Source organism: Endozoicomonas numazuensis (assembly GCF_000722635.1).
In the GTDB taxonomy this organism is placed as follows: domain Bacteria; phylum Pseudomonadota; class Gammaproteobacteria; order Pseudomonadales; family Endozoicomonadaceae; genus Endozoicomonas_A; species Endozoicomonas_A numazuensis.
The window spans coordinates 357419-415089 of the sequence record NZ_JOKH01000003.1 but is presented as its reverse complement, the minus strand read 5'-3'; the positions used below and the strand labels follow the sequence as shown (position 1 = coordinate 415089).

Sequence of the window (57671 nt, the reverse complement as noted above, 5' to 3'; positions counted from 1 at the left end):
ATATCAGAACCTGGTCGTATGTTGCTGGTGATGCCCTGCTGATGCTGGCAAAACAGTTGTCAGAGCAGGACTTCAGCTCTGAGACGGCAACGACCAGGCGGCTTTGTGAGCTGGCAGTCTATCTATCTCACTGTAATTACAGTACAGCGGAACAGCAGGTAGAGCGAATAGCCCGTGAATATCTGAAACGTCTGCCATCCATGGAGAAGCACAAGTTGCCTCAAACGGTCTCGGTTTTAAATAGTCTGTGTCGCTTATCTCTGAGCAAAGAACAAATGGAGCTGGGTGGTCAGATACTGGATCATGCGATAAAAGAAGATAAACAGTTGGCGGAATCTGCCCTGACCCGAGACCAGATTTACTGGCACCTGACATTATTGCATTTTGCCCGATTCGATATGGCCCGGCCATCAACCGATGTTTCGAAACTCTCCAAAAAAGCCCATCAGGGGAGAGACAATGATCCCCAGAGAGGTCAGTTGATGCAATGGCAGTTGAATATGATCAGAAGATACTGGCGAGAGACTGACTATGAACCGGTAGTGAAAACAGACAGAACGGTCAGAACCACTTCTTCAAAAATTCAGAAAGAAGTATTTTCAGCTTTGAAGAGAAATCTGCCAGCTCATTGCCAGATTGAGCAGGAAGCTGAGATAGACGGCTTTCCTGTGGATATCCTGCTGCCGGATGAGAAAATCTGTGTTGAAGTGGATGGCCATCAACATTTCATCTGGCCAGATCCTGATTCAGCCCGTGATCCTGCTCAATCTTCCATTAAGCCCACTGTCCGAGGCAATTACAGATTTGTGAACGCGATGCTGGAGTTTATGGGATATACCGTATTTCGCATAAATATTAATGAAGCAAGATCGGAGACAGTTAGGCATGAACTGTTGGGAAAGATCAGAAAACGTTTAACGCATCCCAAAAAATAATTGTGATACGTACAACCCGAAATTTAAGCTGTTCTTCCTGTTTGTATATTGGCACAATGTCGCCTAAATAAAAAAGGCGGCAGGACGTTGCCAGTTTAAGCTCAGGGACAAGGCTTTACTGTCATTGCAATTATGGCAGTCAGATCTCAGGGCGGTAGCGTGTCAGAAAACCTTGGGCTGGTTCCAGGTTCCTGCCTCACAGAGAAACTCACTTCCTTTAAGATTTGTCTTGAAATAACTTCCTGCTTTACATTCGGATGCCGTTCACTCTGAGATTGTCTAAGGGTATTGGGTTTCGACGGCTCAGCCCGAACGGATTTTAAGAAAGTATTGCACCCATCAGTCATGTGGGTCAGTCTCAGCCAGAGCAACAGGTTGGTAGTCATAAAATGTATAAAGGCAGCTGTTTGTGCGGTTCTATTCAAATAGAACTGAAGGGGCCTATCTCCGATATTATTCATTGTCATTGCTCTCTGTGCAGAAAGTCCAGCGGTACCGCATACGCAACCAATGGGTTTATTGAAGCGAAAGATTTGAAAGTGATTGATGCGGAAAATCAGCTGGCCTTTTTTGAGAGGGTAGAAGGTAAGAAAAGGCATTTCTGCAGGCAGTGTGGATCACCTGTTTACAGCTCAAACGCGGCCAATCCCGAAAGGTATAGAATCCGACTGGGGATATTGGATTCTGAAATCACTGAGCGTCCTATCTCCCATAATTTTATAACGTCAAAGGCTGAGTGGGATGATATGGATGCCGAGCTGCCCAGATATGATCGCTACGAGCCTTCTCGGGATGTTTTTTCACTTTAGTTAAGTATTGTAGCTGATGAGTAAAAGGGCATAATGAGCTACTCAAATATTGGAAAAAGTTAGAGTTATGAGGAAGGTGAAAAAAATTACTGATACTTATCACAAGTAAATATAGTATGAGTATTACTTCTAACGTCGATATAAAAAGAATGTGAAAACACGCTATGCGAGATGATAGGAGGGAATGTTAAAAAGTGATAACTTGGTCACTAAAAAGGTTTTATGTCGGAGTTTTTTAATGTTTGACACAGTATTTCTATCTTGTGACCTAATTATTAGAGGGCTTCTCATAAGGTAAGGGAATTGTATTGAAAATCAAATCTTTATGAGTGTTCTTTTGATTTTATTAGGTAGGTTCTTATTTCTATGTGATTGACAGAAGAAGAGTGAAATTACTTTTTATATGTTGTACGTCGAAAGTCTTTTTGTTAGGGTTATTTTGCCTAGGCAAAAAGCAAATAAATATAAACACTGATGTTAACGGAATAGCTTAATGAAAAGTGTAATTAAATCTAATGTAACTGATTTTTTTCTGATTTTAATCGATCCATGATGGGTGGTTGGACCATTGACAGAATTAGCGATGGTGCAGAAGTGAGTGCTAGCAAGCCAAATAATAATGTTGCTGAATTCTTTAATGAAGAAAATCGATCCATGATGGGTGGGTGGACCATTGACAGAATTAGCGGTGGTGCAGAAGAGAGTGCTAGCAAGACAAATAATAATGTTGCTGAATTCTTTAATGAAGAAAATCGATCCATGATGGGTGGGTGGACCATTGACAGAATTAGCGGTGGTGAAGAAGAGAGTGCTAGCAAGACAAATAATAATGTTGCTGAATTCTTTAATGAAGAAAATCGATCCATGATGGGTGGGTGGACCATTGACAGAATTAGCGGTGGTGCAGAAGAGAGTGCTAGCAAGACAAATAATAATGTTGCTGAATTCTTTAATGAAGAAAATCGATCCATGATGGGTGGGTGGACCATTGACAGAATTAGTGGTGGTGCAGAAGAGAGTGAGGGATAATTATTTCTGTCTAATACCCTCTATTGGTAAGGTCTAGATAACGGTTCTTTGTATTAGAATTATTCATTTGAATGATAAAGCATACCGTTTTGAATGTCCTTTCTGATTCTTAATGTTTACTCCCAATAACCTTTTCTGAAAAGGTTATTGGGAGTTCTAAGAACTGAAGTGATTGGTTGGGAAGTTTCTCAAGGAAATGGCTCTAGGTTGTTTTCTCGTCAAGGAGTGAAGAAGATGTTTCTGAGTGTATCTCATAGTAGGGAAAATATAGAAAATCTTGCGAAAGCAGTTTTGCAAGATGAATATGATTCTAACGAACAACTAAAATTCTCTTACTCGAAATCTATAGAAAAAATTCGTGGAATTGAATGTGATCATGATGTAAAAGTTCAGTTTCATAATAGTCCTATTGCTAGAGAAGCAATCAGGCAAGGTGTCTTCTCAGAAGCTGCCGACTTAGATGATAAGATTACGATTCAATCTGAATCATATCAGATGCATTGCTTGAATCTCTACAACGAAGCAATAAAGCTAATCGAGAAGAAGTCCATTCAATTATTACAATTAATTGAGTTAGTTACGACGGATGTCGTTTTTGTTCACTCACCCCGAATTGGCGGGGGGACAGGTTCTCACTTACCGGGCGTTATTTGTATAAGTATTGGTGATGATTGGACGGAAGTTGATGTGGCAAATACTCTAGTGCATGAGGCTACACATCTGAATGTATTTCTGTGTGATATGGTGAATAAGGTGTTTACTTCACCTGCATCGGAGCTTGATAAAGAAGAATACAGAGTATTATCAGCAGTAAGAGTCGGTGATATGAGACCCCTTGATAAAGCAGTTCACTCAGCATTTGTTACTGTTCCTCTGCTTTACTTTGAGAAACTCTTAGGCAGTTGTGAAATGATGAAAGAGTTTTCAGTATCATTGAATGATTGTGTTAATGGTGTGGTTGATAAGGAATTTTTATTTACTCAATATGGTCAACAACTTGTTAATCAACTTAGAGAGTTTAATGAAAGCAGAGACTTTTCACTAGTTGAAAAAGCACTGATATAATCTGGGGGAGAATATGATCAGCTCTAAAGCAATAGGAGGTGAAAGTTTTAATGCCTCGTTATTATTATTTTTGTCATCTGTGTTTTTAGGGATACTCGCAGAGACATTTATTATATTTTCGATCCCACTTATTGTTTTAGAGTTAACTGGTAGTGCTTCTTATGCAGGTCTTGCATTTATGGTGGAATGGATACCAGCAATACTGATGTATCCCATTGCAGGAATAATAGTAGATAAACTAGGGGCAAAGATGTCTTTAGCTTTATCCGCACTCCTTCGCTGTATTGTAATTGTAGCTGTAACAATCTGTTTGTTTGAATTTGAAGAATATACTTTACATATTGTTCTTGTGTGTTCATTTCTCTTGTCGTTTATGTTGCCATTTAGTCGAATGGGAGCAGAAAAACTAGTATCTGCACTAAAAGAACTGAAAAATGTCTCTGTTTTGCATTCTTATGTTCAATCTAGCGAATTGTTGGCTTGGACTCTGGGACCGGCATTAGCTGCGTATGCATCTACTTTATTAAAACTTGAAGAGATACTTGGTTTGGCAGGTTTATTATTCTTTGTTGGACTAATTTCTATTTCACTCTATAAAGATATGGAGATAACAATAGATAAGGAAGATAAGGAAGATAAGGAAGATAAGGGAGTAGGGCTTTTTTTTGGAGTTTCATATGTATGGTCTAATAAAGCGCTTTTTGCATTAGCAATAAATAATTGCATTGCAAATTTTATGTTTGCAGTTGTTCTTTCTTCACATGCGGCTATTGTGACAGAAGTTTTTAAGTTGGATGATGGATACTATGGGTTGCTGAATTTTATTGGCGGGGTTTTTGGCTTTTTAAATTTAGCATTAGTGCCATATTTGATAAGAGAAATGAAGATGCTTTCTTTCTCAATAACTGGTCTAGGGATGATTGGGATAGGGTTCCTGATACTTTCTATTGCTGAAGGATATATGCTTTATGTAGTAGGCTTTTCGATGTCTATTATAGGGATAACTTTGTATAATATATTCAACAGAACTCTAAGAACAACAATTATAGAACAAGAGGTTGTGGGGCAGGTTATGGGCTTTTTTTATCTGTTAAATATAATTATGCTCCCTATTGGAGGTGGGGCTGTTTACTTATTTGCAGATACTTTTGGTAATCAACCAATTATTATGGTCGTTACATTAATTTTAACTCCTGTTTGTATTTTTTTATCTCTCAAAGCTAATCAAGGGTTTTGGAATAGTGAAGCTGTCAAGCAATAATGGTTGTAAATATAGACATAAGAGTTGGGGTTTGTTTTTAAAGTAATGTTAAGCGTTTTTTGTTATTTACCAACTGAATTTACGCAGCTACGAACGTTCCTAGTTGCTTGAGTGAGGCGTGCAAAGCAAATATAGATTTTCGCCCAGAGCTGAAAGTGGCTCATCTGTTGTTTCAATGAAACAACTCTAGCTAGAAGGAAGAGTATATCGATAGAAAGATATACTTACTCTGGGCTCGAACAGTATGAGCTGGCGATTTACCATGACAACATTGGTTTTCCAGTATTTTATAGAAGACTCAACGTTCAAACGTTTTTTGTAGATCATTTTCAAGCTCTCATCGTCACATTCCGGGTGGTTCTCGTTCTGGTGGACCCCACTGTTAACGGAAAGAGTATGAACAAGTCCAACTCACAAGCTTTCCCTGTCTCAGATTATGTTTGGAGTTATACATCAAGAATCAGCTTACCTTTTCCGGTCGCAATCCTGCTTCAGAAATCAGAGAGTCGATATTCTTCATACGGTTCTCGATAATGCCATTTAAATGGCCACTGTCTTTAAACAGTCTTTGAAGCAGTGAGTTAAAAACTCAATATCTTCTGAAGTAGTGTTGAGAGGTATTGCAAGATAAGCGGTTTTGCCAATGCAACGTATTGTGACTCCCTGAGTGATACTGTATTGCCTGAATCTGGCGGCATCAATTTCCTGCTCAACCGATACTGCGGCCAACAAGCCCATGCTTTGGCAGAGAGTTACACCAGGAATATCAGAGTACTCTGCCAATCCCGTCTTTAACTTGTGAGCTATACGTGCGACGTCGGCCTGCCATTGCCCGGTTTCCAGCAGGTCCAGATTGGCATTGCCCGCTGCGCAGCCCAGAACTGTGGCCATGTAGGTAGCCCCATGCATGAAGGGCTGATCTCCGAGAACGTCCAAAACCCGGGATGAGGCCAGGGTGGCGCCCATACTCATCATGCCACCTGTGAGAGATTTAGCGAGGCACATCAGATCAGGACTGATTTGGGCTTGATCACAGGCGAACATGGAGCCGGTTTTGACAAAACCTGCTGCCACCTCATCGGCAACAAAGAGAATGTCGTAATTTTTGCATAAGTCATGAAGGGCTGCCAGGTGTTCCGGTGAATACATTTTCAAACCTGTATAGCCTTGTACCAGAGGTTCTACAAACAGAGCTGCAATTTCATGATGATGTTTCTCCAGGAGCTGTTCGCTTGAAGCCAGGTCTTCTTTTTGGAAAGGGCGGTTAATGCCTAAAGGAGGAGGATCCAGCTGAAAAGCGGGTTTAACAATCCCCTGGTATTCAGAAAAGAGAGAGTGTTCACTTCCACATAACGACATACTGCCAAATGTATCGCCATGGAAGCCATTACGGAGAGTGGCAAAGTGATTTTTTGGGGCTTTCCTGAAGATCTCCAATACTGAAGCGCCATTTTCATAGCCACTTCGACTGCACTGGAACCAGATTCAGAGAAAAATACGGCTTTCATATTGCCAGGCGCAATCTTGGTTAATCTATCAGCCAGTCGCTCAGCAGGTTCGTGAACCAGCTCAGAAAACATGGGAGCGTGGGGCCGTGTCGCCAGCTGGTCATGCATTTTCTGTTCGATGTAAGGATGATGGTATCCATGCAGCATGGCCCACCATCCCATGTTGCCATCCAAGAGCTCGCGGCCATCAATGAGAGTTAAACGAACCCCCTGACTGTGAGTGACTTTTAGAGGTGCCCCTCCAAGAGCTGAGTAGGCGTGCCAGAGTGTTGGCCTGGATTGTTGCTTCATTAGATTTATCAGAATGGATTGAACAAAATGGGTTGAACAATGCCTCCATACTAGTAGAACAGTCTGGACATTGCCGGTTGTCAGGGAGTGTACAAATCAGGGTAAGTCTCTGGATTCACAATGGATAGCCCTGTGAGGCTTAAGCTGGTAGTGGTATGCTCATCGTCATCAGGATAAGGAAGTCAGAAGGTGTTTTTCAGGGGCAGTTTTATGCCTCAAGAAGGGCACCACTCGTTGTATCAGGAATCTAAAAACAATCCATATTATGTTGAGAAAACCAGTGAATAAAATTGCCCCTTCACTTGTCCTCTCATTAGCACTGGCACTGCCTGCTACTTCCCATGCCATGCGCTGTGGGACTCACCTGGTGCAGAAGGGAGACTTGAAATATGAGGTCTCTTCCAAATGTGGACAGCCTGAGTACCGTGAATCCACTGGTTATATCGATGAAGAAAGGCGGGGTAAACGCATTAAGGTGCTGGGTCTGGAAGAGTGGGTTTATAAAATCTCCAGTAGCTACTATCGTCTGGAGTTCAAAGGGAATGAGCTGGTTAAGATTGAATCCAGGGGCAGAATCTAATAACCGTAGTCCAACCTCTCACTCCTTCTGCCATCAAGATTCCAGCCAAACTTCCTTCTGGCCGTCTTGATGGTTCTCTCTGTGTACGCATGACAAGTGACGGGCGTATCGATTATGGTATCAATATTGCCGCTCTGTCGTAGACATTAAACCACCGAACATGGGTCAATGATCATCGATATAGGTACTGCAGTCTGTGCCAAAAGCACGGGTGGGTATCGATTGAAACCCTGAGAGTAACATCCAAAAAATGGGTACCAACCAGACAAGGAGCAATAATGCTGAATTCTGCTACTGCAAAAGCAGTTATTGACCACGCCCTGTTTATGGGGGCTGACTTTGCCGAGTTATTTGTTGAACACCACCAGAACAGTTCTGTGCAGCTGGTATCTGGTGAAGTGGACAAGGTGAACTCGGGTATCGACTTTGGTATTGGAATCCGTCTTTTTTTCGGCCATAAAATCCTCTATGGCTATACCAACAGTTCTGATGAGCAGGAACTGAAGCGAGTGACTGCGCTGTTGGCGGCCAAGGATCAGAGAGACCAGATCGCCCAGGCCGGAGCCCTGAACCTCAATAAATTCCAGGATCATCACCCCTGTATGCAGGCTCTGAGCCAGAGTGCCAATCTGGACGCCAAAATTGCTTTTCTGCGCAAGGCCGATGCTGCGGCAAGAAAGGAAAGCGACAAGATTGTCCAGTACATGGGCAGTGTTCTGCAGCGTGAACAACGGGTAGAAATTTTTAACTCTGAAGGCCTTCATACACACGACACCCGTCATTACACTCGTTTTGCCGGAAACGCTGTGGCACAGGAAGGTAATGAACAAGCTACTGGCTTTGAGGCTCCTGGCGCTCTTACCGGTTGGGAGCTCAATGAACAGTTGGATGCCGAAGCACTGGGCCAGCAAGTAGCCCGACAGGCTTTGGTAAAGCTGAATGCTGACGCCTGTCCTTCCGGTGAAATGCCGGTGGTCATTGGGAATGGTTTTGGCGGGGTTATCTTCCACGAAGCCTGTGGTCATCTATTGGAAACAACGTCAGTTGCCAAACAGGCCTCTGTATTCCACGACCAGATGGGTGAGGTGATTGCGAATCCGGTGGTCAGTGCTGTGGATGACGGTACCCTGGACAATAAATGGGGCTCCATCAATATTGATGATGAAGGGATGGAAACCCGCAAGACCCAGCTGATCAAAGACGGTGTTCTTACCAACTTCATGGCCGACAAAATGGGCGCCTTGAAAACGGGCTTTGAAAGAACGGGCTCAGGTCGTCGTGAAAGCTACAAATACGCTCCGGCTTCCCGTATGAGAAATACCTTTATCGAGGCAGGCAATAGTTCACTGGAGGATATGGTGTCCAGCATTGAGCGGGGTGTCTATGCCAAGAAAATGGGGGGCGGATCGGTCCAGCCGGGTACCGGTGAATTCAACTTTGCCGTGCAGGAAGCTTACCTGATTGAAAACGGAAAGATCAGTAAACCTCTGAAAACCGCCACTCTGATCAGTACGGGGCCAAAAGTACTGAAAGAGATCAGTATGATTGGTGCTGATTTGGACTTTGCTGCGGGCATGTGTGGTTCTGTCAGTGGTTCTGTACCTACAACCGTTGGGCAGGCTGCTCTCAAAGTGGACAAAATCACAGTAGGAGGTGGTAACTGATGAGCGAACAAGCCAAATTGCAGAAAGCCATCGAACACGTGCTGAATTCAGTCCAGGGTCAAGGGGCTGAAGCCGATGTGATTGCCAGTGGCAGCAACAGTTTTTCCCTGAAAGCCAACAAGGGAGAACTGGACGAATACAAGGTGACTTCAGGCCAGGTCATCGGTGTCCGTGTGATCAAGGATCAGAGAGTAGCGACCAGTTACTCAGAATCATTGGAGCCCGCCAGTCTGGATCTGATGATAAAAAATGCTCTGGAAAGTGCCCGGTTTGCCAAGGTCGATGAGCATCAGCAGATCAGTTGTCTGAATAGCAAAATTTCAACGGATATGGATGAAATTCATCAGCCGGATAGTGTATCCGTTGATGAAAAAATTGCTCTGGCTCTCAGCCTGGAACAGGGTGTGGTGAATAAACCTTTTGAACCCAGTTCTCCCTATAACGGCTATGGCGAGTCAGAAAGCCAGTTGTTGATTGCCAACACTCAGGGCAGTTTCTGTGAGCATAAAGAGCGCTCTTTTAGTTGCTATGCCTACACCCTGCTGGAAAAGGATGGCAAACAGTCAATGGATGGTGCTTCTTCCTGTGGTCGAAGTTTCAGTGAGCTCAAGCCTCAGTTCTGTATCGATCATGGCTATGATCTGGCGAATGATCTGCTGGAAGGTGAGCCTGTAGCGACAGGTAGCTACAGTGTGATCTTTGAGGTTGATGCCCTGAGCAGCCTGTTGGGTGCTTTTGGACTCTGCTTCTCTGGTGTGGGTGCCATGAAAGGTGTCAATCCATGGCGGGAAAAGCTGGGTCAGCAAGTAGCCAGCCCATTGTTCAGCATTACGGATAAAGCTTACGTCGAAGGTGGTATGAATATCTGCGCCTTTGACAGCGAAGGTTATGCGGCCAGGGACAATCAGTTGATTGAAAAAGGTCAACTGCAAACCTTGTTGCATAACAGCCATACAGCAAAATCTTTGGAAGCGGAGAATACGGCCAGTGCCTCTCGTGGTGCAAAGAGCAGTCTGGATGTTGCCCCAAGGCATAAAGTCATAGCCGTGGGCAGTTCAAGTCATGCTGAAGTAACAGGTGGAGAATACCTGGAGCTGGTTGATTTGGCAGGTGTTCACTCAGGAGCTGATGCCATCAGTGGTGACTTTTCTTTCGGTGCGTCTGGTTTCTTATGCCGTGATGGCAAGCGTGTACAGCCCGTTCGTGGTATCACAGTAGCAGGCAACTTCTACAAGATGCTGAACGAGATAGACGCTATGGGGTCTGTACTGGAAACGTCCCAGTCCAGAAACTTCTATGCGCCGGTGATTCGTTTCTCCCGTCTGAGTATTGGGGGTAAGTAAGTTGGCCGAACAGAGGGCTGATAGCTGGCCCTCTGGTTTCTCAACTGTTTTTTCTTGAAGCACCTGCTCTTCGACATCGCTCCTACATTCCCTTATGGGAATACCTTGCCCTGATTTTTCAACTGTGCCAAGCATGTAAGCCAAAACTAAAAGAATAAATAACTATGCTAAAAAATCTTTCAGAGCATAAACAAGCGGTATACTTCACGGCAGTTGCCATGTTTCTGGTGAGTGCTTACATGAGCATCCATATTCAGACTCAGGAAGAGTCTGGCAAGGTTGCTATTAAAGCCATTTCTCTGTTTGGTCCCTTCATTGTTCTGTTGTTATTTCAGATTCTCAGAAGGTTCCGAAACCTTCTCGCTTGCGCTGTTATTTATAGTGTTTCAAGCTTTATGCTTGTTTTTGGTGAAGCCATTATTGGCAAGCTGATAGTGGGATAAGAAGCGTTTTCCTAAAGGAATGCTTCTTCAATCTATTCCTCGTTCCCACGATCCTCATGGGAATGCATACTAAGCGCTGCTGTGAAGTGACATAGATTCCAATGCTTCAGAGGATGTCACAAAACCCTATGAAGCATTGGAGCCAGAAAAGCCAAAGGAATCTCAGACATTAAAGAGTACCTGACACAATGTTAGGAGTGATTCTATTGTCTGGTTGCCAGACTGAAATTTAATCAAGCTGAACGATGTTGGAAAAGAAGATTCCTTTCAGGATTGAATGAACTTTTACCTGCTGCGAATCAGGAAGAAATTCCAAAATAAAAAGGAGGTTTTTATGGCAGAACTGCATATATTCAGACATGGAGAGACGGAGTGGAATCTTGAAGGGCGGATGCAGGGCTCTCAGGACTCACCTTTAACCGAGCTTGGAAAGTCTCAGGCCATTGCCGCCAGAAGCAAGATTGAATCCATCGAGTTTGATGCGGTTTACAGCTCTTCCAGTGCAAGGGCCTATGATACTGCTCAATTGCTTCTTGGAGATCGGCAGATACCTGTCCAACAGCTTGATGAGCTGAAAGAGATATCTATGGGAACTTGGGAAGGTATGACCTATAAGGAGGTAGAAAAAGAGTACGCACAGGATCATTTCCATTTCTGGAAACAGCCAAGTCTATTCAGAGGAGAGGGCGCTGAATCATTTCATCAATTAGAAAACCGCTCTGTTTCGGTGATCAAGCAAATTATCAGTCAGCATCAGGACCAGAAAGTACTGGTGGTCTCTCACGGCGCTTTTATTAAAACATTGCTGACCAGTCTTCAGTCCCGCCCTCTGGATGAAATCTGGGAAGGGCCTTATGCGAAAAACCTCTGCCACAGTATTGTGCTGGGTCCTGATGTCAAAGTTAAGCAATACTGCGACGAAGACTGGGGCAATAATTCTTGATAGCGAATCATCAACAGGGTTGGAAATAGCGTTTCTACTCGTTCCCACGATCCTTCGTGGAATGCATACTAAGCATCCTGCGAAGTGGCATAGGTTTCCACTCTGGAGCATGGGAGCCAGAAAAATAAGAATTAAAAAAGGAAGTATTTATGACATCAGAAGTCACCTATCAACGTGGAGTCCTGGGTCTCGGAAAAGAGTGCGAATCTGTACTCAGAACGGTTCCGGAATGGTTTGGCCGGGAAGATTCTATTCAGCATTATATCGAAGATATCAATAAAATGGAGACCTCTACGGCCTGGCATAATGACCAGTTGATAGGCTTTTATGCGGTGAACTTTCATTTCCCGAAAGTGGCTGAACTGCATGTCCTGGCTGTTAGAAAAGAGTATCACCGGGCTGGTATTGGTGGAGAGCTCTACAAAAGGGTTGAAGATGAGCTGAAGGAGAAAGGTGCTAAATTCATCCAGGTCAAAACGCTCAGTCCACGGGCCAAGAATGTTGATTACCAGAAGACCTATGAATTCTATATGAAGCATGGATTTACGCCTCTGGAAGATTTTGACGAGCTTTGGGGAGAAGACACGCCCTCTATTCAGTTGATTAAGGGTATTTAGGATTTATCTCGAAATAACTTCCAGATTTACATTCGGATGCCGTTCACCCTGAGCTTATCGAAGGGTAGTGGTATTGGGCTTCGACAGGCTCAGCCCGAGCGGGGTTTGGTCAAATAAGGAAGTTATTTCCGGTCTATTCCTAAGTCTGAGCGCTATCAATACAGGAGCTGAATATGTACAAAGGAAGCTGTCTTTGCGGATCAGTGCAATATCAGATTTTGTCCGAGCCCAAAAAAGTCACTCATTGTCATTGCTCTATGTGCCAGAAGCAGCATGGTGCTGCTTTCGCCACTTATGCCAGTGTTAAAAAAGAAGATCTGGAGTATGTGCAGGGAGAGGGCTCTCTGAAAAGTTATAACTCATCAGGCACCATCGAAAGAAAGTTCTGCGGACAATGCGGCTCCAGTTTGGAATGGGGAGGCAGCCCTGATTATGCTGAATGGGTGTCTATTGCCATAGGGACCCTGGATTCACCCTACGAGCCGGAAAAAGTAGACAATATTTTCAGAAAAACAAGAGTGTGCTGGATAGGTGAAGTCAATGAGTAATCTGGTAATCAGACAAGCCTCTGAAGAGGACATAGACCTTCTGCCTGAACTGATGTATGAACTGGATCGTTTTCATCACGAGAGCCGCCCGGAAGAATATCGAACACCTGAAGCTATGCACAATGAGCGGGTAAAGCGGAATATATTTGATCACTATCGTTCCGGGAAGTTTGTCGTGTTTCTGGCCCATGTCGATCAAAAGCTGGCAGGTATGGTTTCCGGTCAGATCAAGGAGATGAACTCCATCACTACATGGCCAAAAACGGTGGGCTTTATCAATGAGCTGGTTGTGTTGCCTGAATACCGGGGCAGTGAAGCGGCCACTGAGCTGATGAGCACCATTGAGACTTATTTTTCAGAACAGGGCGCGACGGACATTGGCTTGAATGTCAGCAGCTTTAATGACCGAGCCCAGGGCTTATACAAAAAGCTGGGCTATGACTACGACTCTCACCTGATGGTTAAAAAAGCGGTTTAACTTTTCCCGGAGTATTTATGGATCATAAACTGGAAGGCATTCTCGAATTTCTTCGTGGCGCCGAGCAGCTCAAGAATACACTGCGTACTTCCAGAACATCCAATGGCGGCAGAGAATTCACGAGTTAGGGGTCGTGAAAAAGCCGACCTGTTAAGGCTCTATAAAATGGACAAGACCGGCGGTTGGCAAAAACAGGAAAAACCCACCCCAGTGACTTTGCCGCCCGAGCCCTATACAACCTCGTATAAAACTTCTAATCAAGGTGGGTTCTTACTGCCCATGGCCTTGATCTTTATGGTCAGTGGAGTCATGCCGGTTTCGAAATAAAAAATAACCATCCGAGTAGATTCAGGGTGTATAAAAATGGATCAACAAAAAAAGAAAACATGGAGTGAGTACTATCAAAAGGTGGCTGCCTATCCTCATAAACAGAGAACCGAGGCAGCCGTTGCTCAAAACCAATCCGGATCTCTTGTTGCATTAGACTGCGGTTGCGGAACGGGCAGTGATACAGCCTATCTGCTCAGCCAGAGTTATTCCGTTGTTGCTTTTGATATTAATCAGGAATCAGTGGAGTTTTGTAGTAAACGCTTTGCTGATGAATCTGCTGTTACGATTCATTGCACCGATTTTGAATCATTTACCTATCCCGATGCGGGATTAGTGGTAGCGAATGCCAGTTTGTTTTTTGCCCACCCGGAATCATTCCCGATTATCTGGCAGAAAATAAGGGCGGCCATTCCGATTGGAGGTGTCTTCTGTGGTGATTTCCTGGGTCCTGAAGATGAGTGGCTGGAAGACAAGCGTCATATTCTGACTCCATTAAGCGAGCAGGAGGTCAAAGCTCTGTTTGATGGTTTTGAAATACTGGAATTTTCCGAGCGAAACCGACGTGGACCGACGGCCAGAGGTCCCGAGAAACACTGGCATACGTTCTCGGTGATCGCTCGTAAAAATGTTGTATAAGCGAAGAAAAATAACGAACTGTGAATCTGAATGAGTGGAATAGATTACAAGGATATTGTTTTAAGAAAAGCCCTGCCCGATGAAAGCGACCGGCTCTATGATCTGGTGACTGCCGATGAACGTTGGACTGAGTTCAATGCCCCTTACTTTCCTTATCAAACGCCCACCAGAGACAGCTTTGAACAAGGACTTTTTCAGGACTTGTTAGAAGGCCGGAACAAAAAAGTCATAGAGTATCGTTCTCAACCGGTAGGAACCGTCTCCTGTTACTGGGTGGATGAAAATACCCGCTGGCTGGAGGCAGGAATTGCTCTTTATGACAGTCGCCAATGGGGGAAGGGGATTGGCAAACAGGCATTAGTTGCCTGGATATCCCATCTTTTTGATACCTGTGACATTGCTCGAATGGGTATGACCACCTGGTCCGGAAATCCAGGGATGATTGCCTGTGGAGAAAGCATTGGCTTCAAGATTGAAGGCAGGCTTCGACGTGTCAGGTACTTTAAGGGCACTTATTACGATTCAATCAAGCTGGGCGTGCTCAGAGAAGAGTGGCAACAGTTGTATGATATGACGGAGAGAAGGTAGGGAATAGTCCGGAAATAATTTCCTTATTTGATCAAATCCCTAGCAACCACCCTTCGACAGGCTCAGGGTGAACGGAGCTTATGTTTTAATCGCGAGTTTATATCGAGACAAATCCCGAGTCGGAAGTATGAAAAAACAGTGGAACAATGAAAACATCAAAGTCAGTACGTTCTCTGAACATGAAATCCCTTTGATGAAAACGATTTTTGAGCAGAACGCTTCGGTAAGCGAACACGATCCTTCTTTTGGCGTGTGGTCCATGGAGGTTTATCAGTCGATTTACGCTGAACACCAAAAAGATGATTTCTTTTTGAGAAAAATAATGGATCCGGATAATCGGGCTGTGGGCTATTTCCATTGCAACTATCATCAGGCTAGAAAAGGGGTCTGCTGGATTTCAATGCTCTCAATTTCTCCGGAGTTTCAAGGGAAACAGTTGGGCAGGCACACTTTAGAATCTATTGAACAGCAGGTTCGTTCAAATCCTGAGATTCAGGAGTTATGGCTGGAGGTCTACACCCGTAATCAGGCCGCTCTTCATTTTTGGGTCAGGCAAGGCTTTAACCGTATCGTTAAAGTCATGGATGAAACGGTTAAGGGTGAAACGGTGTCATCCATGATTCTGAGTAAATCCGTTGTTTGATGAAATCAACAGGTCTTTATTCAGACCGGACTTCATTCCATCCTTTCTTCTGCATCCTCTTGATGGTTAATACCTCGGTATTGGACAGGGGTTGTGTGCTGCGTAGCAACAGCTTCAATGTCAACGATATGGGCTTTGATGCAGACTTCACTGCCGTATTTCAAAAGTCCATTTTTTAATGCTTCATCGAGTTGACTGTGAATCTCTCGACTCCAGAGAGCATCTGTCGTGCAACCAATAAAGCAGCAGATCCCTTCGTTGGGATCATAAACCACCAGTTGCTGGGCACCTCCGGTATTGGGAACATCCCATAGCTGAACGATGCAACTGTGCTGTTCCTGGGAAATATAAAGAATTTTGTGTTCTCTCAGCAGCTCTTGCAAACGATCCGTGTTTATAAAAGTAGCGCCCTGATGGTTGTAGCTAACCTCTTCGCCCTCAGTGACAAATTGCTTGTGTTGCCTTTGCAGGAAATCCAGCCGCTCGGGCAGGCTCTTATGATGCATCCACCCTTGATCCGAGAGGTAGTATTTCTCAGCTTTTTCCATATAATCCGTAGGGTGTTTTTCAGGGTGCAAGACCTGCCAGCGAGCATAATCCAGGCAAAATCCGCTACAGACGCCGCTGGCTTTCACTCGATCCGAGTGAATAGCGGTCATTATATCTTGTGGTAATCGGAAAAACTCTGGTTTGACCTTTTCCAAATGAGCGGTTCTTGTTTGCAGTTGTTCTGTTTGTCTCAGAAATTTTTCCATTTCAACCGTGTCGCAAGTGGCGGTATGTTGTTCAACAGAATGATCAGGTACTGGAAAGTAAGGGCTATTGAGAGACTCTAATACTTCTGGCTGTTCTTGGCAGAAAGCGACGATGTTCCCCCATATTTCTGCCAGATTCTCCTCGTTTGACATACGAAAGTGAAAAGCCGGGTTTTTCATACAGAGATTAAACAGCACTTCCAGTGACATCTTTGACAAAAGCTCTGGCTGGTTCTGAAGAGCATCGGCAAACAAAGGGTGCTGATGACACAAACTGTAGAGCAGAGTACTCTCTGCAGAGTTCAGAAAGCCTTTTTGAAGCGCCAGAATCGCCGCTCGTTTCTGGTGTGGTGACACAAGCATAGTGCCGAGAAAATGAATATCTGATATGAGCTCTTGTGGTGACTTCAGAAAAGATTCCGGCTTTTCTAACAGAGCCATTAAGGTGTCTTGGAAATACTCGGCTGCTTGCATTTTTTCATAATCATTAAAATCCGGGTGCTTCATGACTTCAAATGCCAATGTCTGGCTTCTGGAACTGGCTTCAATGATCAGGTGATTAGGAACAGTCAGTGCAGGCTGATGGATGCTTAATAGCATTCTGAGTGCAATCAGGCTGGGATAGGCTGTTTGGAGCTGCTCGCTGGTCTCCTTACTCAGCCTGTTCATTAAAGCTGGGCTTTGCAGTAGTTGAAAGGCTTCCGGGTACGGCTTACTGTTCTGGTTGAATTGCCACTGCCTTTGATGTTCACGCATTAATGCCAGAGCAGCAGGGTTGGCCAGTTCCGTCATTAATTCCTTTTGTGCATTGGGACCCAGGTTTCTAAGAAAAAAGCTGCACAGAACACTGCCGGCTGTGCTGGTATAGCAGTCCATCAGGTCGCTGAAGCCTGCCTGATCCAGCTTTTGTCCCATGGGCAGAATCAACATACCCAGGTTGGGGTAATGATTCAGCAGCTCCAGCTTTTGCTCTGGCGTCATTTTTGTGCGGATATAGTCCTGAGCAATGTCAATGAATGAAATCAGACTTCGGGTCAGCAGCAGAGAGGCAGCATCCTGGTCTCCCAGAATCTTCTGCAAATCCATCCCCTCTGTTTTTCTTAAGTCGGGGTAGCGGGACAGGATTTCCGCCATCATGATCGGATGAAGATCTTCGGTCATTAAGTCCCTTATGCCTGCCAGCCATTCCAGGGCCAGTGATTGATGACACATTAACAGCCGCCATGCAGCTTGTTCATCGTAAGAACAGGGCTCTCCCACGTGATTGAATATTTCGCTGACCAGTTCAGCCTGAAGTATTTCAGCCTTTTCAGTCGAGGCAAGGGCTAACGCGGCACGGTGTCGATAGCCCAGATAAGTCAGTGACAGGTTATTGTTAAACACGGCTTCAGCCAGATGTGGACATTGCTGGCATAGCTTGAACAGTTGAGGCCACTCACTCTCATGGGTAAGACAGTGCCGGTCCATTACAAATTGAGCGACCAGATCAGGATGAGCGTTGGCAATCGAGCTGATGGCTTCAGCACTCATCAGAGGCAGTTTATTTTCCAGAATATAGCTGGCGATGACAGGGCGTGAGTGGCGAGCTATGTAGGCCAGATCTTCACCACAAAGATACTGACTGAAATGCTTCAGCACATCGAGTCTGGCCCTGTCTTTGACCAGCCAGCAGGTCATGCGGGCAATCGCCAGAGATCTTTTTTTATGACTGGTGCTTTTCTGCTCCCGGATAGCTATGAGAAGAGTCTGATCATGGTCACTGACATTGGTAGCTTCAGCGACTGGATGCAGTGGTGTATCACTGAAATGACAATGAGTTAAACCTTTGCCGTACATCTGATGCAGGCAGGCCAGCAGTTCCCCTTCCTGTGCGTCATCCGGTTTTTCATTAAATTGATCGATCAGGCGACACAGTCTTTCTTTTTCGGCCCTGACCGACATTTGCGTCAGCTTCTTAATGGGTTTACCAAAGCGGTCGTAATCCTTTTTGGAACGTACTTCTGTTTCTTGTGCTTCGGTTACCTCCATCATAGAGAACTGGGCAGAAACCTTTTCAAGATCTTCTGCATCGCTGGAAGTGCCTTCATTATTGCCTGAGGGCGAAGAGGTCCGGTAGTCTTCAGAGTGGCTATGAATCATTCGAAAAATTCCTATTAATTAGCCAAGAGTCAGTCATTCAATGAATAATCAGACCATCTAGCAGAGGAAATAGTTCACAACAGATTGTGAATTGGTCAGCAGGGCTGGCAAAGTGGTCAGTAGAGGTAACAAATGTGTCGAAGATATCATTGATAAGATGGAGCAAAGTCGAATGAATCTCATGGAAAAGTGGCGCAGTTTTTATATAAAGCACAATGATTTTTATTAAGAAGTCGGGGTCACTTGAGGGTAGTTAATATGGAAGCAAATTTTATTATTAGTGGCCTGCTCATCAGGATGAGGATATAAAAATGCTCAAGCAGCAAATCATAGCCATGGGAGGAGGGGGTTTTTCCATGGAGGCCTCACCGTTTCTTGATGATTATATTCTCAGCAGTGCAGGCGGCAATCCCCGTATTTGCTTTCTGGCCACCGCTTCTGGCGACAGCGAGGAATACATTACCCGTTTTTATCGCAGATTTACCCAAACAAACTGTCAACCTACTCATCTTGAGCTCTTTCGCAGAGACAAACGAGATCTTGAAGCTTTTCTGCTGTCTCAAGACATTATTTATGTCGGTGGTGGTAATACAGCCAATATGCTGGCTATCTGGGCGGTTCATGGTGTTGACAGGATCTTGAAAAAAGCCCTGGAGAGCGGGGTTGTGCTCTGTGGTATCAGTGCAGGCTCTATCTGCTGGTTTGAAGAGGGTGTGACCGATTCTTTCGGGCAGGCCCTTGCTCCTTATTCGTGCCTTGGATTTTTGTCGGGCAGTAACTGCCCTCACTACGATGGTGAGGCTGAAAGAAAGCCAATCTATCACAGACTTGTGAGTGAAGGCCTGATTTCACCGGGAGTCGCTGCTGATGACAGTGTTGCACTGCACTATGTAGACGGCGAACTTTATCATGTGGTGTCTTCCAAAGCCGGTGCGGCAGCCTACAGGATTGAGGAATATAAGGGAGAAGTGGTTGAAACCCATATCCCTACGTTATATCTGGGTGAATGATTCAGGTGCCTGATCTTGACGGAATGAGAGCTATCAGGAACTTATAACCAGAATGCCAGTCTTAATTGCATTGACCCCATCTCTACTAGAAAGGAGTTTAGAGTGCTTGAAGGAACTGGCGATCGCCCTGTAACCCCCACATCCCCCGTAACGTCTCTTGATCATCAGGAAGAACAGCCTGTGTCTGTTGTTCAGGTCGATCCGCTTTTGCCTGATTCTTCTGATTCTGAAGCCTCTGATTCTGAAGCCTTTGATTCTGTTAAAAGAAAGGTAGAGGTGGTTGTTGCAGAAGAGCCTTCAATCAAGAAGGGATTATCTCTCAGGCTAGAAGTTCTGCTATCGGCATTTCCGAAAATGGTGTCTGTTAATTCCGAAGGCTTAAGGAGAGAACTGGTCATATTGACGGTTCAAGTTAAGAGTAAGAAATACGCAGAAGGATTGAAGACTAGCGAGGAAATGCTGGAAAAAGCCAGAAAGGAAACACCGGAAAACAGCGCACTCATACAGTATCTTGAATCCATGTATCTGATTTGTTTACTGAATGGGAGTTTGGACATTGTAAAGCTTGAGGGGGTCCTGTCTGACAAAAACAGGGAAGAACGTATTGAATGGTACCTGGCTACCGCAAAGGCTGCTGCAACAGGCAGTGATTGGATTCAGGCATCCAAGAATAAGGAACTGTATTGTTATCGGAATGCAGCCGACCATGGCTCGGTAGTAGCCAAACAGAAACTGGTCAGGGAGGTACTGTTTTCGGAAACGCCCGCTACTTCGCCGTTTATGGACTGCGAGGCTCTGCGAATAATCAAGCAGTTATCTCTTCATAAAGACGAACATCTGCTCAAACCTGTAGATGATAGAGACAAGGTGATTCTTGAACTGGTCAGGCTGGTACGCAGTGAAAAAGGCGTGGACTTGCTTGCTGCACGTACACAGCTTGAAAAAACTCTTACGAGCAGTCGTGACGTGAAGCTGATTCGTCTGGCTCCATGGCTCTATGTTGAAGCTGCTTTCGGCCCAATTGATCCCGCTAAAGTGACTGAGCTGAGTAGCAAGTCTTCCAGGTGGCAAAAGAAACTGCAGACTGCTGAAGAGAAAAAATATCATGCGACATTCAGCAGCTATTGGGAAGCGGTCCTGATACTGAAAACCAGAGATAGAAGAGAAGGCCTTAGAAAATTAAAACTTCTTCAAAAGAATGGATTTGCTGCAGCAACCGTTTTAGTGGCCAGAGAATATAGAGCCACATCGAACTATTCAGAGTGTTTGAAGTTCTTCACTGATATAGAAGCTCCCTATTTGCACTATACCCCGGATCTGGCCTATGCCGGATACAGTTGTTATATGGGGTATACGGAGTATATGGAAGAGATGGGGGGGGCATTGTCCGAACCGTTCGAATTAGTTTCATATTCGGAGAAGCAACAGATACTTAAGGCTATAGAACTCCTCAAAATATCCAATACGCATTGCTTGGCCCAGGCGGGACCGACCAACTGTATGGATATATTAAAATATTACAACAATAATTTGCGGCAGTTACCGGCTCACTCAGGTGCTCTGGAAAAATGTGAGCGTCTTGATGCCTTCTATCGTGCTGTTGAAGCGGCTCCTTTCAGTCTTAATCCTGAAATGTTGATTCTCCGACACTACGCCCAGATGCTGAAAACCGGCACAGCCGACGATCATCTGGTGGTTGATGCTATTGCTTTAAACCCTGTGGCTGCGCTCTACCGGATGAGTGTGTTATGGCACGCCTCCAGCAAGATGACGCTTGAGCAGGTTCTATCCCAATTGGTTCACTGTGTGGGAGGTAACGTCGAGTTACTCGAAGCCTGGCATGAGGATCCTGAGTTCAGTCAGCTGGTGCCCATGCTCAGATCTAATCACGAGTTTATGGAGGATCCTGAGGCGGCTCTGAAGTTAGCCATAGCTCTGGGTGATCAGGATGATCCGGAGAATATTGAGCTGCATCTGAAGTTGGCCTGGATGCTTGAAAAGCAGAAGCGTACAGCGGAAGCCAATGAGCAGTACAGGCTTTACCGAGTTAAATCAAAAGGCAAGTACGGAATGCCTGATCCTGATGTAGTGGTGTTAGGGACAGAAATCAACTTTAGACAGTTACCTGCTGTTTATCTTGAATTGAACCGGTTCAATCCGGTTTCTTATCATCCTTTTGATGTAAAAGCCAAGTGCTCGCAGCTGAGCCGGCTGAAAGAAGCTCTTAAGGACGACTTGAATCTTCAGGCCAAAAGAGTCTGGATTGAAAAGGCGACTGACTTTTTAGCGAATAATTGTGCTCTGATTGAGCCCGTTGAGTTTGAAAGCCTGCAACTTCAGGTGGAGCAGGAAATTAAAAATCTGGAAAGAGGGATGGCAAGGGCCACTGAGTATGCTGAAAGTGTTTTGAATCACTTTACTGAAGGTGAAGATGAGTCATCGGGGAAATGGTTATCTGATTCTGATTTTGGTACTTGCAGTGAGAAGCTGACTGCATTGTCACCCTTGTATCACTGTATGCTCCCTTTAAAATACACTGCGCTTTGCAGCACCAATGAGCAGTTAGAAGCTCTGGCACCCTGGAAAGATGTGAAACAAGGCTGCCAGGCGCTGGAAAAGGCACTTGAAGCCGCTTATGATGAACCCGAACCTCAGGCTTTAATCCTGAGATCTGCTTCACTTCTTTCTGCTTTAAAGAAGGAGAATCCGAGAAAAGCTCTATTTCTCGCCATGCAACTTCAGGGTTATTTGAACGCTGAAAAAGCAGGTCTCGATTATGTACTGGGTGAACTGAATGCCCGACTCTTAAAGGCAGAAGCTGTTTACCTGTCCGATAGAGTGCCCGCCACGGAGGCATTGGATAAAAAAGTTAAGCTGCAGGAAAAGCTAACGGCAGCGGTAGTTAGATCCCCTGAACTGATTGCAGAAAATCTGACCAAGGTTAAACATGGTTTTGATGCAGAATTCTTCAAAGCATTGAAAATGAACCATGAATGCGCTGTTTTTCAGGTAGGCTATCTGACCAAAATGATGTCTGTCATTCCCGTGTCCTCTGTGAGTTTTGTTGAGGGTGTCAAAAGTCGTTTATCAAGAGATCCTAAAAGTCTGGATGAAGTGACTCGCATTCCTATTGTGGAAGCCGATGATGAAGCACCCTTTACTCATCTCTTGCAGGCATATTTTTGTGAACAGGATTGTGTACCCGTTATACAGACTTACCTGAGAGATAAAAAAGTCAGCGAGGGTGTAAAGGCTAATCTCATTCTGGCGGCTGAGGCTTTTGGTATCATCGGTTTTGAGCATAGGAAAGACATTTTAGACTGTCTGAAGAAGAAAACTCTGCCTTATCAGGTAAGCCGAATCATTCTGGCTGCAACCCCTGATGAATTACCCTCTGAAAAAACAATCAGTGAATTACAGTTCCAAGCTGACCGAGCAGTATTAACGGCTCTGGGAAAAACTTATCTGAAGTTTGGGCAACCTGATAAGGCCTACGACTGTTATCAAAGTATCAAAGCCGCTTATAAGGCTCCGTCTTATGAGAAATCCATGTTGGAATGGCGCCATGGGTTTAAGCCGGTTGTCGCCGAAATACCTATGATCATTGCCCGAGAAGGGGGACGTTCTGATCTGGGCGCTCAGTGTCGTTTGTTTGACTGGTTATGTTCAGAGTCTATTTGCGATTATACCAATGCCGCCACAGCTACTGTCTGCTATCGACATCTGGCAGCACCTTCACTGGTGCATTCTCCTGAAAGGGATTTTTATCTGGGAGCGGCCCTGTATCAGGGGGTCGGCTGTGATGCAGATGAAGAGAAAGGGCTGGAGAAGATGAGAGAAGCCTTGAACTCTCCGTCTCCGGTTCCTGCCTTCCGTCTTGTCTGGATGACTGAGCATGAATATTTACCCTCTGGTATCTGCCAGGAAGCTCATCCTGTCGATTTACTGGCACAAAAGGTGGATGGTTTGACTCCAGAGCGGGTGGATGAACTGGTCTTCAGCTTGGGAGTGAAAGAGCTCCAGATCATTATCAGCGCAATTAAAGCTCATGTTGAAAGCTCATCCGTCCCAAGTTCTGAGCTCGAAACAGTTATTGCACGTCTGGAAAGTGGAATAAACCGCTGGAAGGGGGTGTATGAGTCACCAGAGCCTAGCTCTACAACGTCTGTATTCTCTGATGCCGTAGAGTCTGGTTCTGCTTCAGTGGCAGAGCCGAAGACACTGTCACGAGAAGATGAGCTGACTGAAGAACTCGGCAGACTGGTTTTGGGCAAGAAACCTTTACAGGAAGGTTCTGATACCGTCTTTAATCTGTTGTTGGAACTGAGAAACATTCAAGGCGCGCGTTTTCCCGATTTTGACGATCAGGAAAAAGCCTGTGCAGCATTACTTCCTCATATTCCAATGAATGAGGAAGAGGGGTTGCAGGTTGTTCGACTGCTGTATCCGGAAAATGCTTCGACAGAGAGTAAAAGCAGAATACTTGAGACTATGCTCTACAGCTTTTATCTCGACGATATGGCTCAGGATGTGACGCTTGAACAGGCAGAGTATCTATTCAGTTTGATTCCGGAGGAACGACTGGCGTCGGCGGATCGTTTTCTTGCCAAACTGGGTAAGTATCTGAAACTGGCTCCCGGGTTATCTCCTGGACGCCTCAAATTCCTCGTGAAGCACGGATCTCTTACAGAAATTCAGAAACTGCCAGATTTTGCCTGTCAATACAGCGGTAAGCTGGCTGAAGACGTATACAGAACATTGAGAAGCAGAAGGCAACCGGTTCTTGCAGCCCGTTTTATGATCACTGTCATGTCCAATAGCAAGAGCAGTGAGCTTATAAAGCAGGGCCAGAAGACTTTGACTGAACTGATTGAACTGTACCCTGACTCGGTGGGGCCTGCAGTATTCGGTCATGTGCAACTGCAACCGGAAGCTAAACACACAATTCTCGAGAAGTTACCGAAATGGGCTTGTGAATGGCTTGTTCCAGAAGGAGCAAAACTCTCAGAAGAGAGCATGATGCTGCTTATTGAGCGAGGTGTGGTCACTGCAGACGAATTGCTGGAGTTGGAATGTGGCTTTGACCCTGCATTGCATTCGACTCTGCTTCAGCAAACTCAGGGTTTGCTGCCAGTGCAAAAACAGCTGGATTATATTCTTAAGACTTTGAAACCGGATATGCCCAGTCATGACAAGAAAGCTTTTTTCCCAGCTCTTGCCTTTGTATTAGCCTGCTCACCGGACAGTATCGGAAAAGCCCTTTTTGTACGTAATCTGTTAACACCTGAAGAAAAGCTGGAGTTTTTTGACTCTCTGCCCTCAGCGACCAAGGCGATGGTAGACAGTTTTGTCGAGAAAGCTGGTTTGGGTCAGGTAGCCCTCAAAGCGGTGGAGCTGATCAAAGTTCGGGAAGTTAATTTACTTGATAAAAGTAATAAAGCGATCAGTGGTGAAGTGGAGTACGATCTCGTCACCCTGATGCAACTGTACCGAAGTTTCAAGGGGTCCGATCAGGACTTCGTTGCAACTCAGCTGCTTCGCGTTATGAAACGAGCGGCTCAAAATCTTATCAGTGCCGATAAAAATGATCGTGATCGGTTAAAGTACAGAGCATTGGCCGCTGGAGTTTTAACGCTTTAGGAATTGTCTCGAAATAACTTCCCTGTTTGCTTCCAACTTCGTTAGCCCTGAGCTTGTCGAAGGGTTATGACATTGGGCTTCGACAAAGCTTCAGACTGAACGGATTTTGAGCAGATTTGAATAAGGAAGTTATTTCAGGACTATTCCTTAATAGCCTTCAAGCCGATACCGTTCGCACTGAGCCTGTCGAAGTGCCTTGTCCATATCCTTCGACAAGCTTCAGGATGAACGGAATATACATTGGCCATAACGCTGGCCTTCAAGCCTTCAAAGCCAGCAGAGCTTCCGTGAATTCCGCAAACCCATAGCCACCGGGCTTACTCATGACCACAGAAGGTTTATGAGACAACTTGTCCCAGTACTTTTTAATGTTGGCAACACCCACGGATAAAGGCAGGTGTTCAAACATTTGTTGATCATTCATTGAGTCACCGGCGTAGCAGGTTTTGGTCAGAATATCATTTTGACTCAGACCCTTGGCTTCCAGAAAACCCAGAGAAGTCACTCGCTTGGAGTGTTCGCCGTACCAGGCATTAATGTGGATGGAGCTGGCTGTGGCATGGGCACCCAGTTTATGAATGCGTGCCACAATCTCTTCAATAATCCCGTGATCGACTTTTGGACGGTTCTGGCCAATATCAATAGCCACTTCGCAGAGTCGGTAGGATTGATCGAGAGTCAGGTTCAGCTCTGGGTAGTCTTTGAGAATTTCCAGAACCTCTGCCTTCAGCTCATTCTGCTTTTGTCGTATTTCTTCCAGATTGCGATCGGCCTGAATCGTCAGAAAGCCCTCTTTCTTTTCAAGAATAAAGGCGCCATTCTCACCCAGAACCGCATCCACAGGCCACAACTGGGCAATGTGGTCACACCATCCGGCACATGCTCCGGTCACGGCAATTACCTTGATGTCAGCATCTTGCAGCTTTTTCAAAGCGATCAGGGTTTCGGGTGGCAGATGCCCGTCACAGGTCAGGGTGTCGTCTACGTCTGTCAGTACCCACTCAACATTTTTCCAGTCTTGGTTCAGTTTTGTCATCGCTGTTAGGTAGCTTCTTGCAATAATAATTCATTCTTACCATGAGTGGAGCACAGCGCCCCACTCATGCCGGAAAAATCAGGTCAACAGATTAGGCAGAAACAGGGCTACATCTTCAAAAAAGGTCAGGATCATCAGAACAGCCAGCAAAGCGAGCAGCAGAGGATACACTTCCTTCATAAAATCGGTGAGCCGCACTTTCAGAATGGAGCAGACAGTAAACATCATGGAACCAAAAGGTGGGGTTACGCCACCGATCATGATATTCACAATCACTACAATACCGAAGTGAACCGGATCAATGCCTGCATTCAGTACTGCAGGTAGCAGCAATGGTGTCAGAATGATCATGGCGGCTCCGCCTTCGATGAACATGCCGACCACCAACAGCAGGACATTGATAAGTAACAGCAGGAGCAGTTTGTTGTCTGTCAGCTCGATCAATGCTGAAGCGATGTTCTGGGGAATTTGCTCCAGGGTCATGTAATAGCCAAACACCATGGCGCCAATAATGATGAAAATGACACTGCCGGTTCCCTGAATGGTTTCTTTCAGAATCGCCGGGAAGTGGGTGATTTTCAGCTCTTTGTAGATAAACAGTCCTACAACGGCACACAGAAGAACAGCAATGGCACCGGCTTCGGTAGGCGTAAACAGGCCAAATCGCATACCCAGGATAATGCCAAAAGGAATCAGAAGAGCAGGGGTTGCTTTCAGAAAGTGCTGAAAGCGTTCACCGGCAGAGGCTGGCTTTTCACGGGAAGGCTTATAACCACGACGTTTGGATATAATCGCAATAACGATTATCAGTGACACTGCCATCATCAGAGCAGGCACGTAACCGGCAATGAACATCTTGTGTACGGATACACCGGCCAGCAGTGAGAAAATAATCAGGTTAATGCCCGGTGGTATCACCGGACTAATAATGGAGGAGGCTGCAGTCACTGCTGCAGAAAATGCCTTGCCATATCCTCTCTGGGTCATTTCTGGCACCAGTATCTTGGATTGCATGGCAGCATCAGCATTGGCAGAGCCGGAAATTCCGCCCATAAAAGTACTCAGGGCTACGTTCACTTGGGCTAAGCCACCGGTTTTGTGACCAACAATGGAGTCAGCAAACGACAGTAGGCTTCTACTGATGCCCGAGTAGTTCATGACAGATCCCACCATGATAAAGAATGGGATGGCCAGCAGTGGAAACGATTCCACAGAAGATGTGAACTTTTGCATCACCAGAGTCACCGGGATGGTGTTGTTCAAAAACAGGAAATAGGACATTGCCGCTGCAATCAGCGAGAAGGCAATGGGAATGTTCAGAAGAAACAGAACAAACAGTATAAATATCGGGATATAGCTTTCCATCAGACCACTTTATTCCAGTAAAAGTGTGCAAAATTCGTTGCCTGAACAGCCATGAGCGAAATTTTTTTACGCCAAACGGACTTCAGTACTTCAACGATCAAGATTGAGGGTTGGATTCAGGCTTTTGCATTGCGAATAGCGCGCATCTCCATAACTTCCCGGGCAATAAAGCGAACGGTGTGCAAAAACATCATGCCAAAGCACAACAGCAGCACACTGTTGATGTAGAAATAGGACAGACCCATAACCGGAGTCGACTTGGTCGAAATCATCAGGTAGTCAAAGCTCAACCAGGTCATGATGGCATTAAGACCCAGTAACAGGGTCAGGACACACAAGCGAAAAGCAGGTTTCACTTTCTCCGGGAGCATGGCCACAATAACATCAACACCCATGTGGAGCTTGTGCTTGTAGCAGGAGCTGATACCGAGATAGACCGCCCAAACAAAGCAGATGACGGATAACTCTTCACTCCAGGGCACTACAAAACCAAAGCCGTATCGCAGAATAACGTTGATAATAACGACCAGAACGGTGACCGAGATGGCGGCCGAAGCCAGAATCTCTTCAAGGTTCTTAAACAGCCATGTGCCGATAAAGGGTATTTGCATGGGCTCTCACAGGTTTGCTAATGACTAAAACGAAAAAATGCTGCTTTCAGTCAGAAAACAGCATTCCTTCGCTTGTGTTCTTTGGGCCTTAGTGGGCGTTGGACTCACGGATTTTGGTGAGTTCTTTCATGATGGTGTCGTGAATACCTTCACTCCAGCCCGGGAACTCGTCATAAACTTTGGAGGTCAATGTATTGAACTCGGTGGTATCGACTTCGTTGAAGGTGACACCTTCTTCTTTCAACTTGTCGGTGTATTCTGCTTCCAGACGAACCAGCTCATTGTTGTTGGACAGAGCACCGGCAGAGAGCTCTTCATTCACAATGGCCTGCTGTTCAGGTGTCAGCTTGTCCCACAGTTTGGGAGAAATGTAGATACCCACAGAGCCCAGGAAGTGTTTGGTCATGGACATATTCTTGGCCACTTCATAGATTTTTGTGGAGTACATGGTCAACACTGAACCTTCCAGACCATCTACGATACCCTGTTGAACACCCGCATACGTTTCAGGGAAGGCGAGAGACGCCGGGGCAGCACCCATCGCTTTCAGTGTGCTTATAAACAACTGGCTTTGAGGGACGCGGATACGCATACCTTTGATATCGTCAGAGTTCTTGATTTCTTTGTTGGTAATCATGTGGCGGAAGCCAAACATGTAATCCAGGTTCAGAACTTTGATACCTTTTTCTTCAGCCTGTTGTTTCAGACCTTTCACCAGGTCGGTCTGCATCATGGCCACGTATTCGTCATAGGTGTTGTACAGCATGGGGCCGGCCAGGGCAGAAAAATCAGGTACATAGTCACCCAGGTAAGTCAGGTCTTCTACGGCAATCCAGTTGGCGCCATTCACTACCTGTTCGAGGTTATCTTTGTAGACCGGCAGCTGACCGCCAGGGAAGACCGTGATGTTTACGCTGCCTCCACTGCGCTCACGAATGTTATCAGTCGCTTTTACCAACTCTTTGGTCAGCAGCTCGTTAGGGCTGAAAACCAAACTCATGTTGATGTCGATGGGTTTTTGGGCAGTGCTTTCAGTAGAAGCACTCTCCTTGTTGCAGCCGGTCAGTAGGATGCTGATGGCGACAATAGCTCCAATAAATTTTTTCATGACTTCATTCCGAAAAAATATTTTTTTAATGTGAGTTGAGCTAACAAATTTCAGCCGGGAGAATATAGAGTGAATATTTCAGTTTTATGACACTCCTGTCTATACGGTTGTAGTAATGGTTCATAGTTGAAAACCTCTATTTCATTTCTGTTAAAAGATTGCAATGCCAGTGACTTCTACAATACTTGGCTAGTCCTCCCTTGCCCGAGGTGGCTCGTATGAAAAGGCCCTGGTTATTTCCATTGTCCTGCTCAACGCTATTTGTTGTTAGTTCACCCTTGGTTAATGCTGCAGTTGAGGTTCTTCCCGTTTCTGATCCTGTGAGATCTGCGTTCAAAAAGGGTGAGGCCGGTTCTGAATGGACTGAGTCGGAATTGGAAAAAGCACGAACGACAAAGGATGATCCAAAAATAGATATAAGGGTTGAGGTTGAAACGGATGATGGACCAAGGTTATTTAATGTTCAATTGAATGAAGGCAGCGCAAATTTTAGCCACCGTTCATATTAAATACGATTTTCAGCTACGAAGAGCAAATCATAATTGGCAGATTGTTCAGGATACCTTCTGCTTGAGGATTAACAGAGTCCAAGAACCAGCAATTCCCGCTGACCATTAATAAATGTTCGATCCAATAGATTATTTTGATGCCATTTATTCGGGCCGAACAACACCCGACTGCTTAATCAGTCAATCTGTCAGCAAGTTCTAAACACAGGAAATCAGGGCCACCAGTATCTTTGCTACGTGGTATCAACTACTAGGTGCTTTAAGCTGGCACTCCTGCCTTCAGTAATCGCTGCAAACACGTCTTCCCAGTTTTCGATGGTGAACCAGTCAAATAATCCCCTGATCGCATGCCATAGCGCTTTTTTGGACTTCTTTGCTTCAAGAGCCTGCTGGAAGAACTTGCAAGCCAGCTGCTCTATCTGGTCGATGAGGAAGGCGCTGAACGTCAGGCAGGCCAGATTGGTCGCCAGATGTTGCTTTCCGTGCCCGTAATTGTGTTCGAGGTGGTAGCCCTGTGTTTTTAGCGTGTTAAAGGTTTCGTTCTCAATTTTCCACTTAGCGCGGCCTCCTCGCATGACTTTCGCCACATTCTCCTGAGTGAGTTGAATATCGGTTATCCATGTGTTGACGTATTTTTTGCCTTTCGGATCAGTTTCGACGTATTCGAGGTAGTTGACCAGTGTCTTTTTATGAGACTTATTGATGGAGACGTTGTTCACGAACCGGAACCAATGCTTATGACCCTTTTCATCGGTAAACTGATAGCGTTTCACTTTGTCAGCCTTATCCAGTTCGTCAACCGATTCATAAAGCGACGTATGCGAAGTGTCCTTTGCCACCATGATGAAGCTGTATCCGTGGGATTTCACCAGCTTGATGGTCGGGCCGTCGGAGTAAAGATCGTCGAAGTTCAGAACCAGCTTAAGGTGTGGGTGCTCTCTGGATATGTTTGACAGAAGTCGTTTCAACGCCGTTTTTTCACAGTCATTCTTTGAGGCATCCACCTGCTGAATAATGGGTTCCGGCATTAAAGGGAGTACTTCCTTTTTGCCCGGCTTTACCAGACAGCAAGCTAATAGCTGGTGATAGTACTGAGGATTCTTGCTACCTGGCTTTTTTACGCAGCATTCCGGGCAGTCAATTTTACCTGAGCTGAAATGTCCAGTTCCATCAATTGGCGCGAGATAGCCTTCGTCAAAATATTCGAACTGCCTGAGGCGCCCGGAGCGTTGAACAAAAGCAAACAGCCGGGTAAAGAACTTGCGGAAATAGCGAGTTTCAATGGGGTCAAGCATCTCCCGAAGGTAGGTGTCACAAGGGACTTGTCCAACTCTGTATAACGATTTCAGGTTACGTAACTTATCCGGTTTTTTTACACAATCACGGTCAAACTGAAGCAGTGACGGATACTTCAAGTGCATGACGGCAAGACCGCTCATGATGGCGTCATGAAGTGGAATTGAATCCTCATTGATTCTTTTGCGAAAATCAGGAATTTTCGAAGCTTCTTTAGAGACAATGGTGATCAGTTTTTCAGCAACAGTCTTTCGATTGGATGGCGGCATAGTAAAATAACAACACACATAAAATCTGGAATAATCTTGTTGAAAGTTTACAATTTCCTGATTGTCGAGTCAGCCTTAATCCCTTGGTACTATTGATCGGAATCAATTAAGCGGGAATTGCTGTCCAAGAACCGCCCCCTGCTTCAGCGTAAGAAAAAGTTTCCATTAAACCCTTCTTTGTGATAGAGGGGAGCGCTATCTGGATACCTGTTACGACGAGAAGTGGGTAGCCATTAATATCGGCGATATTGAGCCCTGGAAACGCAAACTGGAATTCAGGCATATAAATTAATCGTCTTCTGAAGGTTATTTCTGTTACAACTCCTCACTTTTGATCAGCCAACCTGTAAAAGCCCCTCTAATATTCCGTCTCCTTCTTACTCGTTCAATAAATGCTGGCTCATAAGCTTCAATCTTTCTTACTGGGACATAGCAGATGGAAGTAATATGAATGTTATAAATGGTTCATATAAATTCAACTGTTAGGTGGAACTTAGTCCTCAGAAAACTGTCCACAGTATTTAAATAGAATAATCATGATTTAAAGGAAGTAAGTAAAAAATGATTGGAACTAAAATGATAAACTTTGGTTTAAGGTGTATAACTCAACCTTCAAGGGAGAACTATAACCACTTGAGAGGTTGTGTAAATACAAGGAATGTCAGTTGTATAAGCGATGGTATAAGAAAGCTACTCAGGACTTCTGGGTGCTCTCTATCTAATTGTTATACAGCTTCTGAAAAAAAAGTCCTTAGATGTTATAAAACCGATCGATTATTAGTAAGGGCACTCTACCCTATGCGGATAGAAGATGTTCCTGTAAAATCAGATTTTAGAGCACTTCAGTGGGAGTTAGATGAAGTCGTACATAATACGGAGCGAAAATCAAGTTCAACAACCTATATTCCTTATAAAGTCCCTGTTTTGCCTGTTGGGTATTTAGGTATTCTTTTGGATTTAGAAAAGTGCAATTTAGAAGGAGTTTATATGCATGATGCATTTGTTTCGAGGGTAGATATGGCTGGCCGAAAAATCTTTTGGTCTAATCCATTAAAAACATATGTACTGCATGAAGATCCAAGTGTTGCTGTTGATAGATCTGATATAAAGCATAAAGCACACTTATGGCAATATAAACTAGATGGCCCTAAACAATTAAAAAAACTCACTCAAGAAGTCAGTTTAGTGCGGGGTAAGAAACCCGTGGAGTATAATGAAGTAGTTGTTGGTTACGACAAAGATTCTATTATCGGAGTTATGGCTACTCTTAATAACACCCTACATGATAATGGAATCTCAAATAAGGAAATATTGTCTGATAGTAAGAATTTCAAATCAATTATATCGGATAGGCTTAATATATGCGTACCGGTATTGCGTTATAATTGCAGTAATGGTGAACTTTATTGAACACATAACGTCTGGTTAAGCGGCGCGCCGAAGGGGGGTGGTCTCTCAATCTGATAGTTGTCTTAACAATCAGCTAGCCCGAATATTTCATAAACGAGCAGCAGCTATCGGTCATATTTCTTAATTTTGTCCTTGTCTGTGGATTTGTTGCTCTGTCAACCGCCTTGCACTTCTGCCGCCATCAGTTTCCTGACTACAATTCTTGGTTTTCTCGAGCCTCCTGATTCACAGTACTTGCAGCGTCTTCAGCAAGAATTGGATCAGGCAAGACTGGAAGGGGAACAGTAATCTAAAATGTTCATGTTATGGGGGGGTTTTCATTTATGTTCGAATTCTGTTGATTGATGGCTGGTTTGTCATAAGTGTGAAATAATTGGCTGGTATTGTGAATGAAACCTAATAGTTGCCCGGTGCAGCCATTGGATTTCTTCATTAAGGCAAGGCCAAATCCCTCTTTACAGAGTCCAGAAGTCATGGATATTTCAGTAAACACAGAGAGTCAGAAGTTGTTGACGGCTCACCGTGGTATTCCTTCCAAAGCGCCTGAAAACACCCTGTCCGGCATACGATTGGCAGCACAGTTGGGTGCACGCTGGGTTGAGTTGGACACGCAGCTGAGCAAAGACCGAATTCCAGTGATCATGCACGATGAAAGCCTGGATAGAACCACCAACGGTACGGGGTTACTCAGGGAAAAGACTCTGGATCAACTGAGAATGCTGGATACCGGGGAGTGGTACAAGGCAGACTACTCCGGTGAGTTGTTCCCCATTCTGGAAGAAGCACTGGAAGAGTGTAAAAGACTGAATTTGACGCTTAATCTAGAATTGAAGCTTTACCCTGGCAGTGATCCTGAAGCATTGGCCGAGCGGGTGATTGAGTTGATTCAGGAGACAGAGTTTCCCTTGGATAAACTGTTGTTGTCCAGTTTTTCCGGAGATGCATTAATCCGTTGTCGTGAACTGATGCCTGACGTACGTCGTGGTTTTATATCAGATAGAACGGACTTTAGTCTGAATCAAACGTTGAATGAGATCGAGCCCTATAGCATCCATCTTGATCATAGAATACTGACTCCTGAAATTGCCAGAGATATTAAAGGCACAGGTGTTGTTCTGGCTATCTGGACATTAAATGAGCCTGAGAAAGCCGAGTATTTCTTTAACATGGGTGTAGATAACATTATCACCGACATGATTGATCAGTTCTGATCATTTGAGGGGGTGGATGGATGCACAATTGAGCCTCTGATGAGTGAGAAGTCAGAGTATTCATAGGCGAATATCCTGCTTTCCTGACTTGACACGGGCTGTGAAAAACTCACAATGAACTTATGGATGCCTATTCTTGGCAGACCAGAAATACTGTCCCAGATTTTCTCCTTTCAATCAGCGAGAAAATCCAAGCAACCCCTGGTATGGGTTGCCACTGGTACAAAGGTTCTCAGTCCTTGGTATGGGCTGGTAAGAACGATGAGCAAGCAGCCTCCGGTATAGGTTGCCACTGAAGATGAACACTATGCCTATAGCGGCTTAGATGCCTATAGCGGCTTAGATGCCTAAAGCGGTAAAAGAGCCCCTGGCAGCAAAAATTAAGGAATTTCTCCTCATGCCTGTAATTACGCTTCCCGACGGCAGCAAGCGCGAGTTTGCTGACGCAGTTTCCGTAATGGAAGTGGCCCAGGATATTGGTCCGGGCCTGGCCAAAGCGACTCTGGCGGGTCGTATCAATGGTGAGCTGGTGGATGCCAGTGCCAAAATCACGGAAGACTCTGAATTGTCCATTATCACTTCCCGTGATGAAGAAGGGGTCGATGTGATTCGTCACTCAACGGCTCACCTGCTGGCGATGGCTACTCAGGATCTTTACCCGGGCGCACAGGTCACCATCGGTCCTGTTATTGATAATGGCTTTTATTACGACTTCTCTTATGAGCGGGCATTCAACCTGGAAGATCTTGAGAAGATCGAAAAGCGCATGACTGAGCTGGCCAAGCAGGATCTGGGTATTGAGCGAGTAGTTATGACTCGTGAAGAAGCCATCAGTGCTTTCCAGGCCATGGGTGAAGAGTACAAGGTTGAGATCATAAATGATCTGCCTGCAAGCGAAGCGATTTCTGTCTACCGCCAGGGTGAGTGGATGGACCTGTGTCGTGGACCACACGTCCCTTCAACAGGCAAGCTTAAAGCTTTCAAACTGATGCGTGTGGCCGGTGCTTACTGGCGTGGTGATTCCAGCAACGAAATGCTGACCCGTATCTATGGTACTGCCTGGGAAGATAAAAAAGCCCTGAAAGCCTATTTACAGCGTCTGGAAGAAGCTGAAAAGCGTGACCACCGTAAACTGGGTAAGAGGCTTGACCTGTTTCATATGCAGGAAGAAGCGCCGGGTATGGTCTTCTGGCATCCTAATGGTTGGGCTATCTATCAGGAGCTCGAGCAGTACATGCGTACTAAGCAGATTATGCATGGCTATAAAGAGATCAAGACACCTCAGCTGGTGGATCGTTCTCTTTGGGAGAAATCGGGTCACTGGGACAAGTTCAAAGACGACATGTTCACGACTAATTCAGAAGAGCGTGATATTGCTGTTAAGCCCATGAACTGCCCATGCCACGTTCAGGTGTTCAATCAGGGGCTTAAAAGTTACCGTGATCTGCCTCTGCGACTGGCAGAGTTTGGTTCCTGTCACCGTAATGAACCATCCGGTGCATTACACGGAATCATGCGTGTTCGAGGCTTTGTTCAGGACGACGCCCATATTTTCGCGACAGAAGATCAGATTCAGTCTGAAGTGGCTTCTTTCATCGACTTCCTCCATGAAGTGTATGAAGACTTTGGCTTCAGTCGTGACAACATGCTTTACAAACTGTCTACCCGCCCTGAAAAACGCGTAGGTTCCGACGAAATCTGGGATAAAGCCGAAAAAGCTCTGGCAGAAGCCCTGGATGCACAGGAGCTGCCATGGGAAGAACTACCGGGTGAAGGTGCTTTCTACGGCCCTAAAATCGAATTTTCCCTGAAAGACTGCATTGGCCGGGTGTGGCAGTGTGGTACTATTCAGGTCGATTTCTCGATGCCAGGACGCCTGGGTGCTGAATATGTCGATGAAAGCGGTGAGCGTAAAACCCCCGTTATGTTGCACAGAGCGATTCTTGGGTCGTTTGAGCGTTTCATTGGTATACTTATTGAGCACTATGAAGGAGCTATGCCTCCATGGCTTGCACCCAAGCAGGTTGCCATCCTCAACATCACTGACAGACAGGCTGATTATGCGGCCGAATTGGAAAAAATGTTGATGGAAAAGGGCGTTAGGGTAAAAGCGGACTTGAGAAACGAGAAGATCGGCTTTAAAATCCGCGAGCACACCTTGAATAAGGTGCCTTATCTGCTGGTTATTGGCGATAAGGAAATGGAAAACAGAACCGTTGCTGTTCGTACCCGTAAAGGTGAAGACTTGGGTACCATGCCAGTAGAGGCATTCGTAGAGCATTTAGCAGCGGATATCAGCAAGCGTGGCCGTACTGCGTAATTTATTGTCCTATGGTTTGTCAGGTAGTGTTTTAACCTTTCCTGACAAGCTTGTTTGTACAGGCTGCCTTTACAGGAGATACACCTATCAGACGTAACAGCTTCCGTGATCGTCGTCCGCAGAAAGCGCCGATCAATGAGAATATCCGTGCCAAAGAAGTCCGACTGATTGGGGCCGATGGCTCCCAGGTAGGGGTGGTCGATACCCGTGACGCTTTGACCATGGCCCAGGAAGCAGGGCTGGATCTGGTTGAGATCAACGCTACCAGCGAACCGCCTGTCTGTAAGATCCTTGACTACGGCAAGCATCAGTACGAGACAAAGAAGCAGAAGGCCGCTGCGAAGAAGAAGCAGGTTCAGACCCAGGTGAAAGAAGTTAAGTTTCGCCCGGGCACAGAGGATGGGGATTATCAGGTAAAACTGCGCAACCTGATACGTTTCCTGACTGAGGGCAACAAGGCGAAGGTTTCTCTTCGTTTTCGTGGTCGTGAGATGGCTCACCAGCAGCTGGGCATGGAACTGATGAGAAGGGTTGAAAAAGACCTGGAAGAAATCGGAACCGTTGAACAGCATCCAAAGATGGAAGGCCGTCAATTGATCATGGTTATTGCCCCGAAAAAGAAGAAGTGATTTGTTTGTAAAAAAACCGGTCGCTGAGTAAGTGACCGGTTTTTTATGTTCTGAGTGAATATTTTCTGTATGGAAAATAGAACTCTGGACTGAATAACGATTGCTTTTATTTTTAATATCCCGACACCTCCAGGCCCTGAAACGGGCGCCGCTCTCTCCAAGGAGAAGGGGTAGGTAGTCGCGAATGCGGAGTGCTTTTTCATGCCAAAAATGAAAACCAACAGTGGTGCCGCCAAGCGTTTCAAGAAAACGGCTAGCGGTTACAAGCGTAAGGGTGCCTTCAAGAGTCACATCCTGACCAAGATGACCACCAAGCGTAAGCGTCAGCTGCGTGGTACCTCCATGGTAACACCTGCCGACCAGGGTCTCGTTAAGCGTATGCTGCGCGACTAATCGCTTTTTAGATCATTTTTTCGGAGATATAGCTCATGGCACGTGTAAAACGTGGTGTAGTCGCGCGTAAGCGTCACAAGAAAGTTTTGAAAGCAGCTAAAGGTTACTACGGAGCGCGTTCGCGTATCTTCCGTGTAGCCAAGCAGGCTGTAACCAAAGCAGGTCAGTATGCTTACCGTGACCGTCGTCAGCGTAAGCGTCAGTTCCGCGCTCTGTGGATTGCCCGTATTAACGCCGGTGCGCGTATGAACGGACTGTCCTACAGCCGTTTCATCGCTGGTCTGAAGAAGGCTGCGATCGAAATCGACCGTAAGGTTCTGGCTGATCTGGCTGTGCACGACAAGGCCGTTTTCGGTCAGCTGGTTGAAAAGGCTAAAGCTTCTCTGGCTTAAGTCTGATTCATATCAGTGTTTAACGGGGTTATGGCTTTGCCATAGCCCCGTTTTGTTTTAGCCACCGGGTAATTCTCTCTCCATCAAAGTGCGAGCTTGTGCAACTATTTGAGTCAGATCTTTCATCCATTGATTGCCAAGACTGGATAGTCTGGGGTCTTCACTGGTGACCATTTCTGCACATTTGGCCTTAAGTTCCAGGGCCCGACCGCTCAGCTTTCCTAAATCTTTTCTAAAATCCTGGCTGCGGTAACTTTCATTTTTCCTGGATTTTGTTTCCAGCTTTTTCAGTTTTTCTTCCAGTTTTCCCGGTCCCAGCTCATGCTTCAGATGCTCGATCATTGTTTCTATTTTGCTGCAGGCTAACAAACGATCCGATTTCAGGATAACTTTCTGCTTTTCCGCTGCTTTATCACTTAATCGATAGTAACTCCGATTACGGGGGGTATCCTTGACGACTTTGTGTGCACCGTAATAAGGGACCACTAGGAAAGCTTCATTTTGAGTGTTCTTCTCTACTTCTATTTGAAATTTTTCTGCGGTGTCTTTGAGTTCATTGAGTTTGCTGAAGAGTATTTCCAGCGTTGTGCCTTGTCCGCAAATCTGACGAATTTCACCAATTAGAGAAGAGGTTTCTGCCCCATGGGGAACAGGGAAAAACTCCAGAGCGCATTCCATGTCAAAACTACGCTGGGCGTATGTCACGCCTACTTGAACCTCTGGTTTGGGTGGCATGGCAGACCAGGGGTCTACTTTATGGTCGTGAATAGGGGTGGATGGTGGTGTACTTTCCTGGCTGCTGCTTCTACGAAACATTTTGCCAAGTGTTTCGATACCAGACTCATCTTTTCTGACATTCCAGTGCTTCCAGGCATTCATGGCCAGTTTGAAAAAGGACATTTTAAACAGAGACTGCGTGAACTGAGATAAGCTAATTTTCATGATTATCGTCCGTTATTGTCCGTATTGTTTAAACTCTCTTCCACAGGCTGACGGCTATAGCTTGCTGTTGCTTCATTCAGGGGAAGGAAAATGGCATCCAGCAGACCGATGTAAGGGTATTCAAGGGGGAAGTTCCAACGGCGATAGTCGCTACCATAATCTTGGGTGGAGTATTCGTATACGACATCCTCCATGGTTACCTGGGCTGAGCAACTGACATTGCTGGCCAGTTCATCGGGTAACTCTGAGAGTTTGACGATCTTGTAGCAGATGTTGGAAGCGCTATCACCTTCTGTCGGGCATTCGAAGACGGTTGAATAAACCGGTTTGCTCAACCATCCGAACAGATCCCAAAGAGGGGCATGAAAGCAGTTCAGTTCCAGCGAAAAATCCTTGGCTGAAGGTGGAGACAAGGAAGTTTCGGCAATGTAGATATAGAGGTCGAGCTGTTTAACCGATGACTTTCTGATATCTCTTTTTCTGGGGTTTGGGTTGTTGGTGATGAGATCAGCAAGCATTTCTCCTGAGAAGAGCAGGATCAAACTGGCGGTAAACAGTTTCAGTGGATTATTCATGTCATCTTCTCTGAAGTTTTAAGTAGTGGAAAATCATCAGGCATACCAACGACAGCAAAGCAGGCATCAGCCAGATCCATTTAAGGGGGAAGTGGGTTGAAATTCATTAACACGGAAAGAGTGCCTCCACCCAGCGCTATAGCCAGACCCAAACCAAGGGCTGCACTCAGAGCAGGTTTCTGAAGGTGCTGATTGAGCATTTTCAGCATGACTGGGGTGGCGGATTGGGGGCATGCAAGACCTGTAACCAGAGCTGGTATTGAGCCAGTGGTTTCTGTGAACAGCAGAATACAGGACGCTGTGATGAGCATTGGCTTCTGCCAACTTCCCGAAAAATGCAGCTGTGGCCATGATCAGCAGCAGAGAGGCGGAAAGCGTCAGATTGCCCTGGTAAAAGCTCCAAACCAGAGAGCGCATTGAAATCAGAAGGAGGAAAATAGCTATAAGGGCGAAGCTGATACTGAATGGTTCTGTGGTTGGATTTGTTTTCGCAGGCTTTACCGTTGAAGTATTGATAAACATACTGCAAGACAGGCCTGCAATGAGCCCCCACGAAACAATTGAAAGTTCATTGATGCCTGCGGCCATTCCCGTTAAAAGCCCTAAAACGCCTGGGGCAATAAACCAGCTGAGTTGAAAAGAGTCGTTATCGGATGATTTCAGGCCGATGGAGCCTGCGTTAACGTGAAAGAGAGCGCTGCCCGTAGCGATGCATATCAAGCACATCCAATAGCGCTCAGGCGCAAGCAAAAGAGCCGCGACAGCCAGTAAAAGAGCTATTGAGATGGCCTTGTTCTCGAACTTTTCGGGCAAAAGGCTGAACAGTGGCTGGCAGCCAAAAGCAACCAGGTTATATGCGATTAGCAGGGGGATCAGGGTTTCTATAGGCAGGGAGAGAAACCAGCAGCCTGCTATATAGCCTGCGCTGGCATCTGAAAGGGCGTGTTTCAACCCCAGCTTCTGGCAGACGTGTGGCTTTGAAAGCATGGCTGTGCCTGAGGAATCGAATGAGTTCTATTCAATCCCTATCGACGGATACTGCCTTTTTCTGAGTTTCAGGCACTCAGAATCCAGGTGCCAATCAGCAGTGAGGTCAGGTTAGCCAGAATGGCTGTAGGCAGGGCCAGCCTGAATCGGGTTTGTAGCCAGCTGGCCAGAAGGGCTGCCTCAACGACGACAACTAGGCTCTCGCCAATCAACAGCAGCTGGTTGTAATCCATCCAGTGACTCAGAACAAACCAGAGCCAGGGCAGTGTGAGTGTAGAGGCTATGAGGCCGGCAAAGATGACTTTATGTCGTGGTGCAGATTTGTGTAAAAGCAGGTAGATGACAGGCATTTCGAGGGCCAGTGTCAGTAGCCAGGCAATCAGGAAATCATTGGGTATCATGACCTATCATCCTTTGAAGTAACTCAAGGAGCCTGACTATTCTGGGTCAGGTTCCCAAGGATTATCGACAGCTCATTGGCTCGCTGGAATCAGGCAGTACGTTTGGCGTGGCGCTCTCGGTTTTCCAGCTTTTCTCTCTCACTCTTTCTCAGAACCACATAAAGGGCAGCGGAGCCGCCATGAAACTTCAGTGCGGTATGAAAGCAGAGAACCTGATCCATTTCCCGGAGCCAGGTATTGACGTAGCTCTTGATGATGGCGGGCGGGTTGCTGTTTAAGCCCCGACCATGATTGATGATAAGTGAGCGAAGTTCGTGCTTCTTGCAGTCGTTAATGAAGTCGAAAACGGCTTGCCGGGCTTCAGCTGCGGTGTGGTTGTGAAGATCCAGCCTGGCTTCAATATCGTATTTTCCCAACCGCATTTTCTTGAAAACCCCCTCTTGAACGCCAGAGCGCTTGTACTCCAGATGATCGTAAGGTTGAACTCGTTTTGGGTTGTCCAGAGATAAAAAGTTGGGATCATTCAGTTCAGCCTGAGCTGCTTTTCGTCTCAGAGCCTGGCCAGGGGTCTCGGCCTGATTCTTCTTGAGATCTGCTTTGGGGCGGCTTTTCAGTGGAGCCACTCCCTCCATTTCCTGAAGGAATAAATCCTGATCGTTGTAACTCATGACTTTGTACTTTTGATCGAACTGTTGGAAGTGCTTCTCGGACTATCAATCTGAGCATACCAGAAATGCAAATCGGTCGTGAAGATTGATTTGATCCCTTTGTTAGTATTCCTGACAGGCTCGTTAGCCCTTTCCGGTGCGATATGAATCTCTCGAAGGTCTAAAGAATTAATGGTCTAGAGGGAAGTGAAACAATGGATGCGGTTGGAAAGGGTCAAAACGGGAATTCAGGTGAAGTTTCAAGTCTTGGCCCCTCATCTCATAGAAAGTCAGGTGAGCAGGGTCAAGTGAGAGCAATGAATCGAAGTTTGGGGAGTACTTCGTCAGATTTATTGCTTGAAAGGCAGGCTTTTATCGCCCCTTGTAAAACAGCCAAAAAGGCAGTCTCTGACCTGCAGCTCACCAATATTGTCGATCCCAAATGTTTTCTGGTGAATCCTTCAACCACTCAGTCCGATTATCTCGAAGGTGATGGGCTTGATGTCAATCTCGTCTGTCAGCGTATCTCCGAAATGCGAAAAGGAAGTCTGTCAGGTGTTTATGAGAATGGCGGCGTCATTTATTGGAAGCATGTCCTGGAGCAACAGAAAGCTATGGCGGAGCTGGGGCAGAAACTGAAAGAGTCTCCCTGTGACATTCTGTTTACCATGGAGCGGGGAGGTACTCTTCTATCTGATTTTATGCATCCCTACATTCCTGATGAAAGTCAGGTTGGAGTGGTTGTATCAACGGCCAAGGACGCCTCTTTGTGTCCGAAAATTCATATTTCAAAGATGACTGACGAGGTCATTAAGGCCTGTCGCCAGGGCTACCGGTCCGTGGGAATAGTTGAAGTCAGCATTAGTGGTGCCCAGATTCATTCTATTATCAGACATTTGATAGACGCTCTGAAAAAAGAGGGTTTAGAGTCGGTTGATCTAAGATTTTTTATCCTGCGACAACAGTTGTCTGTTCGTCCAAGGCATCGAAAGGCTACAGGTGAAAAATTAATGGGTCTTGATAAAGACTATAAGCAGATTACGATCCACATGGCTGTAACACCGGTGCTAATGGGAGAAGATGTCGATCAGCATCTGATGTATGGGGCTGAAAACCAGTATCCCGTCAATCTGCTGCTACCTGATGGCAGCTTATGGCAGCTCAAAACAAGAAATGGTTGCCGACAAACTCTGATTCGCTTGCTGGCTGGAGACTATAACGAGACGATTGAAGGCTTGTATGCAGATCGTTCTTGTTCGAATTCAGTGGTCTTTGATATAAAAGACAGTAGTTGTCTTGTTCGGAGGGCAGAGACGTCCAGGCAAAAAAGTCGCAGTTGGAATGAAGTTGACTGTTTCTGGTACCTGATTAATCACAGCTTTGAAGGTGAGCCTGATGAACTTAAGGGCAGAGCTTCTCTTTTGGAAAGATTTCATTCCGTTCAGGAGAGAATGATCCGGTTGCGGGACTGGTCTGAAAGTAAAGCGAGGGAATTACACAAAAAATACAATGCCTTGCCGGAAAAGCAGTTTATGAGGTTATGTCAGAGAGATCTTGAAGACGTCAGCATGCATAAACTCCGACCTTTGATTACCTCGATTTGTTATCTGCTTTATATGGGCAGGAGAGTGGATATGGCGGCCATTTTCAGGCGGCAAAGAAAGCTGGTGGTCTCGGTTTTTCCGAAGGTGGATGCGCAGTTTTCTGATCAGGAATTAACAAAAGGCTTGAATGGGGCGGTTAAGGAGACTAAATCAGAGAGCCCGTCTTCTATTGATTTGCTGGAACCCTGTGAAGCTATTACACGAACGGCTTCTGAGTTAATAGAAGCACCTTTCAGTCAGCAGTACGACTCGAATATTACTAATTTTCTGAAGAATAAGTGTGCTCGTTGGTTGAATGATCTCTGTGCCTGTTTGAGTGCAGATATACCTTGTTATTCGGGGCAGAGTGAACTGGTAAGTCAGTTGTTAAAACTCAAGTCATTGCTTGTCAGTGAAAGGTTGCAATTGAGGGAAGGTAAACAGGCTCAAAGAAACAGGGATGAATTGACTGAGCTATTGGAAAGGTTTGAGGTCTGTATTGAGATATTGACGCCAGGAATCGATACTGAAAAGCTATCAGAAAAAAAAGCATGGCTTAACAGCCAGCTAACGTCCAAGAGAACCACTAGAAAAGGTAACGGAAGAAAGAGCTCTGCAGCCGCTGAATCTCAGGAAACTGTATCATTGACAGGGCCTTTTGCTGGCAAGTTGTTGCAGCTGCTGAAATGCTTTGGCAAGAACAAGGATCGAGATTTGGCGGAAACATTACTGTCATCTCTCATGACCTGGAGAGCAAGGTTGATTCCGTTTATGGGGCACTCCGCTAAAAGGGCTTCTGCTCTTTATCCTTTGCCCGATACCCAGATTAAGCCAATAAATCCTTCTTCTCAGTGGAATGCGAATCGAGTTTTTTATGGGGATAGTATGCCCGGTATTGCGATGAAGGGCCCTGAACTCGAAGATATGCCAGACGTTTTAAGGATGGTAGAGCAAGAGAATGTTGGTCTGTTTCTTGACTTGATCAATGATCATGATCGTCAAATGGATAAGGGGCGTGATCGTTTCGACTGGAGTCGTCTTCCATTGTCTGAAGAGGTGCCTTTGGGCAGAGGATATTCTTTGGAGAAAACATCAGAAGAGAAGATCTTGTTCAAAAGCCGTTTGTCTGTGAAAGGTCAAGACACAATCCCGGTGTCAGCTACGGTCAGATCGTTTCGGGTGAAGGGGGCTTCGGGAGAGCGTGTTATCAGACAGGTATCGTTCCCCGGTTGGCCTGATATGAAGCCTTTGCCAGTGGATATTATGAATGAGTTGCAGGCACTGGTGGCGCAGCAAAGGACGTATTGCCCGGATCAGGCTTTGGTTGTGAATTGTCTTGCAAGCTTAGGTCGAACAGGCTGTTTTTTGGCCGTTGAGCATCTTTATGGCCTGGCAGAAAAGGGTGAGTTGTCGAAAGAGAATCTGCTGTTAATGACGCTGCAAACACTAATGCAGGGTAAGTTGTCGAGAAATCATCCGGAGTTTGTGCAAACAGTAGGGCAGATCCGAAATGTTTATGAGGCTGCCAAGGCCTGTCTTGATGATCAGGGCTGGCAACCGCATACTCAGATGGCTTCTGTCAGTTTAACTGAGTTGACCGGAAACAGAACTCCAGATTAATTGGGGTCAGTGACTATAACTGCGATCCCAGTCCTTCCAGACTGCTTCCAAACCCTTTGTCTTGATAGCCGCTGCGACGGCTTCAGGACGACGATTGTCATCTATAGAGAACTGTTCCAGAGATTCAATAGCACCGTCAGCATAACCGCCAGGCTGGGTGCTGGAGAACGCACTCATGGTGGTAATGCCTAAGGGTAAGACATTATCTCTGAACGATTCTGATTCCCGAGTGGAAAGTGATAACTCTGCTTCCGGTTTAAACAGGCGATAAGCACAGATCAACTGTACCAGTTGTCTGTCTGAAATAATGGAAACCGGCTGGAACTCACCTTCGCAAGGACGCAGTCTCGGGAAAGAGATGGAATAGCGGGTTTTCCAGTAGGTTTTTTCCAGATAGTCGAGATGAGCAGCAGCCATGGCGGAATCGGTTCGCCAATCTTCCAGGCCAATCAGGGCGCCTACACCAATTTTGTCGATACCTGCTTTGCCCAGTCTGTCTGCTGTGTCCAGACGATAATCAAAATCCATTTTGCTGCCACGGAGGTGGTATTTCTCATAAGCCGGACGATTATAGGTTTCCTGGTAAACCAGAACGGCGTCGAGTCCCAGTTCCATTAGCTCTTCGTATTCGTGCTGATCCAGAGGTTGTACTTCGAGTGTGATATGAGAAAAGTACAGTCTGACCTTTTCCAGCACGGATTTGAAATAGTCGGTCCCCACGGTTCCCTGGGCTTCACCCGTTACCAGAAGAATATGGTCAAAGCCCATAGCTTTGATGGCTTGTAATTCTCGATCCAGCTCTTCCATGCTCAGCGTTTTTCGCCGAATCTTGTTGCCGAGGCTGAAACCACAATAGGTGCAGATGTTGGTGCATTTGTTGGACAGATACAGGGGAATGTACATCTGTACTGTATTACCAAAGCGCTGGCGGGTAAGAGCCATGCTTTTCTGTGCCATCTGCTCCAGATAGGGTTCCGCTGCAGGGGAAATCAGTGACAGAAACTGGTCGTGAGTCAGTCGGCGAGCAGACAGGGCATTCTCGACATCCGCAGCGGTCTTGCTGAGGATGCTCATTCTGACTTCATCCCAGTTTAACTGGTTAAATTTGTCTATGAATGACATTAGAAATCTTCCAGAAAGGCCGTCAGAGGGCTGCTTGCCTGAGCCTGGTGTGAACGTATGCCCAGACCTGCTTCATAGGCGCGTCTACCTGCTACTACCGCTTCTTTAAAAGCCATACCCATGGCCACAGGATCATTGGAAACCGCTATAGCCGTATTGACCAATACCGCATCAGCTCCTATTTCCATAGCTTTCGCAGCATCAGAAGGGCTGCCAATTCCGGCATCAACAATTACGGGCACCTGGCTCTGCTCGATGATGATGTTAAGAAAGTCTTCGGTTTTCAAACCCAGGTTACTGCCAATGGGAGCGCCAAGAGGCATTACTGCAGCGGCGCCGGCTTCTTCCAGTTTTTTGCACAAAACCGGGTCAGCGTGAACGTAAGGCAGAACCACAAAACCCAGTTCAGCCAGCTCTTCGCAAGCTTTCAGTGTTTCGATGGGATCGGGCAGTAAATATTTGGGGTCCGGATGGATTTCCAGCTTCAGCCAGTTGGTTTGCAGGGCTTCTCTGGCCAGCTGGGCTGCATATACAGCTTCTCTGGCATCACGGGCGCCAGAAGTATTGGGTAGCAGGTTAACACCCGCTTCTACCAGAGGAGAGAGAATGTCGTCCTGGTCATCGTTCAGGTCCACCCGCTTGAGGGCCATGGTCACCAGCTCACTCTCAGACGCCTTGATAGCGTCAGTCATAGACTGGCTGTTATTGAATTTCCCCGTGCCGGTAAACAGGCGCGATTTAAATGTCTTGTCAGCAATATTCAGCATGCCAGTTCTGTAGTCCTATACAGCATAAGCGAATTTCAGCCACCTGCGGTGGCTTTGATCAGGGTGATTCTGTCACCTTCTTCTACTTGTGTCTGAGGCCACTGTGATCGGCTAATGATCTGTCGATTGACGGCCAGTGCCACGCCTTTTTCGGCCTGGTTGATCTTTTCCAGCAGTGCACTTAGCGTCAGGGTGCTATCTGAGCTCAGAGGCTGGTCATTAACAAAAAATTGCATAGATCATATCTGGGAGGTTTTGAAAATCAGGACGGAGTGTAAAGCAATTCAGGCCCGGGATAAATGAGAGGACATGCTGCTTGCTGCCCTATTATGGGGTTGTTGAGGTTATTTTGGGTTCTGCCGTTGCTGGGGTTTCCATGCTGCGAGCACTGGCAGGATGAGCCTATATTCCAATGGCATCAATTTTTTAAAGGGAAGGTAGTCAGAGGTTGTTCTCGGATCCCTAACACCTTTGTTATATACCCATCACCCATCGCCTTTCAAGATGCTACGTTGTTGCCAGCGTTCGCTCACCCTGATCACCTACTACTTGTTGGCTCACAGGGCTTCTTGTAGGCTCACAGGGCTTCGCTCACTTGTCGCCTGGTAGCATCTTGAAATCCAATGGATATATATGGCCGCTTTTGGGCATCACGGAGCCGCAAAACAAAGCCTCAACAGTCCAGGCAAATGGGTGTTATCGAGTAATGATACTCTTGCCGCTGTTGACCACGGTTTCGGCGTCCGCCCTTGGAGGTACTTCTACCCCCTTGGCGCAGGCAGGTCTTGCCTGTATCTGATCAATCCAGCGTTGCAGATGGGGCAGGTCGTCAACTTCTACCCCTGACCAGCTGCTGGTTCTGGCCCAACACCAATTGGCTATGTCAGCAATACTGAACTCATCAGTAAGAAACTCATTTTTTTCCAGGTGGCTGTTCAACACACTGAGCAGACGGTAAGTTTCGTTCTGATAACGATCAATAGCGGGCTGAATTTTTTCGGGGAAATATCGAAAGAACACATTAGCCTGGCCCATCATGGGACCCACGCCTCCCATCTGGAACATCAGCCATTGAATGACCTGGCTGCGACCTTTTGGATCCTGGGGCAGTAGTTTGCCTGTTTTTTCGGCAAGGTAGATCATGATGGCACCTGATTCGAATACGACAAAATCATCGGCTTCACGATCAACAATGACAGGGATTCGTCCATTGGGGGTCATGGCAAGAAAATCGGACTGTTTTTGCTCACCTTCCATCAGGTTGACCGGGTGAGTAGTGTAATCCAGTCCCAGCTCTTCGAGCGTGACAGAGGCTTTGTGGCCGTTTGGGGTTGCAGCTGTGTAGAGTTCAATCCGGGTGGTCATGGTCCAATCCTTATCTCATTCTTTTGCCTGTGTCTGAACCATACACTTTGATCGCTTTTGGCCAAAGGTCTGATTGAAAATTTGTCGGTTACCCGTCATGGCCAAGACAAACCCGTACAGCAAGGCAAGTACGCATCTATTCAAAACCATTCTCAACCGTTAGAATTGGCGGTTTGTTTTCTCTACGCATCGGTTATCGGGAATCCCATGGAGAATCTGGAAACACTTGTTTCACCCATAGTCACCTCTGCTCTGACTGAAGTTGAGTCAGCCGCCAACGCAGCTGATCTGGATCAGGTTCGGGTACGATTTCTTGGCAAAAAAGGTGAGCTGACCCAACTGTTGAAAGGTCTGGGCAAGCTGTCACCTGAAGAGCGTCCGAAAGCAGGTGGCTTTATTAACGAAGCCAAGCAGCAGGTTCAGGCTGCCCTGAATGTGAAGCGTGAAGGTCTGGAAAAAGCAGCACTGGAAGCCCGTCTGGCGAGTGAAACCATTGATGTTACCTTGTCCGGCCGAAGCCAGGACCTGGGGACGGTGCACCCTATTACCCGCACCATGGAACGTATCACCGATTACTTTGGCAATATCGGCTTTGAAGTGGCCCAGGGGCCGGAAATCGAAGACGATTACCATAACTTTGAAGCGCTGAATATTCCGGGTCACCATCCGGCTCGTGCTATGCACGATACCTTTTATTTTAATGACGCTTCTTATGAAGGAAACAGGGTACTGAGAACTCACACCTCTCCGGTTCAGGTGCGTGTCATGGAAGCTCTGAGCAAAGCCGGTGAGAAGCCGCCCATTGCCATTGTCTGCCCTGGCAAGGTTTACCGCTGCGATTCTGATCAGACTCATAGCCCGATGTTCCATCAGGTAGAAGGTCTGTACGTGGCTGAAAAAGTCAGCTTTGCTGATCTGAAGAGTGTTCTCAGTGACTTCCTGAGAGTTTTCTTTGAGCGTGATGATCTGCAAGTCCGCTTTCGTCCTTCTTATTTTCCTTTCACCGAGCCTTCTGCAGAAGTGGATATTGAGTGGGGAAGGAATGAAGACGGCTCCATCAAGTGGCTGGAAGTTCTGGGCTGCGGCATGGTTCATCCGAAAGTATTTGAATATTCCGGCATTGATACCAGCAAGTACACAGGCTTTGCCTTTGGACTGGGTGTTGAGCGATTTGCCATGCTCCGTTACGGCGTGAACGATTTGCGTCAATTCTTCGATAACGACCTGCGCTTCCTGAGCCAGTTCAACTAACGGCTCTACTGAACATTTCTACTGGAACGTTTTTTAGCGATTAGATCGAATAACGGAGTTGAGATAAGCATATGAAATTCAGTGAACAATGGTTACGTCAGTGGGTTGCTCTTGAAGCAGATACCCAGGAACTGGTGCATAAGATCACCATGGCGGGTCTGGAAGTGGACGACGTCGATCCGGTAGCGGGTGAGTTTTCCGGTGTCGTGGTGGGCGAAATTGTTGCCTGCGAACAGCATCCAGATGCAGACAAGCTGCGCGTGACTCGTGTCAGTGTCGGCTCAGAAGAGTTTCAGGTAGTTTGCGGCGCACCTAATGCCCGTGTCGGTATCCGTGTACCTTTTGCAACAGTCGGTGCCCAATTATCTTTAAAAGAGGGCCCGGGTAACTTCAAAATCAAGAAAGCCAAGCTGCGTGGTGTGGAATCTTTCGGCATGCTCTGTGCGGAAGAAGAGCTGGGTATGGCTGAATCTTCTGACGGACTGATGGAATTGCCTGGCGACGCTGTTGTGGGCCAGGATATCAGAGAGTACCTGAACCTTGATGACAAAATCATTGATGTTGATCTGACACCCAACCGTGGCGACTGCCTGAGCATTGCCGGTCTGGCCCGTGAAGTCAGCGCGAACTTCCTGGCGGATGTCAGTGAGATTCAGGTTGAGCCAGTGGCTCCTGCTCTGGACGACACATTCAAGGTTTCTGTGGAATCCAAAGAAGGTGCTCCACGATTCCTGACCCGTGTTCTCAAAGATGTCGACGTCACAAAAGCTACGCCGCTGTGGATGGTTGAACGTCTGCGTCGTTCCGGTATCCGCTCCATTGATCCTGTTGTGGACGTGACTGCATACGTCATGCTGGAGCTGGGGCAACCCATGCACGGTTATGATCTGGATACCCTCAATGGTTCTCTGATCGTTCGCATGGCCAAGGCTGAAGAAAAGCTGGTGTTGCTGGACGGACAGGAAGTCAGCATGAACGCTGAAACCCTGGTGATTGCAGATGAAAAGCACGCTCTGGGTATTGCAGGCGTAATGGGTGGAGAGGGTTCCGGTGTTTCCCAGACTACTCGTAATGTACTGCTGGAAGCGGCATTCTTTGATCCAATCGTTATTGCGGGTAAAGCCCGTTCTTACGGACTGCATACCGATGCTTCTCACCGCTTCGAGCGTGGTGTGGACTTCCAGTTGCAGCGCAAGGCTATTGAAAGGGCAACGGCTCTGATTCTGGAGATTTGTGGTGGTCAGCCAGGCCCTGTCTCTGAAGTAATGAGCGAAGAGCATCTGCCAGCGCTGAGTACCGTGACTCTGAGAGCTGAAAAAGTCGCTTCTTTGCTGGGTATTACCATTGAAAATGACCTGATTGAAGCTCTGTTGACTCGACTGGGTCTGGAGATGAGCGCTACAGCGGAAGGTGAGTGGACCGTTTCTGTGCCAAGCTGGCGCTTTGATATCTCTATAGAAGAAGACCTGATCGAAGAGCTGGGTCGTATCTACGGGTATGAGCGTCTTCCGGAAACCATTCCAACAGCTTTGCTGAAGCTTAAGCAGGTGGACGAGGATAAAGTTAAAGAGTCCGATATTCGTCGTGTTTTGGTAGGGCGTGGCTATCAGGAAGCGGTTTCTTTCAGCTTTATTGATCCGAAGCTGCATCAGCTGTTTGATCCCAGGCATGAGCCTGTTGCTCTGGCTAATCCTATTGCCAGCGATCTGTCTGTAATGCGTACCACCTTGCTGCCTGGTCTGGTTAAAACCGTCAGTTACAACCTGAATCGTCAGCAGAGTCGAGTTCGCCTGTTTGAAACCGGCCAGACTTTTGTTCGTGAAGGTGAGTCGCTTAGACAGGAAAATCAGATTGCAGCAGTGATTACTGGCAGTCGTTACCCGGAAAGCTGGGCTCTTAAAGCTGAGCCTGTGGACTTTTTTGACCTGAAAGGGGATTTAGAAGCGCTGCTGGAACTGGGTGGTGCTGCAGGGGATTTCCGTTTCGAAAAAGGCAGCCACGATGCTATGCATCCAGGTCAGTGTGCGGCCATAGTTCGTAGTGAAGGGATTCGCGACGGTAAGGTGATGGGTCATGTAGGCGCTCTGCATCCTAATCTGGCAAAAGAACTGGGTCTGGATGGAGCCGTTCTGATGTTTGAAGCCAGCCTGGAAGCGATAAGTCAGGGTCATGTGACAGAGTTTACACCGCTGTCCAAATTCCCGGAAGTGCGTCGTGACCTGGCCTTGATCGTCAAACAGGACGTTGCGGCTGACAGTCTGAATCAGGTTATACGCGAAGAAGCTTCCGAACTGCTGAAAGATGTTCGCATTTTTGATGTGTATGCCGGAAAAGGCATCGAAGAAGGTTATAAGAGTCTTGCTTTGGGCTTGACCTTGCAGCACGCTTCCCGCACTCTAAAAGACGAAGAAGTTAATCAGTTGATTGACAGCATTGTAAGTCGGCTGGAATCCGAATTTGGTGCCAGCCTCCGTAGCTAATCAGCCACAGTGAGCGTTCTTGAAAGGTCTGCTGTTTGAGCAGGCCTTCAACAGTTCGCTCCCCGGTTTTAAGAGAGCGGAAGTTATCCATGGGAGCTCTGACGAAAGCTGACATAGCCGAGCGTCTTCATGAAGAACTCGGTTTGAACAAGCGCGAAGCCAAGGATATGGTCGAGCAGTTTTTCGAACAGATCCGTCAGGCGTTAGAGAATAATGAACAGGTCAAGTTATCCGGTTTCGGTAACTTTGAACTGCGTGACAAAAGCCAACGACCCGGCCGAAACCCCAAAACCGGCGAAGAGATTCCTATTTCTCCCCGCAGGGTGGTGACTTTCAGGCCCGGTCAAAAACTCAGGGCACGAGTTGAGGCCTATGCAGGAAACAGAGCTCAGGAAGAGTGATCTCCCTGTTATTCCTGGCAAGCGTTATTTCACCATTGGTGAAGTCAGCGACTTATGCCAGGTAAAGTCCCATGTCCTTCGATACTGGGAGCAGGAGTTTTCGCAACTAAAACCGGTAAGGCGGGGGAATCGTCGTTATTATCGGCGTCAGGATGTGCTGCTGATACGTCAAATTCGCAGTTTACTCTACGATAAGCGTTTCACCATTGATGGTGCTCGAAATCATCTCAAAGGCGAAGTGCAGAAACTGGATGCATCCCAGTACAAGCAGCTGATCCGGCAAACCATTGCTGAATTGGAAGATGTGGTGGATGCGCTGGACGGGATTCCATCCAGCTAACGAATCGCGCTTATAAAAATACCGGCTGATGCCGGTATTTTTTGCTTTGAAAAATTATTCAGTTGCGAACTTGCCCACTGGGTCGGTTGAATGGGTCAACAGCATTAGGCGGTCTGTTTTGTATGTGGTCATTAATTATGTTTTCAACGGCCAAGCCTATTTGATTCCACTCAGTATTCTCTTTAAGGGTTTCAGTGTAATTAAGAAGGTCATTGAGCTGTCCCTGATCTGCCTGCCGTAAGACTGGGGTTAGTTCGCTGGCCAGCTTCTCGGCATTGAATGTTTGAATGGTATTTCCATAACCACCCTCTGATATCTTATCAAGCAATTGATCGGCATTTTGAGGTCGAATGGACGCTGTTCTCCTCGCTACTGGTGGTGAGTCCGGTGCCTGAATCGAAACAGATTCTTCAATATCATCAGGAGAAGGGCTCGGGGTTAGAATGGGAGGTGGTTCAAGGGTGTCATCTTCTTCTGATACCTCCTCAATGGAATCGTCCCTTATCTGCCCAAAACTGGTATTTTCGTAGTTTTCATCCTGATGAGCTTTTCTGATCCTTCCTGCATCTCGTTCATCCCTGTTGATAGTGGCATAAGCTGTAGAGTCATATCCGAGTCCATTATCCTCAGGTTCAGGGGGTTCCTGAGGTGTAACGGGTGTTTGAACAGGAGTCGCTACAGTCAGTCCAGCTTCTTTCAGTAAAGGATTAAACAATGGTGTGAATTGTCCGTGAACGGCTGCGAGAGTATTGAGTTGTCCTGCTGTTTGAACGAACTTGTTTCTAACCTGACGTGCTGTAGAAATCGTTTGAGTGTAATCTTGTGGAGGTGTGCCCGTCTTTTGATATTCCCTCAGACTGTTATCAATAGTTACAAATGTTCCGGTTCTGCCTACTCCGGCATTGCAGTTGACTACAGTAGGGTTTTCTGCCCTGTCAGCAACGGAGGGATGCTGACGTAGCTTTTCAACAAGTACTGATAGCTTTGCTAACCTTTCGGGGTTGCCTGCTGAATGGTCTTCCCAGCCTTTGTCGTACACTCTGAACTGCGTTTCACCATTAATGGAGAGTTGTTTGACAACCACTTTACCATCATCAAAAGAGTGCATCCCATCCAGTTTTACCTTGACGCCCCCATAGTTTTTTTCTTCACCGACTGCTTTCGGGCCTACTTCAATGGAGCGTTTGGAGTTTTTCCTGCCTGATATGGAAGGGTCTTTGAGCTCATCTGAATTCACAAGAGAAACTGAGACAGCGGGGTGGTGATGGGCAAGTAGTTTAATGAAATTTGTTTCTGTTTTTTCAAGTGGCCCCTGAGCTGCAATAAAGCTGCTTCCAGGCAGATCAATTTTTGCAGCATGGTAAGGGGCTCCTGGTGCAAAAGCCTTGGCTGTTTCACTAAGGTGGATGTTCGTGAATTTTGGAAATGCCTGAGTCTTGAAGTCATCTTTCTGGTCAATCCTGTCCGATATCTTTGGACTCTGTTTCTCAATATTACTGAATTGCTGATTTATTACTGAGTCCTGAGGGATACTTGGAAATGTCTGATTGAGTTGAAGTGGTTTGCCGTCGTGTAGGCCATGCTGAAGCTGAGCTCCACTGTCTGAGTCATATACACTCTGCAAGCCTGGGGTAAGTTCTTGAAGTTCGGGGGGGCGAGCATCAGGAGCTTCCTGAATGTTAAGCTGTCGATTAATTTCTGCATTCATCGCAGCAGCGAGATTAGGGGATGATTTGTAATGTTTGGCAAATTTTTCTTTGAGACCTTGCACATCACCATCAAAGTTTGCCAATTCCTCTGTTATTTTTCTTTCTGCGTATATTTCACGAACTTCTTGTCTTACATTTTCTGTTTGCAGTTGAGTGTTATGATTTACCAATAAATCTTTGATCTCTGAAGTTGGGAGTAATTGAACCGTTTCCGAGAATTTGCTTAGAGAAAAGTCATACTCTTCTTCAAAGCCTCCGAAGGTTAAAGCGTTAATGATTTCAGAAACTGCCATAGGTTGAACGTGTCTGTTCTCGGGAGTTACTTCAACAGGTGTGGCAGAGGGGGTTGATCCGGTAAATTCATTCACTTTATTAGGTGTTGCAGGCATGGCTCGGGTTGCTCGTTCCAAGAGCGGTGTTGAAGGCGGGGTTGAAGTACCTGATACATTCCCATCAGCGCGATGATCATGAAGCTTGCCATGAAAGTGGTTATAGGCGGGTTTGATGAGGCCGTGAACCCCCAGAAGCTCCCGTGCAATTCGAAGTCCCCAGACTTTTGCCTTACCGGCATTGTAAGTTTTGCCATTGACCGTAACCTGCTCGGTAATGGGCTTCTGGTTTTCGGTACCTGCAGTGTGTGAATGGCTTGCTGAAGAAGCTCCGCCACTGTTAATAGGGTCGCTCACAACCTCACTCCTGAGAATTATCCCTGATCTTTTCAGCATAAAGGGCAATGTGACATTTTCCACAGAGTTGGAGTCGAGCGGGTCGGGAGAGCGGCCATCGGTCGCGGGTGCCATATTTTTGTCATATTTCACCGATAGACTCACCGAAAAAATAGGTCTGTGCTCAGAAAATAAGTTATGACAATAACAAAAACGCTCCATATTTTGCTGTTTTCCACACTGGTTGCTCTCTTTTCTGCCAATAGTCAGGCTCAGGAAGAGTTACTGTTCTCAATTCATGGTTCGAATACAGTGGGTGCCAAGCTGGGACCATCACTGGCTGAGTCTTATCTGAAATATCTGGGTGCACAAAGTGTGGGCGTGTTTCCGACGGGTCAGGAAAATGAAGTGAAAGTCACAGGATTTCTGCCCGGCAAAGGTCAGTTAGTCAGTATCTTTATTGCTGCTCATGGTTCATCCAGCGGCTTTAAAGCATTAGTCAGTGGTGAGGGGCAGGTTGCTGCAGCTTCCAGACCCATTAAGAAGAAAGAGCAGGCCAAGCTATCTGAAATGGGAGACTTCAGCGCTCGTGAGGCTGAATATGTGGTAGGTATTGATGGGTTGGCCATTATTGTGAATCAGGATAACGGCATCAGTAAACTGGATATAAAAGAGGTTGCCCGACTATTTTCTGGTGAAGTCGCTAATTGGAAAGAGCTGGGAGGTGCTGATCTGCCAGTGTCTCTGCATGCCCGTGATAACCGTTCTGGAACCTGGGATACCTTCAAGAACCTGGTGTTGGCAAAGAAGTACAAACTGGCTGCATCGGCTGAGCGCTTTGAGTCCAATACCGTTCTTTCCGATCGGGTAGCATCAACCCCGGGCGGTATAGGCTTTGTCAGTCTGAATACTATAGGCAGAGCCAAACCATTGATGATTTCTGAAGGAACAGAGAGAGCTCTGGAGCCTGAGCTGTTGCATGTTTCGACTGAAGATTATGTATTGAGCCGTCGTCTTTATATGTATCTGCCTGAAAAGGGGGCTGATCCTGAAGCTCTGGACTTTCTTCGTTATGCAACCAGTGATCTTGCTCAGCCTGTGGTAGCTTCTGTCGGTTATGTTCACCAGGCGGTTGAGCTGATGAGTCCAGATGTACAATCTGCTCCGCAGGATTATCAAGACATTGTTGATCAGTTTGATCGTGCTTCTGTTAATTTTCGTTTTGCACAGGGTCGGGCCCAGCTGGATAACAAAGCCATCAGTGACATTGAGAGGCTGGCTCGTTTTATCGAGCGCCAGCCTGGTGAAGTGTTGTTAATTGGTTTTGCCGAGCAAAGCGCCAATGCCAGAAATGCTGATTTATTGGCCAGACTGAGAGCGGATGTGGTGCGAAGGGCTTTGATTAAAGCGGGTGTGTCGAGAAAGAAAATTCAACATAAAGGGTATGGTCAGTTCATGGCGCTGTCTTCTACCGACAGTCTGGCCAGTAAAATCAGAAATCGACGTGTTGAAGTCTGGGTGAAATCTGACAGTAAACCTCAGCAGGTCGCTTCTGCTTACTGACCACTTGTTATACGATGCTTCTGAGCTGTCGGTGCTGACAGAAACGATGATACAACAAAATTTTACTGAGGCTGAAATCAGAAAGGTCATGGGTGACAATACCCGACGCTTTCTGCTGGAGCAATTGCCGGACGCCTGATGGCAAGCCCGTAAAATTCATAAAGCCGCTCCAGTCAGGCTAAAGGTTGCGGAAATACTGATACCAATCGTACTTTCTGACTACGCTATTGCGCTGGCAATCTGAACACCAGCCCTGCGTTGGAACTCCTCGCAATAGCTAGCTATTACTCGTCGTTCCGCCTTGTTCTGCCGTCCAGCTTGCCATGCTCATTACGGTAGTTAGAAAGCACGATTGGTATGAGATGTTTGTTCTCTGATGTGTCAGCAGAAAAAATAGCCGAGCGAGAAACTCAACACTTTATGAATTTTACGGGCTAGGAGGCTGACCGAGAATAGACAGTCCGGCCTAAAATCCAGAAAGAACGGCCATCTTTTCCACTGGATTTGCTTAAATAGGTCAACTATTCGCACAAATTCAGTGAAAAAGCTGACTCGTTCTACTGAATTTTATGCTCGGACGCTATGATAAGCCTTAAATCAACCTTGATGATGCCTGATGTCACCACCAAAATTCAAAGATAGCCCTGTTGAGTTCGATCAGCACCTACTGTTTCCAACCAATATTTTCGATCTGCTTTCCAAAGATCATGACTGTTTTGTCTACGAAGGCATCTTTCAGAGCATTGATACATCTGAAGTCGAAAAAAAATACCACCACCTTGGCCAGCACGCTTATCCCCCGAAGCTCATTGTCGCCATCCTGATCTACGCCTATAGCCATGGCGTTTTCAGCTCCCGTGAGATTGAACGTCGCTGTCGGCAAGATCTGGCGTTTATGTACATCTCGCAAATGAATTGCCCGAACTTCAGAGTCCTGGGTGACTTTCGTAAAGATAACCTGTCCTTCTTCCATGACTGCTTCAAACAATCCGTCAAGCTGGCAATGGAGCTGGAACTGGCATCGCTCGGGCATATCAGTCTGGACGGTTCAAAGTTCAAAGCCAACAGCTCAAAGCACAAGGCCATGAGTTACGGGCGACTCAAGCTCAAAGAAGCAGAACTCAGTGCAGAAATTGATGACCTGATCGAGAAAGCCAGTCAATGCGACCAGGAGGAAAATGACACCTACAAAGAAGCCAGTGGTTACAGCATCCCTGAAGACCTCCAGTTCAAAGAAGAGCGGTTAAAGAAAATCAGGGTAGCCAAAAAAGCCCTCGAAGAACGAGAGAAAGCCCTGAACCCGGACGAACCAATAGACGACAAAAAGCAGATTAGTTTTGCAGATCATGATGCCCGGATGATGACCAAGAAAGGTTACTGTGATTACAGCTACAACGCTCAGATTAATGTTGATGCCGATCACCAGATCATTGTTGGCCAGCATATCAG

The 57671-nt window shown here is 46.3% G+C and carries 49 protein-coding genes and 1 pseudogene (1 of these 50 cut by a window edge); 32 read left to right on the top strand and 18 right to left on the bottom strand.

The window, feature by feature from the left end; genetic code table 11:
• From GZ78_RS14650 to GZ78_RS14630, 5 genes are all read left to right on the top strand, one after another.
• Positions 1–935: the end of a hypothetical protein gene (locus tag GZ78_RS14650; RefSeq protein WP_236631578.1), read on the top strand. 1075 nt of this gene lie to the left of the window's left edge; 935 of the gene's 2010 nt are visible here — the last part of the coding sequence; the start codon falls outside the window, past its left edge; its stop codon occupies positions 933–935.
• 389 nt (positions 936–1324) lie between these two features.
• Positions 1325–1744, top strand: a complete 420-nt coding sequence (locus GZ78_RS14645; RefSeq protein ID WP_034837465.1) for a GFA family protein — start codon at positions 1325–1327, stop codon at positions 1742–1744.
• Positions 1745–2338: 594 nt separating this feature from the next.
• Positions 2339–2773: a hypothetical protein gene (locus GZ78_RS14640; RefSeq protein ID WP_152558745.1), complete on the top strand. Its 435-nt coding sequence runs from the start codon at positions 2339–2341 to the stop codon at positions 2771–2773.
• 147 nt (positions 2774–2920) lie between these two features.
• Positions 2921–3838 (top strand): aKG-HExxH-type peptide beta-hydroxylase, encoded by a 918-nt coding sequence (locus tag GZ78_RS14635; RefSeq protein WP_034837460.1) that lies wholly within the window; start codon positions 2921–2923, stop codon positions 3836–3838.
• A gap of 13 nt (positions 3839–3851) precedes the next feature.
• On the top strand, positions 3852–5099 hold the full coding sequence (locus GZ78_RS14630; protein ID WP_034837458.1) for an MFS transporter: 1248 nt from the start codon (positions 3852–3854) through the stop codon (positions 5097–5099).
• 540 nt (positions 5100–5639) lie between these two features.
• Here the strand turns inward: GZ78_RS14630 and bioA are convergent.
• Positions 5640–6898, bottom strand: a pseudogene (gene bioA / locus GZ78_RS29845) (adenosylmethionine--8-amino-7-oxononanoate transaminase).
• A 280-nt stretch (positions 6899–7178) separates the two neighbouring features.
• Here bioA and GZ78_RS14620 point away from each other — a divergent pair.
• The 11 genes from GZ78_RS14620 to GZ78_RS14565 all read left to right on the top strand — a co-directional run bounded on the left by GZ78_RS14620 (position 7179) and on the right by GZ78_RS14565 (position 15711).
• On the top strand, positions 7179–7478 hold the full coding sequence (locus GZ78_RS14620; protein ID WP_161787396.1) for a DUF2845 domain-containing protein: 300 nt from the start codon (positions 7179–7181) through the stop codon (positions 7476–7478).
• Between the two features lie 278 nt (positions 7479–7756).
• Positions 7757–9142 carry a TldD/PmbA family protein gene (locus GZ78_RS14615; protein ID WP_034837455.1) on the top strand — a complete coding sequence of 462 codons (1386 nt, stop codon included), beginning with the start codon at positions 7757–7759 and terminating at the stop codon, positions 9140–9142.
• On the top strand, positions 9142–10485 hold the full coding sequence (locus tag GZ78_RS14610) for a TldD/PmbA family protein (protein ID WP_034837453.1): 1344 nt from the start codon (positions 9142–9144) through the stop codon (positions 10483–10485). Before GZ78_RS14615 ends, GZ78_RS14610 begins: the two co-directional genes overlap by 1 nt.
• A 164-nt stretch (positions 10486–10649) precedes the next feature.
• A complete protein-coding gene (locus GZ78_RS14605; protein WP_034837450.1) occupies positions 10650–10928 on the top strand; it encodes a hypothetical protein in 279 nt (92 codons plus the stop codon).
• Between the two features lie 334 nt (positions 10929–11262).
• Complete coding sequence (locus GZ78_RS14600) at positions 11263–11871, top strand: histidine phosphatase family protein (protein ID WP_161787395.1); 609 nt, start codon at positions 11263–11265, stop codon at positions 11869–11871.
• Between the two features lie 149 nt (positions 11872–12020).
• Entirely contained in the window at positions 12021–12488 is a 468-nt protein-coding gene (locus GZ78_RS14595) for a GNAT family N-acetyltransferase (RefSeq protein WP_051786197.1), read from the top strand.
• 173 nt (positions 12489–12661) lie between these two features.
• Entirely contained in the window at positions 12662–13036 is a 375-nt protein-coding gene (locus GZ78_RS14590; RefSeq protein ID WP_034837447.1) for a GFA family protein, read from the top strand.
• Complete coding sequence (locus tag GZ78_RS14585; protein ID WP_034837445.1) at positions 13029–13514, top strand: GNAT family N-acetyltransferase; 486 nt, start codon at positions 13029–13031, stop codon at positions 13512–13514. Before GZ78_RS14590 ends, GZ78_RS14585 begins: the two co-directional genes overlap by 8 nt.
• 363 nt (positions 13515–13877) lie before the next feature.
• Complete coding sequence (locus GZ78_RS14575) at positions 13878–14480, top strand: class I SAM-dependent methyltransferase (protein WP_034837440.1); 603 nt, start codon at positions 13878–13880, stop codon at positions 14478–14480.
• Positions 14481–14510: 30 nt separating this feature from the next.
• On the top strand, positions 14511–15068 hold the full coding sequence (locus GZ78_RS14570) for a GNAT family N-acetyltransferase (RefSeq protein WP_034837437.1): 558 nt from the start codon (positions 14511–14513) through the stop codon (positions 15066–15068).
• 127 nt (positions 15069–15195) lie between these two features.
• A complete protein-coding gene (locus GZ78_RS14565) occupies positions 15196–15711 on the top strand; it encodes a GNAT family N-acetyltransferase (protein ID WP_034837433.1) in 516 nt (171 codons plus the stop codon).
• A gap of 32 nt (positions 15712–15743) precedes the next feature.
• Here GZ78_RS14565 and GZ78_RS14560 read toward each other — a convergent pair whose 3' ends face one another.
• Positions 15744–18605 carry a hypothetical protein gene (locus tag GZ78_RS14560; RefSeq protein ID WP_034837430.1) on the bottom strand — a complete coding sequence of 954 codons (2862 nt, stop codon included), beginning with the start codon at positions 18603–18605 and terminating at the stop codon, positions 15744–15746.
• 311 nt (positions 18606–18916) lie between these two features.
• Between GZ78_RS14560 and GZ78_RS14555 the strand changes: the two genes are divergently transcribed.
• Positions 18917–19615 (top strand): Type 1 glutamine amidotransferase-like domain-containing protein, encoded by a 699-nt coding sequence (locus tag GZ78_RS14555; RefSeq protein WP_034837428.1) that lies wholly within the window; start codon positions 18917–18919, stop codon positions 19613–19615.
• 102 nt (positions 19616–19717) lie between these two features.
• Entirely contained in the window at positions 19718–25255 is a 5538-nt protein-coding gene (locus GZ78_RS14550; RefSeq protein WP_034837425.1) for a tetratricopeptide repeat protein, read from the top strand.
• A 259-nt stretch (positions 25256–25514) separates the two neighbouring features.
• Here GZ78_RS14550 and GZ78_RS14545 read toward each other — a convergent pair whose 3' ends face one another.
• From GZ78_RS14545 to GZ78_RS14530, 4 genes are all read right to left on the bottom strand, one after another.
• A complete protein-coding gene (locus GZ78_RS14545; RefSeq protein ID WP_034837422.1) occupies positions 25515–26291 on the bottom strand; it encodes an HAD-IIB family hydrolase in 777 nt (258 codons plus the stop codon).
• 78 nt (positions 26292–26369) lie between these two features.
• The gene (locus tag GZ78_RS14540) at positions 26370–27656 is read right to left on the bottom strand and encodes a TRAP transporter large permease (protein ID WP_034837417.1); all 1287 of its coding nucleotides are present in this window, start codon (positions 27654–27656) and stop codon (positions 26370–26372) included.
• Positions 27657–27772: 116 nt separating this feature from the next.
• Positions 27773–28267: a TRAP transporter small permease gene (locus GZ78_RS14535; RefSeq protein ID WP_034837415.1), complete on the bottom strand. Its 495-nt coding sequence runs from the start codon at positions 28265–28267 to the stop codon at positions 27773–27775.
• A gap of 88 nt (positions 28268–28355) precedes the next feature.
• On the bottom strand, positions 28356–29375 hold the full coding sequence (locus GZ78_RS14530; protein WP_034837413.1) for a C4-dicarboxylate TRAP transporter substrate-binding protein: 1020 nt from the start codon (positions 29373–29375) through the stop codon (positions 28356–28358).
• 218 nt (positions 29376–29593) lie between these two features.
• On the opposite strand from GZ78_RS14530, the gene GZ78_RS14525 reads away from it, so the two are divergent.
• Positions 29594–29884 carry a hypothetical protein gene (locus GZ78_RS14525; RefSeq protein ID WP_152558741.1) on the top strand — a complete coding sequence of 97 codons (291 nt, stop codon included), beginning with the start codon at positions 29594–29596 and terminating at the stop codon, positions 29882–29884.
• 233 nt (positions 29885–30117) lie between these two features.
• Here the strand turns inward: GZ78_RS14525 and GZ78_RS14520 are convergent, their stop codons facing one another.
• Positions 30118–31449, bottom strand: coding sequence for a transposase (locus GZ78_RS14520; protein ID WP_051785757.1), 1332 nt, complete (start codon positions 31447–31449; stop codon positions 30118–30120).
• Positions 31450–32247: 798 nt separating this feature from the next.
• Here GZ78_RS14520 and GZ78_RS14515 point away from each other — a divergent pair.
• From GZ78_RS14515 to rplT, 6 genes are all read left to right on the top strand, one after another.
• Positions 32248–32859: a hypothetical protein gene (locus tag GZ78_RS14515; protein ID WP_034837407.1), complete on the top strand. Its 612-nt coding sequence runs from the start codon at positions 32248–32250 to the stop codon at positions 32857–32859.
• Positions 32860–33248: 389 nt separating this feature from the next.
• Positions 33249–34070: a glycerophosphodiester phosphodiesterase family protein gene (locus GZ78_RS14510; RefSeq protein WP_201772718.1), complete on the top strand. Its 822-nt coding sequence runs from the start codon at positions 33249–33251 to the stop codon at positions 34068–34070.
• Positions 34071–34467: 397 nt separating this feature from the next.
• On the top strand, positions 34468–36390 hold the full coding sequence (gene thrS / locus GZ78_RS14505; RefSeq protein ID WP_034838335.1) for a threonine--tRNA ligase: 1923 nt from the start codon (positions 34468–34470) through the stop codon (positions 36388–36390).
• Between the two features lie 50 nt (positions 36391–36440).
• Positions 36441–37019: a translation initiation factor IF-3 gene (gene infC, locus GZ78_RS14500; RefSeq protein ID WP_456236230.1), complete on the top strand. Its 579-nt coding sequence runs from the start codon at positions 36441–36443 to the stop codon at positions 37017–37019.
• A 201-nt stretch (positions 37020–37220) separates the two neighbouring features.
• Positions 37221–37412 (top strand): 50S ribosomal protein L35, encoded by a 192-nt coding sequence (gene rpmI, locus GZ78_RS14495; RefSeq protein ID WP_034837404.1) that lies wholly within the window; start codon positions 37221–37223, stop codon positions 37410–37412.
• A gap of 35 nt (positions 37413–37447) precedes the next feature.
• The gene (rplT, locus tag GZ78_RS14490; RefSeq protein ID WP_034837400.1) at positions 37448–37804 is read left to right on the top strand and encodes a 50S ribosomal protein L20; all 357 of its coding nucleotides are present in this window, start codon (positions 37448–37450) and stop codon (positions 37802–37804) included.
• A gap of 57 nt (positions 37805–37861) precedes the next feature.
• On the opposite strand, the gene GZ78_RS14485 is transcribed toward rplT, so the two are convergent.
• The 5 genes from GZ78_RS14485 to smrA form a co-directional block, all read right to left on the bottom strand.
• The gene (locus GZ78_RS14485) at positions 37862–38746 is read right to left on the bottom strand and encodes a hypothetical protein (protein WP_034837397.1); all 885 of its coding nucleotides are present in this window, start codon (positions 38744–38746) and stop codon (positions 37862–37864) included.
• 2 nt (positions 38747–38748) lie between these two features.
• Positions 38749–39321, bottom strand: coding sequence for a hypothetical protein (locus GZ78_RS14480; RefSeq protein ID WP_034837394.1), 573 nt, complete (start codon positions 39319–39321; stop codon positions 38749–38751).
• 66 nt (positions 39322–39387) lie between these two features.
• Positions 39388–40308, bottom strand: coding sequence for a hypothetical protein (locus GZ78_RS14475; protein ID WP_034837391.1), 921 nt, complete (start codon positions 40306–40308; stop codon positions 39388–39390).
• A 68-nt stretch (positions 40309–40376) separates the two neighbouring features.
• Complete coding sequence (locus GZ78_RS14470; protein ID WP_034837388.1) at positions 40377–40709, bottom strand: hypothetical protein; 333 nt, start codon at positions 40707–40709, stop codon at positions 40377–40379.
• A gap of 89 nt (positions 40710–40798) precedes the next feature.
• Positions 40799–41377 carry a DNA endonuclease SmrA gene (gene smrA, locus GZ78_RS14465; protein WP_034837384.1) on the bottom strand — a complete coding sequence of 193 codons (579 nt, stop codon included), beginning with the start codon at positions 41375–41377 and terminating at the stop codon, positions 40799–40801.
• A gap of 296 nt (positions 41378–41673) precedes the next feature.
• On the opposite strand from smrA, the gene GZ78_RS14460 reads away from it, so the two are divergent.
• A complete protein-coding gene (locus tag GZ78_RS14460; protein ID WP_161787394.1) occupies positions 41674–44559 on the top strand; it encodes a protein-tyrosine phosphatase family protein in 2886 nt (961 codons plus the stop codon).
• A 6-nt stretch (positions 44560–44565) separates the two neighbouring features.
• On the opposite strand, the gene thiH is transcribed toward GZ78_RS14460, so the two are convergent.
• The 4 genes from thiH to GZ78_RS14440 form a co-directional block, all read right to left on the bottom strand.
• Positions 44566–45681 carry a 2-iminoacetate synthase ThiH gene (thiH, locus tag GZ78_RS14455; RefSeq protein WP_034837379.1) on the bottom strand — a complete coding sequence of 372 codons (1116 nt, stop codon included), beginning with the start codon at positions 45679–45681 and terminating at the stop codon, positions 44566–44568.
• Positions 45681–46448, bottom strand: coding sequence for a thiazole synthase (locus GZ78_RS14450; protein WP_034837377.1), 768 nt, complete (start codon positions 46446–46448; stop codon positions 45681–45683). Before GZ78_RS14450 ends, thiH begins: the two co-directional genes overlap by 1 nt.
• Positions 46449–46483: 35 nt before the next feature.
• Positions 46484–46684: a sulfur carrier protein ThiS gene (thiS, locus tag GZ78_RS14445; RefSeq protein ID WP_034837374.1), complete on the bottom strand. Its 201-nt coding sequence runs from the start codon at positions 46682–46684 to the stop codon at positions 46484–46486.
• A 460-nt stretch (positions 46685–47144) separates the two neighbouring features.
• Complete coding sequence (locus GZ78_RS14440; protein WP_034837372.1) at positions 47145–47813, bottom strand: glutathione S-transferase family protein; 669 nt, start codon at positions 47811–47813, stop codon at positions 47145–47147.
• Between the two features lie 207 nt (positions 47814–48020).
• Here GZ78_RS14440 and pheS point away from each other — a divergent pair, with 207 nt between their 5' ends.
• The 4 genes from pheS (at position 48021) to GZ78_RS14420 (ending at position 52285) form a co-directional block, all read left to right on the top strand.
• Positions 48021–49064, top strand: a complete 1044-nt coding sequence (pheS, locus tag GZ78_RS14435; RefSeq protein WP_034838331.1) for a phenylalanine--tRNA ligase subunit alpha — start codon at positions 48021–48023, stop codon at positions 49062–49064.
• Between the two features lie 71 nt (positions 49065–49135).
• Positions 49136–51544 (top strand): phenylalanine--tRNA ligase subunit beta, encoded by a 2409-nt coding sequence (pheT, locus tag GZ78_RS14430; RefSeq protein WP_034837369.1) that lies wholly within the window; start codon positions 49136–49138, stop codon positions 51542–51544.
• A gap of 89 nt (positions 51545–51633) precedes the next feature.
• Positions 51634–51945 carry an integration host factor subunit alpha gene (ihfA, locus tag GZ78_RS14425; RefSeq protein ID WP_034837366.1) on the top strand — a complete coding sequence of 104 codons (312 nt, stop codon included), beginning with the start codon at positions 51634–51636 and terminating at the stop codon, positions 51943–51945.
• A complete protein-coding gene (locus GZ78_RS14420; protein ID WP_034837363.1) occupies positions 51917–52285 on the top strand; it encodes a MerR family transcriptional regulator in 369 nt (122 codons plus the stop codon). The genes ihfA and GZ78_RS14420 overlap by 29 nt, the downstream gene beginning before the upstream one ends.
• 58 nt (positions 52286–52343) lie before the next feature.
• Here the strand turns inward: GZ78_RS14420 and GZ78_RS14415 are convergent, their stop codons facing one another.
• Positions 52344–54680 carry a tyrosine-protein phosphatase gene (locus tag GZ78_RS14415; protein ID WP_161787393.1) on the bottom strand — a complete coding sequence of 779 codons (2337 nt, stop codon included), beginning with the start codon at positions 54678–54680 and terminating at the stop codon, positions 52344–52346.
• A 177-nt stretch (positions 54681–54857) separates the two neighbouring features.
• Between GZ78_RS14415 and GZ78_RS14410 the strand changes: the two genes are divergently transcribed.
• Positions 54858–56222 (top strand): phosphate ABC transporter substrate-binding/OmpA family protein, encoded by a 1365-nt coding sequence (locus tag GZ78_RS14410; RefSeq protein ID WP_051786196.1) that lies wholly within the window; start codon positions 54858–54860, stop codon positions 56220–56222.
• A gap of 7 nt (positions 56223–56229) precedes the next feature.
• Here the strand turns inward: GZ78_RS14410 and GZ78_RS29505 are convergent, their stop codons facing one another.
• Complete coding sequence (locus tag GZ78_RS29505) at positions 56230–56382, bottom strand: hypothetical protein (RefSeq protein ID WP_161787392.1); 153 nt, start codon at positions 56380–56382, stop codon at positions 56230–56232.
• A 456-nt stretch (positions 56383–56838) separates the two neighbouring features.
• On the opposite strand from GZ78_RS29505, the gene GZ78_RS14405 reads away from it, so the two are divergent.
• A partial coding sequence (locus tag GZ78_RS14405; RefSeq protein ID WP_161787391.1) for a transposase occupies positions 56839–57671 on the top strand: 833 nt, incomplete at its 3' end.

Excerpts from the sequence above, each read along its gene's own strand:
- GZ78_RS14645 (WP_034837465.1), top strand. The coding sequence starts at position 1,325 with ATGTATAAAGGCAGCTGTTTGTGCGGTTCTATTCAAATAGAACTGAAG.
- GZ78_RS14630 (WP_034837458.1), top strand. The coding sequence starts at position 3,852 with ATGATCAGCTCTAAAGCAATAGGAGGTGAAAGTTTTAATGCCTCGTTA.
- GZ78_RS14615 (WP_034837455.1), top strand. The coding sequence starts at position 7,757 with ATGCTGAATTCTGCTACTGCAAAAGCAGTTATTGACCACGCCCTGTTT.
- GZ78_RS14610 (WP_034837453.1), top strand. The coding sequence starts at position 9,142 with ATGAGCGAACAAGCCAAATTGCAGAAAGCCATCGAACACGTGCTGAAT.
- GZ78_RS14605 (WP_034837450.1), top strand. The coding sequence starts at position 10,650 with ATGCTAAAAAATCTTTCAGAGCATAAACAAGCGGTATACTTCACGGCA.
- GZ78_RS14600 (WP_161787395.1), top strand. The coding sequence starts at position 11,263 with ATGGCAGAACTGCATATATTCAGACATGGAGAGACGGAGTGGAATCTT.
- GZ78_RS14595 (WP_051786197.1), top strand. The coding sequence starts at position 12,021 with ATGACATCAGAAGTCACCTATCAACGTGGAGTCCTGGGTCTCGGAAAA.
- GZ78_RS14590 (WP_034837447.1), top strand. The coding sequence starts at position 12,662 with ATGTACAAAGGAAGCTGTCTTTGCGGATCAGTGCAATATCAGATTTTG.
- GZ78_RS14585 (WP_034837445.1), top strand. The coding sequence starts at position 13,029 with ATGAGTAATCTGGTAATCAGACAAGCCTCTGAAGAGGACATAGACCTT.
- GZ78_RS14575 (WP_034837440.1), top strand. The coding sequence starts at position 13,878 with ATGGATCAACAAAAAAAGAAAACATGGAGTGAGTACTATCAAAAGGTG.
- GZ78_RS14570 (WP_034837437.1), top strand. The coding sequence starts at position 14,511 with ATGAGTGGAATAGATTACAAGGATATTGTTTTAAGAAAAGCCCTGCCC.
- GZ78_RS14565 (WP_034837433.1), top strand. The coding sequence starts at position 15,196 with ATGAAAAAACAGTGGAACAATGAAAACATCAAAGTCAGTACGTTCTCT.
- GZ78_RS14560 (WP_034837430.1), bottom strand. The coding sequence starts at position 18,605 with ATGATTCATAGCCACTCTGAAGACTACCGGACCTCTTCGCCCTCAGGC.
- GZ78_RS14555 (WP_034837428.1), top strand. The coding sequence starts at position 18,917 with ATGCTCAAGCAGCAAATCATAGCCATGGGAGGAGGGGGTTTTTCCATG.
- GZ78_RS14545 (WP_034837422.1), bottom strand. The coding sequence starts at position 26,291 with ATGACAAAACTGAACCAAGACTGGAAAAATGTTGAGTGGGTACTGACA.
- GZ78_RS14540 (WP_034837417.1), bottom strand. The coding sequence starts at position 27,656 with ATGGAAAGCTATATCCCGATATTTATACTGTTTGTTCTGTTTCTTCTG.
- GZ78_RS14535 (WP_034837415.1), bottom strand. The coding sequence starts at position 28,267 with ATGCAAATACCCTTTATCGGCACATGGCTGTTTAAGAACCTTGAAGAG.
- GZ78_RS14530 (WP_034837413.1), bottom strand. The coding sequence starts at position 29,375 with ATGAAAAAATTTATTGGAGCTATTGTCGCCATCAGCATCCTACTGACC.
- GZ78_RS14525 (WP_152558741.1), top strand. The coding sequence starts at position 29,594 with ATGAAAAGGCCCTGGTTATTTCCATTGTCCTGCTCAACGCTATTTGTT.
- GZ78_RS14520 (WP_051785757.1), bottom strand. The coding sequence starts at position 31,449 with ATGCCGCCATCCAATCGAAAGACTGTTGCTGAAAAACTGATCACCATT.
- GZ78_RS14515 (WP_034837407.1), top strand. The coding sequence starts at position 32,248 with ATGCGGATAGAAGATGTTCCTGTAAAATCAGATTTTAGAGCACTTCAG.
- GZ78_RS14510 (WP_201772718.1), top strand. The coding sequence starts at position 33,249 with ATGAAACCTAATAGTTGCCCGGTGCAGCCATTGGATTTCTTCATTAAG.
- thrS (WP_034838335.1), top strand. The coding sequence starts at position 34,468 with ATGCCTGTAATTACGCTTCCCGACGGCAGCAAGCGCGAGTTTGCTGAC.
- rpmI (WP_034837404.1), top strand. The coding sequence starts at position 37,221 with ATGCCAAAAATGAAAACCAACAGTGGTGCCGCCAAGCGTTTCAAGAAA.
- rplT (WP_034837400.1), top strand. The coding sequence starts at position 37,448 with ATGGCACGTGTAAAACGTGGTGTAGTCGCGCGTAAGCGTCACAAGAAA.
- GZ78_RS14485 (WP_034837397.1), bottom strand. The coding sequence starts at position 38,746 with ATGAAAATTAGCTTATCTCAGTTCACGCAGTCTCTGTTTAAAATGTCC.
- GZ78_RS14480 (WP_034837394.1), bottom strand. The coding sequence starts at position 39,321 with ATGAATAATCCACTGAAACTGTTTACCGCCAGTTTGATCCTGCTCTTC.
- GZ78_RS14475 (WP_034837391.1), bottom strand. The coding sequence starts at position 40,308 with ATGCTTTCAAAGCCACACGTCTGCCAGAAGCTGGGGTTGAAACACGCC.
- GZ78_RS14470 (WP_034837388.1), bottom strand. The coding sequence starts at position 40,709 with ATGATACCCAATGATTTCCTGATTGCCTGGCTACTGACACTGGCCCTC.
- smrA (WP_034837384.1), bottom strand. The coding sequence starts at position 41,377 with ATGAGTTACAACGATCAGGATTTATTCCTTCAGGAAATGGAGGGAGTG.
- GZ78_RS14460 (WP_161787394.1), top strand. The coding sequence starts at position 41,674 with ATGAATCGAAGTTTGGGGAGTACTTCGTCAGATTTATTGCTTGAAAGG.
- thiH (WP_034837379.1), bottom strand. The coding sequence starts at position 45,681 with ATGTCATTCATAGACAAATTTAACCAGTTAAACTGGGATGAAGTCAGA.
- GZ78_RS14450 (WP_034837377.1), bottom strand. The coding sequence starts at position 46,448 with ATGCTGAATATTGCTGACAAGACATTTAAATCGCGCCTGTTTACCGGC.
- thiS (WP_034837374.1), bottom strand. The coding sequence starts at position 46,684 with ATGCAATTTTTTGTTAATGACCAGCCTCTGAGCTCAGATAGCACCCTG.
- GZ78_RS14440 (WP_034837372.1), bottom strand. The coding sequence starts at position 47,813 with ATGACCACCCGGATTGAACTCTACACAGCTGCAACCCCAAACGGCCAC.
- pheS (WP_034838331.1), top strand. The coding sequence starts at position 48,021 with ATGGAGAATCTGGAAACACTTGTTTCACCCATAGTCACCTCTGCTCTG.
- pheT (WP_034837369.1), top strand. The coding sequence starts at position 49,136 with ATGAAATTCAGTGAACAATGGTTACGTCAGTGGGTTGCTCTTGAAGCA.
- ihfA (WP_034837366.1), top strand. The coding sequence starts at position 51,634 with ATGGGAGCTCTGACGAAAGCTGACATAGCCGAGCGTCTTCATGAAGAA.
- GZ78_RS14420 (WP_034837363.1), top strand. The coding sequence starts at position 51,917 with ATGCAGGAAACAGAGCTCAGGAAGAGTGATCTCCCTGTTATTCCTGGC.
- GZ78_RS14410 (WP_051786196.1), top strand. The coding sequence starts at position 54,858 with ATGACAATAACAAAAACGCTCCATATTTTGCTGTTTTCCACACTGGTT.
- GZ78_RS29505 (WP_161787392.1), bottom strand. The coding sequence starts at position 56,382 with ATGAATTTTACGGGCTTGCCATCAGGCGTCCGGCAATTGCTCCAGCAG.